Source organism: Erwinia persicina NBRC 102418 (assembly GCF_001571305.1).
Lineage (GTDB): Bacteria > Pseudomonadota > Gammaproteobacteria > Enterobacterales > Enterobacteriaceae > Erwinia > Erwinia persicina.
Genome location: NZ_BCTN01000001.1, coordinates 343827 through 401497, shown reverse-complemented (window position 1 = coordinate 401497; position 57671 = coordinate 343827). Strand labels below are relative to the sequence as shown.

Here is a 57671-nt window from a genome sequence, read left to right as displayed (position 1 = left end):
CCAGCAGGATCGCCACGGTCAGCAGTGTGGTGGCGATGGGGCGGTGAATGAACAGGGCGAAGAATTTCACTCGGCCTCCCGCTTCACCAGGCGACGGGTCGCCCGGGACAGACGGTCAAACAGCAGGTAGATCACCGGGGTGGTAAACAGCGTCAGCACCTGGCTGACCACCAGGCCCCCGACCATTGCCGTCCCCAGCGGGCGGCGCAGCTCCGCGCCGACGCCGGTACTGAGCATCAGCGGCAGAGCGCCGAACAGCGCCGCCAGAGTGGTCATCAGGATCGGACGGAAGCGCAGCAGGCACGCCTGGTAAATGGCCTCGTACGGGGTCATCCCTTTTTCGCGCTCGGCCGCCAGGGCAAAATCGATCATCATGATGGCGTTCTTTTTCACGATACCGATCAGCAGAATAATGCCGATGATGGCAATCACATCCAGCTCGCTGCCACTGATCAGCAGCGCCAGCAGAGCACCCACCCCGGCGGTAGGCAGCGTCGACAGGATGGTGACCGGATGAATAAAGCTCTCGTACAGCACGCCCAGCACGATATACATCGCTACCACGGCGGCGACAATCAGCCATACGGTACTGGACAGTGCGGCCTGGAAGGCGAGTGTGCTGCCCTGGAACTGCGTCATGATCTCCGACGGCATGGCAAGGGATTGTTCCGTCTGGTTGATGGCATTGACCGCCTGCTCCAGTGAGTATCCCTTATTCACATCAAACGAGAAGGTGGTGGAAGGGAACTGGTCAAGGTGATTAATCGTCAGCGCCGTGTGGCGCTGCTCCACGCGGGCAATCGCACTGAGCGGCACGCTGCCACCGTCCGTACTCTTCAGCCGGATGCTCTGAAGCGCGGCCAGGCCCGGGGTACTGGCCGTGTCATGCTCCAGCACCACCCGGTACTGATTGGCCTGAGTGTAAATCGTTGACACCAGACGCTGGCCGAAAGCGTTATACAGGGCATTATCCACATCTGAAAGAGAGATGCCCAGGCGGCTGGCGACATCACGATCGACGCGGATATAGGCTTCCAGCCCCTGATCCTGCCAGTCGCTGCTCACCCCTTTCAGCTCGGGGCGGGTGGCCAGTTTCGCCTGTAATTTGGGGACCCACAGGCTGAGCGACTCCAGTGAACCGGCCTGTAGCGTGAACTGATACTGCGTCCGGCTGGCCTGGGTATCAATCGTCAGGTCCTGCACCGGCTGCAGCCAGAGGGTAATACCGGGCAGGTTGTCGATCTGCGCCTGCAGACGGGCAATGACCGCCGGAATGCGGTCAGCCCGTTCATCCAGCGGTTTAAGGTTAATCTGCAGTCGCCCGCTGTTCAGCGCGGCATTGGTGCCATCCACGCCAACAAAGGAGGTCAGGCTCTGTACCGCCGGATCTTTCATAATGATCGAGGCCACTTCCTGCTGGCGCTGTGCCATATTGCTGTAAGAAACCGACTGCGGGGCCTGTAAGGTTCCCTGAATAATGCCGTTATCCTGTACCGGGAAGAAACCTTTCGGGATCACCAGCCACAGCAGCACCGTCAGCGCCATGGCGCCGATGGCCACGCCCAGCGTCAGCCACGGATGGCGGAGGACTTTTTGCAACATGCGGCCATAGCGGGCAATCACCCGTTCAAACATCGCTTCGCTGGCGCGCGAGAAACGGTTCTGTTTACGCAGTGATTCCGCGCTTAACATGCGTGCGCACATCATCGGCGTCAGCGTCAGTGACACTATCGCTGAGATGAGAATGGCCACTGCCAGCGTAATGGCAAACTCGCGGAACAAACGGCCGACGATGTCACCCATAAACAGCAGCGGGATCAGGACTGCGATCAGCGAGAAGGTGAGGGAAATAATGGTAAAGCCAATCTCTCCCGCCCCTTTCAGCGCGGCAGTCAGCGGCTTTTCGCCTTTTTCGATGTAGCGCGAAATATTTTCAATGACCACGATGGCATCATCGACCACGAAGCCGGTGGCAATGGTCAGCGCCATCAGGGTCAGGTTGTTCACCGAGAAGCCAAAGAAATACATTGCCGCGAAGGTGCCGATTAATGACAGCGGCACAGCGACGGCCGGAATAATCGTGGCCGCCACGTTGCGCAGGAACAGATAAATAATCATCACCACCAGCGCCAGAGCAAGCAGCAGCTCAAACTGCACATCATGGACGGATGCGCGGATATTGGTGGTACGGTCGGTCAGCAGTCTGACGTCCACCGACTTAGGCAGTGAAGCGGTCAGGGCAGGCAGCATCTGGCGAATATTATCGGCGGTGGCAATGATGTTCGCCCCGGGCTGACGCTGAACATTCAGCACAATCGCCTGCTGCCGGTTGGCCCAGGCCCCGAGCCAGCTGTTTTCCGCGCCCTGTTCCACGCTGGCGACATCGCCCAGCCGCACCGGCGCGCCGTTCTGGAACGCGACGATCAGCTGCCGGTAACCCTCGGCGGTTTTAATCTGGTCATTGGCCGACAGGGTAATTGAGCGTTCCGGCCCGTCCAGGCTGCCTTTGGCCGAGTTCACGTTGGCGTTGCTGATGGCGGTACGTACGGTTTCGCTGGTGATATTCATCGCCGCCAGCGCCTGAGCATTGAGTTTCACCCTGACAGCCGGACGCTGCCCGCCGGACAGCGTGACCAGGCCCACGCCGGAAACCTGGGAAATTTTTTGCGCCACGCGGGTTTCCACCATATCAGCGACCTGAGTCATCGGCAGGCTGGTGGTGGTGACGGCCAGGGTCATAATGGGCGGATCCGCCGGATTCACCTTGCTGTAAACCGGTGGGTTAGGCAGGTCAGACGGAAGCAGGTTGGTGGCGGCATTGATCGCGGCCTGCACCTCCTGTTCGGCCACGTCCAGCGGCAGCTCCAGCTGGAACTGCAGGGTGACGACCGAAGCGCCGCCAGCGCTTTGCGACGCCATCTGTTTCAGGCCGGACATCTGGCCGAACTGCCGTTCCAGTGGCGCAGTGATCGCCGAGGTGATCACGTCCGGGCTGGCCCCGGGATACAGGGTGACGACCTGAATTGTCGGATAGTCGACTTCCGGCAGGGCAGAGACGGGCAGGGCGCGATAGCCGATAATCCCTGCCAGCAAAATAGCAATCATCAGCAGCGTGGTGGCTACCGGACGCAGAATAAACTGGCGGGATGGCCCGCCGCCGGGCGTTGGGGGCATCACCTGCATCAGTCGCTGGCTCCCCTGGCGGGCTGGGCACTTTTACCCGAGGTCAGCGGTGTGGCCTGTGGGGCAACCACCTCGACTTTCGCCCCTTCTGTCAGGCGATCAATGCCATCGGTGACCACCTTTTCCCCGGCCTCCAGCCCGGCGTTGATCACCACTTTTTCACTGTCCTGGAATTCGATGGTGACGATTTTTTTACTCACCTTATCGTCACTGTTGACCACCCAGACAAAGCTGCCCTCATTGCCCATCTGCAGCGCTGCGGCCGGTATAACAATCGCATCCTGCAGCGTGCTGACTTTCAGTCGGGCGTTGACAAACTGATTCGGGAACAGGCGGTCGTCCTGATTGGTAAAGCGGGCTTTCAGCTTCACCGTACCGGTGGTGGTATCGATCTGATTATCCATACTCAGTAACGTTCCCTGGGTCAGCAGCGTGGTGTTGCCGCGATCCCAGGCTTCGACCGGTACGGGCCCGCTTTTTTGTGCGCTGAGGATCGCAGAGATATCATTTTCCGGCAGGCTGAAAACCAGGTCGATCGGGTGAGTCTGGGTGATCACCACAATGCCGTTGGTGTCGCCACTGGAAATATAGTTGCCGACGTCGACCTGTTTCAGGCCCACGCGACCGTCGATAGGGGCAGTGACCCGGCTGTAGGTGAGGTTGAGCTTCGCACTGGCGACGCTGCCCTCATCGGCTTTCAGCGTGCCCTGGCTTTCACTGACCAGTGAACGCTGGGTATCCAGCTCCTGCTGTGACACCAGACTGGTTTTTGCCAGTTTTTCATAGCGGGCGAGGTCGCGCCGCGCATTGGCCAGCGTGGCCTGACTTTTCGCCAGTTGCCCTTCGGCCTGCATCAGTGCCACCTGATAAGGACGGGGATCGATCTCTGCCAGCAGCTGTCCGGCTTTCACTTCCTGGCCTTCTGTAAAGTGCAGCGCCATCAGGTCGCCATCGACCCGGCTGCGCAGCGTGACGGTATTGGCCGCCGTGACCGTACCCAGCCCGGAGAGATATTGCGGCACGCTCTGCCGCACCGCCTCAGCCGCCTGTACCGGCGAGGCCATGCCACCCGCTGCCCCTGTCCGTCCCGCGCCGCGAGGGCCTTTGCCCCGCGCCGGTTGCGTTCCCTCTGCGGGCTGTGCCTGCGGGCTGGCACTGTGGCTGTACCACCAGTAACCGCCTCCGGCTATCAGCGCAACGGCTATCACCAGTGGGATCAGGGGGAAACGACGCGGTGTATTCATGTTGTTGGCTCTCAGTGGATCAGGCTCATGCCCAGGCAGGACAAAAAGGTGTCCCGAATTTTGTCAGGATAGCGAATTTCAACCGCTGAAAAATGAAGGAATTAAGGATAACTGTATCCTTTACCACTGTCGCGGCGGCATCGTTTCTTTTTTATCTTTTCTGGTAAATACATTGCCACAAATGGACGAAGCAGGATCCGGGTTCTTTGTTAGACTTACGGGCTGCGTTACTGGCTTCTAATCAGGAGGATCATTATGAGTACTTTAGAACATCGCCAACTGGGCCGCTCCGGTATCCAGGTTCCGGTGCTGACCTTTGGTGGTAATGTGTTCGGCTGGACCATCGATGAACAGACCTCGTTTTCTCTGCTGGATGCGCTGGTGGAGAAGGGGCTTAACTTTATTGATACGGCGGATGTCTACTCTCGCTGGGCACCGGGTAATAAAGGTGGTGAATCAGAAGTCATTATTGGTAACTGGCTGAAAAAAAGCGGTAAACGTGACCAGATAGTGCTGGCGACCAAAGTGGGAATGGATCTCGGGGATGGCAAAACCGGGCTGGCACCTGCCTATATTCGCCAGGCGGTGGACGCCTCGCTGAAACGTCTGCAAACCGACTACATTGATCTGTATCAGGCTCACCGTGATGATGCCGATACGCCGCTGCAGGAGACCCTGGCCGCGTTCGATGCGTTAATCAAAGAAGGTAAGGTGCGTGCTATCGGTGCCTCTAACTATGCTGATGACCGCCTGCGTGAGGCGCTGAAAATCAGTGCTGACAACGGGCTGGCGCGGTATGAAACGCTGCAGCCGGAATATAACCTCTACGATCGTGCCGGTTATGAGAGCGGGCTGGAGCAGGTGGCGGTGGAACACGGCCTCGGCGTCATTAACTACTACTCCCTTGCCAGCGGCTTCCTCAGTGGCAAATACCGCAGTAAAGAGGATGCGGCGAAAAGCGCCCGCGGCCAGGGCGTCGTCGAGAAGTATCTGAACGATCGCGGCCTGAAAATCGTCAATGCACTGGTGCAGATAGCGGATGCCCGTCATGCCTCGCCTGCGCAGGTGGCACTGGCCTGGCAGATTGCCCGTCCGTCGGTCACCGCGCCGATTGTCAGCGCCACGTCGCTTACGCAGGTCGACGAACTGGCGAAAGCCGCCGTTCTCAGACTGAAAGATGAGGATCTTCGTCTGCTGTCGGAAGTCAGCAGCTACTAAACGTCGCTGAATATTACGCACATCAGGCCCGCCTTCGCGGGCCTTTTTTCGCCCGGCCGTCACCCCGGGTCTGGCCGATATTTTTTCACCCGGTTTCAATTCGTTACTCTCCTGCCCGGTGACTTATTACCGTTTTCAGGCATGATAGGCGGAATCTTATATTTAACTTTTCGTGCCATTTTCGGTCTCACTGACCTTTCTGCCAGGGGAAATATCATGTCCCAACGATCGCTTCAGGCGTTGTGCCTGATGAGCTTTTTTCTTGCCGATGTGCGTGATGGTCTTGGGCCTTTTTTAGGCATTTTTCTCACCGACAGGCAGTGGACGCCGGATGATATTGGCCTGGTGATGACCGCCGGCGGCCTGGCCGGTCTGCTGGTCACTATTCCCGCCGGGATCATGATCGATGCCACCACCCGCAAACGTCTGTGGTTGCTGGTCTGCTGTGCCCTGATAACGGCGGCTACGCTGTGGCTGTGGTATCGCCCTGAGCCGGTTGCCGTTACGCTATCGCAGATAGCCACCGGCATCGCCGCCGCCTTTATCGGCCCGGCGCTGGCGGGTATCACGCTGGGGATTACCGGGGAGGCCGGTTTTAACCGCCAGATGGGACGAAATGAAGCGTTTAATCATGGCGGGAATATGACGGCGGCGGTGCTGGCAGGCGTCGCCAGCTGGTACAGTGGCATTGGGGCCGTTTTTGTGTTGATGACCGGCATGGCGGTGCTGACCTCCGTTGCGGTTCTTGCCATTCGTGAACAGGATATCGATCATGCCGTTGCCCGTGGACTGACCTCTGCGCAGGAGGCCACGTCGGTACCACGCCTGTCGGTACTGATAAAAAATCCGCTGTTGCTGATTACCGGGCTGACCCTGCTGCTTTTCCATCTTTCCAATGCCGCGCTGCTGCCAATGTTAAGTATGCGCGTCGCCTCGGCAACCGGTCCCGGGGCCATTAACCCCGGGCTGTATGCGGCTGCCACGGTGGTGATTTCGCAGTGCGTGATGATCCCGGTGGCGCTGTTTACTGCCGCGCGTATTGAGCAATATGGCTACCGGCGCCTGATCATGGTGGCGCTGATGGTGCTTCCCTTCCGTGCCGCGATTGCCGCCGGATTTGCCGAGCCACTGGCGATGATCCCGGTACAGATTATGGACGGGCTGGCGGCGGGCATTCTCGGCGTGGCGCTGCCGGGATACGTGGTCAGCGTGCTGAAAGGCACAGGGCATGTTAATGCGGGGCAGAGCATTATTATGTTTATGCAGGGGGCCGGGGCGGCGTTCAGTCCGGCGCTGGCCGGATTCATTGCCACGCGCTACTCGTTCAGCGCGGCGTTCAGCGTGCTGGGCGGGGTGGCCCTGTTGTCGCTGCTCCTCTGGTGGCGGGCGGGACGGGCGCATTCAGCGATCTGACCGGGCAGCCCGGTCAGATCGCGAACGGTTAACGGAACATCACCTGCGCCCAGCGTGCGAGGCCCGCGGTAACGGAGCCGAAGTCATCGCCGCTGGCCAGCGGAATATCCGGCAGCTGCTGCTGTAATGCCGCACGCAGCACCGGCGACTTCGCGCTGCCGCCCGTCAGATAAATCACGTCAGGGCGCGTGCCGCTGGTATTTAAGGCCAGGGTGACCTGCTCCTGAATGCGCTCAAGCGGCTGGCTGATGGCCGTTTCCAGTGCGGCAACGCTGATGCCCGTTTCCAGTCCGGCATCGATAAAGTCCAGCGCGGTCTGAACCTCGTCACGCTGCGACAGGATGATCTTGCTCTCTTCGGCGGCGCGCACCAGACGATAGCCCAGCCGCTGCTGCCAGACTTTAAGCAGTCGCTGTACTTTAGCCGGTTCGGCAGCATCGCGGATCAGATCCTGCAACTGTTTGCGTGAGGCGGCGGCATAGAAGTCACTCTGCGCCGGGACATCATTAATCGCGACGGCATTCCACCACGGCAGGGCCGGCAGCCCGGTGCCTTTCACGGTTTCACCGCCCAGCCCCAGCAGTGGCATCAGTTCTTTAAACGCCAGCATGATATCGAGGTCGTTTCCCCCCACGCGACAGCCGCTGTGACCCAGCAGACTGTCGCCGCGATCCGCTTTATCGTGCCACTGCGGCCCCATCAGCAGCATGGAGCAGTCGGTGGTTCCCCCGCCGATATCCACCACCAGCACCCGCGTTTCTTTCGTCAGCGTCGCTTCAAAATCCAGCCCGGCTGCCACGGGTTCAAACTGGAAAACCACCTCCTGGAAACCGGCGCGGCTGGCCGCGCGCGCAAGGATACCTTCCGCCTGCTGGTTGGCGTCATCACCGCCCAGCCCCTGGAAGTTGACGGGACGACCGATCACCGCCTGAGTGACGCGCTCATTCAGGTGGCTTTCCGCCGTCTGGCGGATGTGCAGCATCATGGCGCAGACCAGATCTTCGAAGAAAGCGACCTGCTGTGGTTTCAGCCCGCTGGCCCCGAGGAACGATTTCGGGGATTTCACAAACCACACGTCCTCCGGGTCATCCATATACTGTGCCAGTGACGCGAGGCCGAACTTAACGCTGCCCGGCAGGACGTCGATATCCTCTTCGCGGTTAAACGCCAGCGCACGGCGCAGCAGCGCCTGGTTTTCTGCCTGTGGAGTAGGGACCTGATGATGACGGAACAGCCATTCGCTGACGGCATCACGGGTGGGCGCACACAGCATTGAGGGTAAATAAGGCGAGTCCTGCTCTAACGGCAGCAGCTTAGGGGCACCGTTTTCCATGATGGCAATCGAGCAGTTTGCCGTACCGTAGTCGAAACCGATAAACATCGTTTCCTCCGCTGAGTGGGAAAAAAGGGGGCGACTTTAGCCTGAGTGCGCTGGCGGCGCAAGCGGCAAGAGAAGGTTTACGACGTCGTCTTTTATTTATCGCTCGGCTTTGTATAGAATCGCGTCCACAAAATGGAATAACCGCCCTGCCATCCGGCAGAGGGCAGGGAGTGGATGTGAGCTTGTCTGTATTTTTAATCCTGGTGTCACTGACGATTGCCCCTCTGGTCCTTGGGATCACGGCGCTGGTGCTGGCCCTGCGCTGGCGTCATACCCGCTCCCGCTGGGTGCTGCTGGCGTCGCTGCTACCGCAGTCGCTGATCATTGCGCTGTTACTCTGGCCGGGTGGGCTGAGGGTCGTGGAGTTTGCGCATGAGATACTGCTGTTACTGGTGAGCCTGCTGACCTGGCTTACGCTGCTGATGGCACGCTGGCAGCGACGTGATGCTCCGCCGGTGCGCGCGCTGGTCACCGGATGGCTACTGTTTACCGTCCTGACCGCCGCCTTCTGGTTTAACCCGGGCCATCAGAGCACCATGGCATGGACGCAGCACGAGCGGCAGATGCAACATAACCTGACGTTGCTGGAGCAGGGGGCCATCACGCAGCTGAACCGACTCCCTGATGACAGTGCCCGCGAGCTGTTTTACCGCGCAGCGGCAAAAGTGTATCCCGAACAGACCCTGCGTTATTTTATCCGGCGCGGACTTTCGCCGCTGGATAAGGGGGAAAATGGCTACTCAGTCCTCAGCAATGCGATTGAAAGCCACAATGCGGTCGCCCTGAGGCTGTTTTTCTCGGTGATGACCCCGGCTCAGATCCAGTCCCTGACCTTTGATTACGATCCGCTGCGCGATCTGCGTCACGAGCCGCCTGCGGGCGAGGCGCGGCAGCAGCGTTTTTATGCGACGATGGCCCAGCTGCTGGCGGCGCGCCCTGACTGGATAAAGCCCCGTCTCCCGGACGCCCCCTCCTACATGACCACCGCCCTGTTTACAGGTATGGGCAGCACGGCGAATTTCCTGCTGGCGTATGAGCCTGCCCCGCAGGGCCTCTGGCGGCTGATGCTGCTGGCGCTGAATGACGACACCGCAACGCTGATGGCGGCAGTGCGTCAGCAGCCGTTGCTGCTTGAGCAAACGCTGTCCGACGGCAGCGGGCGCGATCTGACACTGATGGCCTGGATGATTAAGTATGCTCCACCTCAGACCCGGGCGGCGTTACTCAACAGCGGGCTGATTGTCTGGGATCATTACCTTGAGCCGGAAAGGCAATTCGGTCAGAAAGGGATGACCAATGCCCTGATTGATGAAGCCCGGGGGAACTGGCGCTACCGCGACGAAACCACCAGCGTGCTCCAGCAGGTGCTGGCCAGCGCCATTGCTCAGGGGGTGACCCTGACGCCGAAGCAGATGCTGGCGGTCTTTCGCTATGAAGATGATCCGCACACCCTGCATATCATGCTGAAAGCCGGGCTGCGCTGTGCGCCGCTGCTGTCGGCCAGCGCGCAGCTGCTGACCGACGCGGAGCAGGATGCGAAGGTGCGGGGCTGGATCAGTAAGGCCTGTCAGCGCGAGCCGCAGTAAGGGGAAATTATTTGATGGCGAAGTAGCTGTTCATCAGCATCGATGACAGCGACTGACGGGGCGCGATGGTGTCGCCCCACACCATGTCGATGCCAATGGAGGAGAGGGTGTTAAGGGCCACCGGCAGCTCTACGGGCCCGGCCAGAGTAGCAATACCCAGCCGCCTGGCGTGGCCGTGAATGATCGACACCATCATCTCATCCATCAGGTTGCAGTGGACGTTGGCCACCAGCTCGCTGGCGAGGTAAAGATAGTCAATCTCGTCGGCGGGTAGCTGGTTAAACGCATCCAGATTGCGGCCAAAGTCGCGCAGGACAATCCGGCTGCCGGCGGCGCGAAGGCGGGCAATGTTGCGGTGCAGTGCCTCATCAGGCTGGCTGAGAACATCGGCATTGATGGCAAACCAGAGGGTATTGGCCGGTACGCGGTAGCGTGCAAACTGGTCCAGCGTATCGTTAATGAAACGGTCATCGCACAGCCCAAAGCCGGAGACCGGCAGTGTCAGGGTCAGGCCTTTACTGATGGTCCCCTGCGCATAGTTCTGGAAGAACTCCCTGATCAGCTTCCGGTCCAGTTCGACAAAAAGATCGCTGTCCTGCAGCCCGGCGCGGAAGCTGGTCTCTTCAATTTCATCTCCCTCTGGCGTAAACAGCTGCATTTCTGCCAGCCAGAAACTGGTGGCATGGATTTTTCCTGGCGGAGAGGCGGCCCAGACCTGCAGACGCATAGGTTGCTGAGCAATAATCTGTTCATTTTGCACGCGGCTCATTTCCGGCTTCAGCCGTTTCAGCAGGTGGCTTTCGTAGACGGACAGTCGGCCGCGCCCGTTATGCTTGGCGTGGTAACAGGCCAAATCGGCCTGTGCCATCAGTTCACTGGCGCTGACACTGTCCGCGCTGACGGGGGTGAGACCGGCGCTGGCGCCGACGTGATGTACCCGGCCTTCCCACAGGAAACCATAATCGTTAACGGCGCTGATAATCCGACCCACTGTCTCGCCAGCCTGCTTCAGCGTACAGTCCGGCAGCAGGACGCCAAACTCATCACCACCGAGGCGGGCGAGGAAATCGCCCGTTCCCAGATGGCGCTGCATCACGCCAGCAATGTCCCGCAGCAGGGCATCACCGGCCGCATGGCCCGCGGTATCGTTGACGGATTTAAAGCGATCGAGATCGAGAAACACCAGCACGTGCTGCTGCTCTGTGCCGGAGAGGGTCAGGCGTTTAAGCTGATGTTCGAAGCTGACGCGATTAGGCAGGCGCGTCAGCATATCATGGGAGGCACTGTAACTAAGTCGTTTCAGCATTTCACGGGATTCGCTGACGTCCTGGATAACCATCACGCTGCCGATGTTTTCACCGGCCAGGGTTTTCAGTGGTGACAGGCTGTAATGGACAGCGAACTGCTCACCGGAGCGGTTATGCAGCACCAGCTCCGCATCGGGCTCTCCCGGGGTTTTCTGCTGTGGCAGGTCGCACAGCAGCAGATTTTTACGCTCCGGCCCCTGGCTGCCCTGGGTCAGGTGCAGGATTTCGCTCAGGGGGATACCTGATGCCTGATGCTGGAGCCAGCCACTCATTTTTTCCGCCACCGGGTTCATAAAGATCACCCGCATCTCTTCATCGGTGCTGATCACCGCTTCACCGATGGCATCCAGGGTGATATGCATACGCTCTTTCTCTTCGTAAAGGGCGTTGGTAAGCAGACGCAGGGCGGTAATGTCCTGATTTATACCGAGCATACGCTCGACGTTGCCATTCCGGTCCAGCAAAATATTGCACTGAGCACGGATATGACGCACGCCGGTCTCCGTATTAATACGAAATTCAACATCAACCGGTGTGGCATTTTTAGCCGCGTTATCAAACATGCGGATAGCGCCCTCGCGGTCGGCCGGATGCAACCTTTTGACCCAGTCCTGATAGGAGGCCTGTGCATTGGCTGGCATCTGATAGAGCTGAAACATACGCTTATCCCAGCTCATCACCCCGTTTTGTAAGTCCCACTCCCAGACGCCAATCCCGCCGGCTTCATTCGCCAGGGTAATGCGTTCCATCAGCCGCTGGTTCACCTCTTCGGTCTTTTTCAGATCGGAAATATCTTCAATCTGCGCAATAAAATAGAGGGGCTGTTGTTCGCTATCACGCACCAGTGACATGGCCAGCAGGACCCAGAGGATCTGGCCATTTTTGTGGATGTAGCGCTTCTCCAGACTGTAGCTTTTAATCTCGCCTGCCAGCAGAGCCTGCATCTGTTCCAGATCGGCGTCGAGATCGGCGGGGTGGGTCAGCGCCTGGAAGTTATGGGTGCTCAGCTCAGCTCTGTTGTAACCCAGTATTTTGCACAGGGACGGATTGACCTGCATCCAGTCGCCGCGAGTCGATACCAGCGCCATACCAATGGCTGAATACTCCATGGCGTGACGAAAGCGCGTTTCGCTTTCAGAGATATGCTTACGCTCCTCGCGAAACGAGTGCATCACCAGCGTCATGATATGGCTGGGGATCAGCGCCAGCAGGAACGGAACCCAGGGCATGGACACCAGCATTCTGGCATTGGTGATGTCGTCAGGGATCAACTGCAGGGCCAGCATCAGCGACATCATTGAGATGGTCGCCAGGTAGATCACAAAGGCTTCAAAACGGGGCAGACGGACCGCGCTGTAAAACAGGATCACAATGACAAAGGTAAATGGCCAGGGGATATAGCGCAGTGAGAACCAGCACAGCGCCAGCGTTACCATCAGGGTGAGCAGGGTTTCAAACAGCACGTTCTGGCGCAGATGACGGCGCAGATAATCCGGCTGCCACAGCAGACAAACCGGGCCCAGTGCCAGCATGCCTATCACCTCAGAGATGGTCCAGGTGGTGAAGAACCGCAGCGTCGAGTGGCCGTTAAAGTGCAGCAGCCAGCTGGCCAGCAGCCCGCCGATCAGCGGCGTCATAACGCCGACGGCAACCATCATTTTGCACCAGCTGAACAGTGAGTTCAGCGGTTTGTCACGATCCAGCAGCAGGCGCAGCAGGGCGCCTCCCAGCAGTGCCTGGAGCAGATTGACCAGCGGGAACTTCAGGTTGGCCAGCGAAGGGCCGATGACCATAGCGTTCGCCAGCGAGACGCCGAGAACGCAGCCCAGCAGCAGCAGGGGCAGGCGGTGTAGCGGATGACGGAACACCACGATAGTCATCAGCGCCGTGGAAAACCACAGCGGCGAGATCTGACCGCTGACCTTGATCAGCTCAAGGCAGTAAAAAGTGACGACAAAACTTAACAACCCCAGCAACAGGGCGTTAACCCATTGCGAATGCGGGGATGTTACAGATGATACATTTTTTGTCGTCATTACATATCCAGCATGGCGCCGATATAGGCATAATCTTAATATCTTATGCTCTTGCTGGCATAACAAATAAGCACTATTTTCGCCAAAACCAAAAGATCGCGTTATTCGGACGATTGAACCGCGCGCTGTCCGCAAAAAGCCGGCTTAAGCGCCATCACTGGCGCAGTTTAAGTAGCTCCTCGCGGGTCCAGGCGTGGTCGATACCCGCAATCTGCACAGACAGCCGCTGCAGGAACTGCTGGGTGGTGGCGATGCGACCGTGGCCAATCAGTAATAACGGCAGCAGCAGGGCGATCGCCAGCTGTAAGGGGGAAAACCCCCGCGGCCGGATATGACGCTGGCTGAACAGAAAGACGCTGCTGAGGGTAAACCCCAGCGTCAGTCCGGCGATCACTTCACTGACGGAGTGATAATTCAATACCAGCCGGGAAAGGCCCACCATCAGGGGGATCAGATAACCACAGGCCACCGCCACGCCGCGCCAGACGTTCGCCAGGCGGCCACTCAGCAGCCAGAGCATCACCGGCCACAGCGTGGCGGACATAGCGCTGTGGCCACTGAAACCGGTAAAGTTGAAACGCGCGCTGCCAATACCAAACCCCAGAAAAGCAATTTTAGACAGGCTCACCACGGCCCCGGCCGTGCAGAACGCGAGCACCCAGTACCAGGCAGTACGTTTATCATCGCTTTTATAGTGGAGCAATAACGCCATAATGGCAGCGGTAGGGATCAGCAACATGCTGTCACCGAAATAGGTTAAAATATGGACGAGATGCCAGGACACACGCTTTCCTTTTTACTGTTTTTCTGCCGGCCAGTTTATCGATGAAAGTGATTGTCGCCTAACGGGAAAGTCTGAAAAGGTTTCAGGCGCTTTTTTCTGGTATCAGCAGGGCTAACTCCCTATAATTGCGCCCGCTATACCCTTCAAATTCATGCTGCAGGTGTGTTGGCAGCCACTGTCTGCCTGTAGCGCTAAATCTGCCGGGTGTGCTCACCCTTATATTGTCTCAGAATCAGGTCTTTAATATATGACTGACAAGTCACATCAGTGCGTCATCGTAGGTATCGCAGGTGCTTCTGCCTCGGGAAAAAGTCTTATTGCCAGTACGCTGTATCGTGAAGTCCGCGATCGTGTCGGTGATGAAAATATTGGTGTCATCCCCGAGGATGCCTACTATAAAGACCAGAGTCATCTCACCATGGAGGAGCGGGTCAAGACCAACTATGATCATCCCAGCGCCATGGATCATAACCTTCTCTTACAGCATTTACAGATGCTGAAAGCCGGGCAGCCGATCGATTTGCCGGTGTACAGCTACGTTGAGCACACGCGAACCGCACAGACGCTCTGCCTGAAACCCAAGAAAGTGATTATCCTTGAGGGGATCCTGCTGCTGACCGACGCGCGCCTGCGCCAGGAAATGAACTTCTCTATTTTCGTTGATACCCCCCTGGACATCTGCCTGATGCGACGCATGAAGCGCGATGTTAATGAGCGCGGGCGTTCAATGGACTCGGTGATGGCACAGTATCAGAAGACGGTGCGGCCGATGTTCCTGCAATTTATCGAACCGTCAAAGCAATACGCCGATATTATCGTGCCGCGCGGCGGGAAAAACCGCATTGCCATTGATATCCTGAAAGCGAAAATTAATCAGTTCTTCGAATAATCGAAGCGCCCGCTGGAGACCCTCATGAGATTATGTGACCGCGATATCGAAGCCTGGCTCGATAACGGCAAACTGGGTATCGATCCCCGCCCACCGGTAGAACGTATTAACGGTGCCACTGTTGATGTGCGCCTTGGCAATCAGTTCCGCACGTTTCGCGGTCACACGGCACCCTTTATTGATCTGAGTGGTCCGAAAGACGAAGTGAGTGCGGCGCTGGATCGCGTGATGAGCGATGAGATTGTGCTGCCGGAAGGGGATGCCTTTTATCTGCACCCTGGCGAGCTGGCACTGGCCGTGACGCTGGAGTCCGTGACGCTGCCGGACGATCTGGTCGGCTGGCTCGACGGACGCTCTTCCCTGGCACGACTCGGGCTGATGGTGCACGTTACCGCACACCGTATCGATCCGGGCTGGCAGGGCCGGATCGTGCTGGAGTTCTATAATTCAGGTAAACTCCCCCTGGCGCTGCGTCCTGGGATGCTGATTGGTGCGCTCAGTTTTGAACCGTTGTCCGGCCCCGCGGCAAGACCTTATAACAGTCGGCAGGACGCGAAGTACAAAGGTCAGCAGGGCGCAGACGCCAGCCGTATTGATAAAGACTAAGCTTAACAGCAACGCGGCCAACGTCTCTGCGGGTTGAAAGAGTGGGGTTTAAGGAGAAGGCATGAAAAGATTTATTACCACCCTTGCCATCTTACTGGTGGTGATGGTGGCTGGCATGACCGCGCTGGTCGTGCTGGTTAATCCTAATGATTTTCGCGCCTATATGGTTCGCCAGGTTGAACAGCACAGTGGCTACCAACTGGCACTGAATGGCGAGCTGCGCTGGCACGTCTGGCCGCAGCTCAGTATTCTTTCCGGCCCGATCACCCTGACGGCGCCGGGTGCCACCCAGCCTGTTGTCAGTGCGCAAAATATGCGGCTGGATGTTAATCTTTTACCGCTGCTTTCACACCAGCTGTCCGTTAAACAAGTGATGCTCAAAGGTGCCGTGGTGCGGCTGATGCCGGACAGTGAGCGCCAGCGACCGTCAGATGCCCCGATAGGCCCTGATGATAACGACGACGCCTCACCGGTCAGTGATATCACCCATGGCTGGAAATTTGATATTGCTCATCTGCGTATTGCCGACAGCTTACTGGTCTGGCAGCAGAGCAACGGCGAACAGCTTAATGTGCGTGATTTTAACCTCTCCCTGGATCAGACGCAGCCGCGCCTGGCGCATCTGGCCCTGAGTAGCCGCATTAACCGTGACCAGCGTGAACTGCAGATCAGTATGGAGAGCGATCTGGATATTACCGATTACCCACGGCGTCTTGATGCCGTGATTAATCAGCTTGATTACCAGATGAAAGGCGCTGATCTTCCTCGTGAAGGGGTAAAAGGCAGCGCTCAAATGAAAGCGACATGGTTGTTGCCGAAACAGCAGTTCAGTCTGGCCGATATTCAGTTCAGCGCTAATGACAGTCAGCTTACCGGTAATCTCTCGGGTTTCATGAGCCCACGTCTTCAGATCAGCGCAGATCTTCACGCTGCCACTCTTAACCTTGATGCTTTACTCGGTCTGAATGAGGTCTCATCCGGGAGCTCCACCGGTGCAGACCAGCGTTCCGGACCTGCGCCGGTGGTGGCGGCCTTGCCCGAGTATGACAATGCCAACTCTCCGCTGAATGCCATAGACGGTAAGGTCGGGCTGAGTGTTGATGCGTTACACTGGCGTGGCGTGCAGATGAAAAATGTTCAGCTAGCGGCAGTGAATAAAGCCGGATTGATGACGATCAATACCTTCAGGGGGAATATCCCTGGCGGCAGTTTCTCGCTTCCCGGCACCATCGATGTGCGCAGCGAACAAACTAAAGTGACCGTGCAACCGGATCTGAAACAGTTCGCCCTCACTCCTCTGTTAAAGAGCCTGGAACTGCCGGATAAAGTGAGCGGTGCGATCTCCCTGACCGGCAACTTTGCGGGAGAAGGTTTGTCCGTTGACGACGTTAAGCGTCACTGGCAGGGTAGGGCCGATCTGACGGTTAAAGATGCGCAGTTTGCCGGCCTGAACCTTCAGGAGCTGGTTCAGCGCGCGGTAGAAAATAATAACAATAATGTGGAAGGAAAGCGGAGCGACGGTCAGGCCAACCTTCAGCAAATTACGGGATCAATGGCCCTGAAAAATGGGGCATTCACTTTCAGTCGTCTGGATGCCCATTCCGGCACGCTCAACTATACCGGTCAGGGGACGATTGATGTGGTTAACCGGGCGCTGGATTTCCGCTTTGGCGTCACCGTGACGGAAGGCTGGATGGGTGACAGTACGTTGATAAAGCGTTTACAGGTGACGCCCGTGCCGCTTCGTATTTACGGGCCGTGGTCGGGTATCAATTACAACCTGACCGTAGACCAGGTACTGCGCGGTCAGTTACGTGACGAAGCGCGAGAACGGCTGAAAAAGTGGATAGATCGTAACCCGGAAAGCGATAAAAATAATGATGTGAAAAAGGTGCTGAAGGATCTGTGATTCACTGTCGGGGCTGACCAGTTTACCGGGTCGGCCCCAACAGTGAGTTGCTCCGGTCAAGATTAACCTTCGTTGTTATTCGGGATAATCTGGACTTTTTGTACCCGGTGATTTTCAACCTGTAAGGTGCGGAAAAGATAGTCCCCGACCTGCACCTCTTCCCCTTGCTGCGGTACATGCTGCAAATGCTCCATTAACAGTCCCGCCAGTGTATTGTATTCACGCTTCTCATCCAGCGGCAGCGGCAGATGCATAGCCAGGTCATCCAGCGGCATATGGCCGTTGGCCGTCCAGCTGCCGTCAGCATTTTGCTGAATGTCATGGCGGGGGTCGAGCTTTTCCCCCTCATTCGGCAGATTACCGGCAATGGTTTCCATCACGTCACTCAGCGTGACAATCCCCTCGACGGAGCCAAACTCATCCACCACAAAGGCGAAGTGGGTTCGCGCGGTGCGGAACTGTTCAAGCGCAGGGAGCAGTGTCAATTGTTCAGGGAAGACCAGCGGCTGGCGGATGAGCCCGCGAAGGTCAAGGTCATTGCCATGCAGTGCCTGTTTAAGCAGGTCAATCACATGAACGACACCGAGAGGTTCATCGCTGTTCTCGGTGATGATCAGACGGGTATGTTGATTGTGATCGAGCCGGGCCATGATAGTTTCCGGGGATTCTGCCAGATCTATATGCTCTATATCATGCCGGGAGGTCATAATGCTGCTGACGCTGCGCTGACCCATGGCCAGCACGCGTGCAATCATCATGCGTTCCTGCTTGTTAAAGATAGCCTTGCGTCCGCTGCTGTCTGCCACCAGCGAAGAGGTTTCCGTATCCAGTTCCGCCAGCTCATGATGGCCCCGCAGTAGCCTGAGCACGGCTTCAGCCGTTCGCTTACGCAGTGGGGAACGGGCGGAGAGAAAACGGCGGCGGTTAAACTGTGCCAGCTGGTTCAGCGCTTCGATCACCACCGAGAAACCAATCGCCGCGTACAGATAGCCTTTGGGAATGGAATAGCCAAAGCCGTCGGCCACCAGGCTGAAACCGATCATCAGCAGGAAACTGAGACAGAGAATAATGATGGTCGGGTGACCATTCACAAAACGGGTGAGAGGCTTACTGGCCAGCAGCATCAGCAGGATGGCGATAATCACCGCGGCCATCATGACGGCCAGATGGTCAACCATACCGACGGCAGTAATCACTGAATCAAGGGAAAATACCGCATCCAGCACCACAATTTGCGCCACCACCGGCCAGAACCGTGCCCCCCGTTTTTGCGGCCCCTCTTCTTCATCTTTCCCTTCCAGCCGTTCATTCAGTTCCATTGTCGCTTTAAACAACAGAAAAACACCGCCAACCAGCATGAGCAGATCACGGGCGCTGAATGCGTGTCCGCTGAGGTTAAACAGCGGGGTAGTCAGCGACGACAACCACGAAATGGATGCCAGCAGCGCCAGCCGCATCAGTAACGCCAGCAGCAGGCCCGTGACGCGCGCACGGTCGCGCAGTGTGGGAGGGAGCTTCTCCGCCAGGATGGCAATAAATACCAGGTTATCAATACCCAGAACCAGTTCCAGCAGGACTAACGTGACCAGGCCGGCCCAGATTGACGGGTCGGCGATCCATTCGAACATTATTTTCACCTGAAAAGCATAAGTAATGATCAATGATGAGTCGGAATCGACACCATTTCAACCGCTAATCTGGGCATATAGCCTCATGGCTGGCCGCAGGGTAGAGGAAAACATCAGGAGTGACGGATAAATAACCGCCGGTGCCGAAATTCTTAAACTGTTTCTTTTCAGGAATAATCGTATAGGGCCAGATTGATTAAAGAGTAATACTTATCACCGGAATACAGCGACGTAAGATTAATCTTATTTTTAGGCAGGGAATTAATCTTGAATTTACTTTATGAGGAGTATGGGAATGAGCGGTACTGACGCAGCATTAACGTAGTCTTAATCCTAAAAGAAGGTACGGGCGCGGGGAGCATCTTGTAAACAGGCCAGTTATAACTAGTATAGCAACGTGTTACTGAATGTCTGCGTGGATGTTGAATTTAGCGCAGTGCAGGCGGGTCCAATGTTGATTTATGTGAATGAAGACACATTTCCGCTGAATGAACGCTAAAGCCTGCCGTGTGAGATGGCAGGTAAACAACATGAAACGGCAACATTTTACAGCGCATTGGCAGCTACAAGCCAGGGGCGGTAGCGTGTCCTGACGAGTCTTGAGACTGTTCAGGAAGCGCCGCGGAACAGTAAACGTTCATGTTGATTTTCTTGCCAAAATCTCTAGCCGCTATGCCAGCTACGATGACCTTTTTGTCAGACTCCCTAAATAAGTTTCCTGTGTAATAACTGATGGGTTGACTAAATACTCATCTCACCAGGTCAGAGACCAATAAAACACAGGCTTTCTAAGATAAAATTAAGAGTTAACTATGCGCGATATTGAATTTACCTTTAAAGGGTTGTTAATAAAACTGTCATTAGCTCTCTCAGATCTCATCTGTTTTAATGCAGCACTGGCCGTGGCCATTTTGCTGATTAATAGTTTCCCTGGTGATATTCTGTCAGAAATTCCTTCTGTTGATCTCAAATTGACGATAGCCACACATATTATGCTCTCCATTGTCTGTGTTGGCTGGTTCTGGGTGAGATTACGTCATTATACTTACCGCAAGCCTTTCTGGTTTGAATTAAAAGAAGCATTGAGAACGGTTCTGGTATTTTCCGTCATTGCTTTATCCATTAGCGCATTATCCAAATGGGAACTCTCCCGCTGGATTTGGGCATTAACCTGGCTGCTGGCCATGGTGATGATACCCGTCGGCCGCGCCGTGGTGAAACGGGTGCTTAACCGTAAGAACCTGTGGAAGAAGCAATCCATTATTCTCGGCAGCGGTAAGAATGCGGAAGAAGCCTGGCAGGCGCTGCAGAGCGAAGAAGTCATGGGCTTTGATGTCGTGGCTTTCTTCGACGTTGACGGCAGCCAGCCAGCGCATGAGCTATTTGGTGTGCCGGTCATTAAAGATGAACAGGCACTCTGGGCGCTGGTGAACAGTGAGACACAGTTCATTGTGGCGGTGGAATATGAACAGAGTCAGTCACGCGACCTGTGGCTGAAAAACCTGGCCAAACATAACTGTCGTTCGGTCTCGGTTATTCCTTCATTACGTGGTGTGCCGCTTTACGGTACGGACATGGCCTATATCTTCAGCCATGAAGTGATGATCCTGCGTGTGAATAATAACCTCGCCAAGCGAACGTCACGTTTCCTGAAGCGTACTTTCGATCTCGTGGGTGCCCTGAGCATTATTACCATGCTGCTGCCGGCATTAGCCGCCCTGATCTTTATGGTCTCCCGCGATGGTGGTGCGCCAATTTATGGCCACGAACGCGTTGGCTTAAATGGCCGCAAATTTAAATGTCTGAAGTTCCGCTCAATGGTGGTGAACTCGAAAGAGGTGCTGGAAGAGGTGCTGCGCACCGATCCGGCCGCTCGTGAAGAGTGGGATAAAGACTTTAAGCTGAAAAATGACCCCCGTATTACACGCGTAGGGCATTTTATCCGCAAGACCAGCCTGGATGAATTACCGCAGCTCTGGAACGTGGTTCGCGGTGAGATGAGTCTGGTGGGGCCACGTCCGGTGATTGAAGCCGAACTGGAACGCTATGCGGGTGATGTTGATTATTACTTTATGGCCAAACCCGGCATGACGGGTTTGTGGCAGGTGAGTGGACGTAACGACGTGGATTATGAAACCCGTGTCTACTTCGACTCATGGTACGTCAAGAACTGGTCACTGTGGAACGATATCGCCATCCTGTTCAAAACCGTTGGTGTGGTGCTGAAACGCGATGGGGCTTATTAAAACGGAGCCAGGGGGCTGACAGATAATGACCAACAGATACAGTGCCTGATTTGAGCAATGAGCAATTCTTAGACGCTACACAGCGGCGGTCTCGCCACTATCATTCACATTACTGATAGCGATGAACTAGATGATTACAATCAAAACTAAATTGATTCCCCTGCTGGTTTCAGCAGCGTTCCTTTCCGGTTGTACTATCGAACCGGGTAGCCACCTTTCCACTTCGGGTAAAGATGTTGTCAAACAGCAGGACAGTGATTTTGACATTGATAAATACGTCAATGTCTTCCCGCTGACACCGAGCCTGGTTGAGCGTATGCGGCCAAAACCGGTTGTTGCTCAGGCAAATGACGCTCTGCAGCGTGAACTGCAGTCGTATGAGTACCGCGTTGGCGTGGGCGATGTCCTGACCGTCACCGTCTGGGATCACCCGGAGCTGACGACGCCATCCGGCCAGTACCGTAGCGCCAGTGACACCGGTAACTGGGTTCATTCTGACGGCACTATCTTCTATCCGTATATCGGACGGGTGAAAGTGGCAGGGCGGACGGTACAGGAGATCCGCGACGAGATCGCCCGTCGCCTGGCCCAGTACATTGAAAGCCCGCAGGTTGATGTCAGCATCGCCTCGTTTAAATCACAAAAAACTTACGTGACGGGTGAGGTGACCACCTCCGGCCAGCAGCCGATTACTAACGTGCCGCTGACCATTCTTGATGCCATCAATGCCGCCGGTGGCTTAACCGCGACCGCTGACTGGCGCAACGTGGTGCTGACGCACAACGGACGCGAGCAGCCGATCTCCCTGCAGGCACTGATGCAGAACGGCGACTTGTCGCAAAACCATCTGCTTTACCCGGGTGACATTCTGTATGTACCGCGTAACGACGACCTTAAAGTCTTCGTGATGGGTGAAGTGAAACAGCAGGCCACCCTGAAAATGGATCGCAGCGGCATGACGCTGTCCGAAGCGCTGGGCAATGCACAGGGCATGGATCAGACCGTCGCCGATGCAACGGGCGTGTTCGTTATCCGTCCGACCAAAGGGCCTAACCGCAGCAAGATCGCCAACATCTATCAGCTCAATACGAAAGATGCCGCCGCGATGGTAATGGGAACCGAATTCCAGTTAGAACCGTATGACATTGTTTACGTCACCTCGACGCCTCTGGCACGTTGGAACCGCGTAATCTCGCAGCTCGTTCCGACCATCAGCGGTGTTTACGATGCGACACGTACCGTGCAGACGCTTCATAACTGGTAACCGCCGGGAAACATTATGATTAATTCAATCTTAGTTGTTTGTATCGGAAACATCTGCCGTTCCCCCACCGGGGAACGGCTGCTGAAATCCGCACTCCCTGAGAAGAATATCGCATCCGCGGGACTGGGGGCCATGGTAGGCCAGGCTGCTGACGAGACTGCCAGCAGTGTGGCCGCAGAACGTGGGGTGTCACTGCAGGGGCATGTGGCACAGCAGCTCACTTCTGGCATGTGCCGGGATTACGATTTAATCCTGGTGATGGAAAAAAAACATGTCGACCAGGTCTGCCGCATCAACCCTTCCGTACGAGGCAAAACCATGCTGTTTGGTCACTGGATCAACCAGCAGGAAATTGCCGACCCGTATAAAAAAAGCCGCGATGCCTTTGAGGCCGTGTACGGAATCCTTGAAAACGCTGCCCAGAAATGGGTCAACGCATTAAGCCGATAGTTGGGATGATCCATGAAAATAAAAAGTAAGGCACCGTCAGCGCCGCAAGACGATTCGAACGGGTTCGATCTGGCGCATCTTGTGGGGCAACTTATTGACCATCGCTGGATAATTGTTGCGGTTACCGCACTGTTTATGCTGATGGGTACGCTGTACAGCCTGTTTGCCACACCTATATACAGTGCGGACGCGATGGTGCAGGTTGAGCAGAAGAATGCCAACACCGTACTGAATGACCTGACGCAGATGATGCCGAACGCGCAGCCCGCGTCAGCGACTGAAGTTCAGATTGTGACGTCACGTATGGTGCTCGGTAAAACCGTGACCGACCTCGGTCTGGATGTGCTGGTGCAGCAGGATTACTTCCCGCTTATCGGTAAAGGCCTGTCGCGCATGATGGGCGGAAAGCCGGAGCAGATTGCCGTTTCGCGCCTGAAAGTACCGGCCGTGTGGGATAAGCGCCAGTTGACGATCGAAGTCAACGGACCGGACAGCTACACCGTGAGCAAAGACGGTGATGAGCTGTTTAAAGGCAAAGTGGGTCAGTTCGAGCAGCACGGTGATGTCACTATGCTGGTCAGCGACATTAAAGCGGATGAAGGTACCAGCTTCACCGTGACAAAACTGAGCGACCTGCAGGCCATCAAACTGATTTATAACAATCTGACCGTTGCCGATATGGGCAAAGACACCGGCGTGCTGGGCCTGACCTATACCGGGGAAGATCCGGTATTGATCAGCCAGGTGCTGAACCAGATTATCAATAACTATCTGTACCAGAACGTTGAGCGTAAGTCTGAAGAAGCGGAGAAGAGTCTGGCCTTCCTGAAAAATCAGCTGCCGGAAGTGCGCGGTAAACTGGATCAGGCAGAAGACAAATTGAACGTCTTCCGCCGCCAGAATGACTCAGTGGATATGTCGCTGGAAGCGAAGTCGGCCCTCGACTCTTCCGTCAGCATCCAGAGCCAGCTGAACGAACTGACTTTCCGTGAAGCTGAAGTGTCGCAGCTGTTTACCAAAGACCACCCGACCTACCGCGCGCTGCTGGAAAAACGTCAGACGCTGGAAAACGAGCAGAAAAAGCTGAACGGTAAAATCAGTCAGATGCCGCAGACTCAGCAGGAAATTGTGCGTTTAACGCGTGATGTGCAGGCCGGGCAGGAAATCTACATGCAGCTGCTGAACCGTCAGCAGGAGCTGAGTATCAGCAAGGCCAGCACCGTGGGTGATGTCCGCATCATCGATCATGCGGAAACCGCCGGGACACCGGTGGCACCGAAGAAACTGATGCTGATTGTCGCCAGCCTGCTGGCCGGTCTGGTGGTTTCCGTCGGTCTGGTGCTGCTGAAAGCGCTGTTCCATCACGGTATCGACAATCCGGAGCAGCTGGAAGAACTGGGCCTGAGCGTTTATGCCAGCGTTCCGCTCTCCGAGTGGCAGCGTAAGAAAGATGCGGAGGCCCTGGCCAAACGTAATCTGAAAGGGAAAACCGACCCGCATAACAGCCTGCTGGCGTTGGGTAACCCGACAGACCTTTCTATTGAAGCGATCCGCAGCCTGCGTACCAGCCTGCACTTCGCCATGATGGAAGCGAAAAACAACATTCTGATGATCACCGGTGCCAGTCCGGGAATAGGTAAAACCTTTATCTGTTCTAACCTGGCGACGCTGGTGGCGAAAGCCGGTCAGAAAGTGCTGTTTATCGATGGTGATATGCGCCGCGGCTATACGCACGAACTGCTGGGTGCCGAGAGTAAAACGGGCCTGTCCAATATCCTGTCAGGTAAGACGCCATTCACACCGGATTTAATCCAGCACGGCGACTTCGGTTTTGACTTTATTGCGCGTGGTCAGGTGCCACCGAATCCGTCAGAACTGCTGATGCACAGCCGCATGAACGAGCTGCTCGAGTGGGCCAGCAAGAATTATGACCTGGTGCTGATTGATACACCGCCGATTCTGGCCGTCACCGACGCCTCGATTATCGGTAAGCTGGCAGGAACCTCGCTGATGGTGGCACGTTTCGAAACCAACACCCTCAAGGAAGTGGAAATCAGCTACAAGCGCTTTGCCCAGAACGGTATCGATATAAAAGGGGTTATCCTCAACGCCGTCGTCCGTAAGTCAGCCAATGCCTATGGTTACGGCTATGACTACTACGACTACAGCTACAAGCAGGATGCGAAAAGCTAATAACCCTGAGGAACCTTTATACCCCGTGGGTAAAGGTTCCTTTTTTTCTGGTGAATCTCTGTTTGTGACCGTTTATAAAGGTGCCTGGCAATGAAGGATATTTTCTTCTCGATCGTCATTCCTGCATATAATGCATCCGAATCTATCGTGACGACGCTGGACTGCGTGGCAGCCCAGAGTTATCAGCATTTCGAAGTGATCATCATTGATGATAAGTCTGCTGACGCAGAGCAGCTGGCCGCGGTGGTGCAGTCAGAACGATACCGCCATCTCAACATCAACCTGGTGCTGTCGCAGGAGAAGCTGAACGGTTCCGGCGCGCGTAATAAAGGCATTGAGCTGGCGACCGGGGACTATATCAGCTTCCTCGACGCGGACGATGAGTGGCATAAAGATAAGCTGGCAGAAAGCCTGAAGCTGATCCATCAGCTGGAAGGGCAGGGGAAGCAGCGGTTTATTATTTACAGCCAGGTGAACATTATTCAGGACGGTGAATTCCTGAAAGTGCTGCCGTTACAGCAGGTCGGGCGTAACGAAACCGTCGCCGAGTATCTGTTTGGCTGCTACGGCTTTATACAGACCAGCACCATTGTGCTGAAGCGCGAGTACGCGCAGGAAATTCGTTTTGATCAGAAGTATATCCGCCATCAGGATTACGACTTCTGCATTCGCGCCGACAAACTCGGCTATGCGTTCTTTATGATTGATCAGCCGCTGGCTAACTATCACCTGGTGACAAAGTTTGGCTCAAAGCATAAAGGCGAGTCGGTAAAATACTCGTTCTTCTGGCTTGAAAACATGAAGCCGTATCTGACCCGGCGGGATATTCACACCTATAAAGCGTATAAGCTGCCGCTGCGTTACAAGATGGACGGGAAATCCCTCCAGGCCAGCCTGAGCTTTGCCCGCTACTTTTTCTTAACCAATAAAGATAACCGCACCTACTTCCTCAACCGCGTAAAAGACAAATTACGGGCGCGGCTTGGCGGAAAGTAACGTGACCAGAAGAATAATAATTGGGTGGGAAACTCTATGGCAATATATTGGATAGTCAGTTACAGCATACTGATTTTATGCTTCTTTGAACTGGCGACCATCAACCAGGCGAATGAGCCAAAAATGAAGCGCGTGACCACCTACTTCTTCTTTATTGCGGTGGTGGCGTTGATCATGTTTGCGGGTTTCAGGGGCCCGAACTCCGGTATTGATGACTGGCAGTATCTCGGCTTCTTTAATGATTTCTCCCGTCAGACCAGTATCAGTGGTTACGAAACCGTAGCGGATATTTACCGCTATGAGAACCTGTTTATGCTGCTGGCGTGGGTGCTGTCGTGGTTTACCCATGAAAGCTACTTTTTCCTGCTGTTTATCGCGTTTATTGCGGTGTCGACTAACGCCTGGCTTTTTAAAAAGTACTCACCGCTGATCCTGTGTTCGCTGTGTCTTTACTCCGCGCACCTGTTTATCAACAAGGATATGAATCAGATCCGCTTCGGCCTCTCCAGCGCCTTTGCGGTTGCCTGTCTTTGCTCGGCGGCAGGGCGAAAGTATTTCGTGGCGTTGGTCTTCCTGGTGTTAAGTACCCAGTCCCACTCCACGGGTTACGCTGTGCTGATGGTGGCGCCGTTCCTGTTCCTGCGCGAGCGTAAATACTTTGGTATTGCGATGGTGCTGGCGGCGATCCCGCTGGGGCTTATCGGCGGGAAAAAACTGTTCCTCGATTCTCTGGGTATTGTGCCCGTTATCGGTGACCGTGCGATGGGCTATAGCGGGACGGTGTTTGATGCCGCCTCGCCGGTGTTTGGCCTGGCGAACTTAAAAAATATTGCGTTTATCGCTTTCTTTACCGTGGTCTATTTTAACCGGCCAATTAAACCGGAAGACCGGGTCGCCTATATCCTGTTTATCGCCTATTCAGCCGGGGCGGCCGTGCGCATTATCTTCTCCGATTTCTCTATTATCGGAGGGCGCGTCGGTAACCTGTTCCTGCACTGTGAGCCCTTGTTGCTGGCGTTCCTGATGACGCGCATACGAAATCCGCTGCTGAACTTTGGACTGTTGTTTGCCATGACCTCTTATTATCTGGCGTATAACACCATCCTCTCCGTGCAGTCGATTAATGGCTACAGCATTGCACCGTTGTTCCGTCTCTTTTAACGTCCGGGCCGGATTACCGGCCCGGAGGATCACTATCACTTAATGAATGACTCAGATTCAGGGTATCAGATGAATAATCAAATCGGCACGGTAGGGATTATTATCCCGATGTACAATGCGCGCGCGACCATTTTGCGGGCGGTACAGTCGGTGATTGATCAAACCTATACCGACTGGCGGATTTATCTTATTAACGATAAATCTACCGATGACTCACTGGAATTTGTGCAGCAGCACTGTACCGATCCACGTATTACCATCCTCAGCAATGAGGTGAATCGTGGCGCAGCGGAAACGCGCAATGTCGGATTGATCGCGGCGACCGAGCCGTTTATTGCTTTCCTTGACAGCGATGACGAATGGGCTCGCGACAAACTGATGTTGCAGACCGCCCAGCTTAACGCCGGGCATGACCTGGTGATCAGCGATTATCGCTACCAGTCGCGCAGCAAAGCCTATGATGTTCGTTACGGTAAATCACTGTTGATGAAAGATAATTTCGTTAAAAAGCAGTTCCGTATCTGTTTCTCTTCCGTCTGTTACCGACGCCCGGCGAAGCCCGTGCTGTTTAAGAAAAAAGGGCATGAGGATTTCCTCTTCCTGTACGAACTGTTTGACCAGTATAAGCAGGCGCGGGTGATTGATAAGAATCTGGTGACCTATTATGAAATGGGGAATTCCCTGTCGCGCAATAAAAATAAAGCGGCAAAGTGGCACCTGGACTTACTGAAATACATCTATAAAAACAATCCGCTTAAAGTTTATTACTACTACGTCTGGTACATGGTTAACGGCGTGTTATTTACCCTGAAGCATCGTTAATCTGAGGTGATGAAGACAATGAAAAAAATCGTACTGGTCATCAAGGATGCATATTCCTATGCCGGAACTGAGAATATCTGCAACTTCATGTCAGAATGCTTTGGTGAGCAGCATGAAGTGACCATCTATTCGCTGGAAGGGTCAGGGAAACCGTTTTATCCTTTCAACCAGGTACAGCAAATTGTCAGCTTCAACGGTGAAAAAAATCCCCTGAAGGCGGCGGTGAACAAGATCCATCAGCAGCAGTTTGATGCGGTGTTTCTGATCAGTATGGGCCGCCTGAGCGTGATGTTTGCGCTCTACAGCATGATGTCGATGAAAAAGAAGCCTGCCCGCGTTTACGCCTGCGAGCACGTGGCGATCAACTCCTTCAGCAAACCGATCAAACTCCTCAAATACCTGGCGCTGCGTTACTACGATCGCGTGATCGTGCTGACCGATAAAGACCATCAGGTATTTAACGGCTGGAATATTCCCAGCAAAACCATCCCCAATCCTGTGGTGTACAAAAATCTTCAGCGCACGCAGCGTCACTATCAGGCGCTGGCGGTGGGCCGTCTTGATCACCAGAAAGGGTTCGATCTGCTGCTGGACGTCTGGCAGGGGTTTGTGGCAACCCACCCTGACTGGAAGCTGGTCATTGCCGGCGACGGTGAGCTGAAGGAGGCGCTGGTGGCCCAGGCTGCCCGGCTGAATATCAGCGACAGCGTCAACTTCGTTGGCCGCGTCAGCAATATCAATGATTACTACCGCGACAGCGACATGGCACTGATGACCTCGCGTTACGAAGGGCTGCCGCTGGTGCTGCTGGAAGCCAAGTCATGGTCGTTGCCGGTGGTTGCCTATGACTGTCCGACCGGACCGCAGGAAATCATTAACCATGAGAAAGATGGCTTCCTGGTGGCGATGAACGACAGGGCGCGCTTTATCGACTGTATGAACCAGCTCGTTCATGACGACGCCCTGTTCTATGCCATGAGCGCGGCAACCCAGACCACGTCGCGCAAATTCGACGGCAAAGTGATTAAAGAGAGCTGGCTGTCCCTGCTTTAAGGACAGCACAGGTTCCGCAGTGAGTATCTCTGGACATCTGTTCCATGCCTGCTTTGCAGGCCCAAAAAATTGACCACGGGATAACACCAATGAAAAGAAGAGAATTACTGACGGCGTTCTCGTCGATTCTTGCCGGGCTGTCTGTCAGCTCGTTTTCCAGCGCCGCAGCGAAAAGCGAGCCTTCCCTGGCGCTGAAAGGGATCGGACCCGGCGAACTGCCTAAGGGCGATGTACCGATCCTGACGCCGGAAAACGTCTATACCATGCCGGATCAGTTCTGGAAGAATTTTAACGGTAAGCTCTGGATCGGTAAGGCGGGGGCAGACCCGACTCAGCCAGGAAACCTGATTAACCTCTATCTGCGCGATGCCTCCGGCAAACTGTCGCAGGTACAGCAGCCGGTGGCGCTGAATAAAGGCAGCTTTGAGCAGTTTATTGCCGACAATGCCGCCCTGATCGCTGACCCTTCCCACTCGATGGCGGTCGTGGACGATGCGGGCAACACGCTGTTTAACATCCCGGATGTGACCCGGGGGGCGAATAATTTCAGCCAGCGCCTGGCGCAGCCTGCGGGCTATCAGCTGATTGGTGAAATTGCCTCGGTCGACGATCTGCGGAAAACGCGCCCGCTGTTCAGCGGCGCTAAAATCAAGCTGAAAAGCTGGCATGAAGGGCTGGAAGTGGGCGGCGGCGAATTTGTTGGCACGCTGGAAGCCGCGAAGGACGACGGCGGCGTGACAATCTCCTCCGGAGCGGATTACCACTGGCGTCGCGTGGTGGAAGATTTTAACCGGCTGACCCTGTTTGATTTCGGTGCCATTGCCGACGGTAAAACGGATGCTGCCCCGGCGATAAAAGCCATGTACCAGTGGGCGCAGGACGCCAGCCAGCAGATCTGCCTGCAGTTCCCGGCGGGGACGTTCTTTGTCAGCGGCTGTGATTTTTCCCGCGAGCAGACCCGCTTCTTCCGCGTCTCCGGGGCAATGGTCAACTTTGGCTATTTCCCGGCGACCACCATTGTCTCCGACGGCGAGTCTGACTTTGTCTTTAAGGTTAACACCCGCTGGGTAGAGGTCAGTAACCTGCAGTTTAATGGCCGTACGGATACGCAGGCGAACAAACAGGGCTTCTTCGACAACAAATGTGAAGGCGGCCAGTATTTCCGTGGAGCCTGTCTGCGCTTTGTACGCGTCGGCGGCACGGCGATCAGTCTGATGGATACCCTCGACTGTAAAATTGACCAGTGGTATGCCCTGCGCTGCAGCGGCGATGTCATTAAGTCGGTCTGGTCGAATGCGCCGAAGGGCAAATGGGACCACAGCACCGCCATCGAACTGTCCAACTTTAACGCCCAGTACTGTACCGACGGCAAGGTGCTGAACCTGCAACGCTGCGGGCAGTCGCTGATCCACAACGGCTGGATTGAACATACCGAATTCCCCGGGGATATCTCCAACGGACAGTGGATTATCGATGCCCTGAGCCTGGAAACCTGTAAAAACCCGCTGATTGCGCATAATTCGCGCCTCAACATGCGTCAGACCAATCTGCAGGCCGGAAGCTGGATCGATAACTCGCTGGCGGAAGGCGAGTGGCTGGGCGCCTGGGAGCGGGGATCAACGCGCGTTGAGTCTTACGGTATCGCCGTTGATGGCAGTATGAAATACAACTACCTGACTTCGCGTTTCCGTATTGAAAACAACACGGCGCAACAGAAGTGGGTTGAACTCGGCAACATTTATACGCCGGACGTGGGTGATGCGTGGGAGATCGAAATCTTTGGTCAGTCTTCCTTCAGCAATGGCAGCGGCAGCACCCCGCTGAATAAAGTGGTGGGCGACAAAACAACCGGCGGCAGGGCGGTGATCAGCCTGCAGCGTAAAACGCACAAATTTGAAGCCGCCTGGCATGCCGAAGGTGCCAGTCCGGTGCTGGACGTGATGATTGAAACCCCGCATGACACGGATGTGCGCGTGTTTGTCAAAATCGACGGCTGGGTGGCCTCTGCCGGCGTGCTGATCAAGACCACGGCGAAAGACCGTTTTAAAACCGGTCGCTGCGCCCGTTTCGACAGCAGCATGGCCTTCGGTCAGCCGCCCTCAGGGAAAGACGTCAGCCGCGCCAGCCAGCGTTTCAGTCTGCACAACGGTAAGGCCGGCATCGGGGCGAATGAAGCAGGGGATCTGCTGATGGCCTCACGACCGCTCACCGCAGACCAGGTGAATACCGATCGCCCGGAAGGGTATGTCTCTGTCGTGCTGAATGGCCGTCAGGTTGCCATCCCTTACTTTTCGCTGAAATAAGCGTCAGCTCGGCGTTAATACCAGGAATTTTCAGAGTTATCAGGCTGTTTTTCCAGGGCAAGGACAGGCAGCCTGTTTTACATGATTAGAGTGAATCGAACGCATTTTGGCATTTTATAAACAATAAGACTTATTAATTAATCACTTATTGGCTAATTAGGCCTGTAAAAAATTACAAAAATTTTTCTGGAGTAGTTATGAAGATTTTATTAGTTGGCAATCATACATGCGGAAATCGCGGGGATGGCGCAATTTTACGCGGAATTATTGATTCGTTAAATCTGGCAAGGAACGATCTCGATATTGATGTGATTAGCCGTTATCCAACCAGTTCTGGTTATCTGCTCCAGCAAGATATTCTGCCTGATGCCCTTTTTCTGGAAACTAAAAAGGGAAAAAATAAGCTGGTCGATAAGATTAAGCGTCGACTGATGCCAAAGATCATGATGGCCCACATTGCCAATCGCGGGATTTTCAAGCTTTTCCCGGTGCCGGATTATCTCCAGGCTTTCAGTGATAACCTGAAGCAATACGATGCGATTATCCAGGTCGGCGGCTCGTTCTTTGTCGATCTGTACGGTCCACTGCAGTTCGAACATTCACTCTGCGCGCTGCTGGCAAAAAAACCGATCCACCTGATTGGCCACAGTGTCGGGCCGTTCCAGAAGCCGCGTTTTAATGAGATTGCGAATTTCGTGTTCGACCGCGTCGACAGTCTGGTGCTACGTGAGAGCGTCAGCCTGGAGATGATGAAGCAGGGCGGTATCACCACCGGGAAAGTGGTAAAAGGTGCTGATACCGCCTTCCTCGTGCGGGCACGTGAGGTGGCGGAGCCGGGGCATAACCTGGTGCACTGGCAGCAGGTGATTGGCCAGCAGAAGACCATCGCGATCACCGTGCGCGAGCTGGCCCCGTTTGATAAGCGTCTGGGCGTGACTCAGCAGCAGTACGAGGCGGCATTTGGTCGCGTGATTAACGCGATGATCGCCCGTGGCTACCAGGTGGTGGCGTTCTCTACCTGTACCGGCATCGACAGCTACAACAAAGATGATCGCATGGTGGCGATGACCCTCAGCGATCACATTGATGAGAAAGATAAATATCACGTGATCATGGACGAGTTTAATGACCTTGAGCTGGGCATTCTGCTGGGCCAGTGTCACCTCACCATTGGCACCCGTCTGCACTCCGCGATCATCTCCATGAACTTTGGTACGCCTGCCGTGGCGATTAACTACGAGCACAAATCTCTCGGCGTGATGAACCAGCTGGGCCTGCCGGATATGGCCAGCGATGTGAAAAGTCTGATGGATGGCAGCATTATCACCCGCGTGAATAATGTGCTGGATAACTACGATGCGGTGAAACAGCAGGTTGACCTCGCTGTGGAACAGGAACGGATTCTGGGTAACCGTATTACCGACGACGTGGTTAAACGCTTAGGGTGAACCCATGAAACTGACATTCTTCACAATGCGATTTCCGGTTTCCTCTGAAACCTTTGTACTGAATCAGGTCACGCATTTTATTGATATTGGCTACGACGTCGAGATTATCTCGGTGTTTCCTGGCGATCTGGTTAACCGTCACGGGGCGTTCGATCGCTACAACCTGGCAGAGAAGACTCACTATCTGCTGCCCGAGGAGAAGGTCAGTAATGCCGATAAGCTGAAACAGCGTCTGCAGATTGTCCTGCCAAAGATCCTCAATACGGCCACCTTAAAATCCTTCAACATCGGGCGCTACGGCGCCCAGTCCAGCAAGCTGCTGTTGCCGGCTATTGTTGCCGCTAACAAAAAGCCGTTCGTGGCGGATGTGTTCCTCGTGCACTTCGGCTACGCCGGCGCGCTGGCCAACAAACTGCGCGAGCTGAATGTGCTGCAGGGCAAGCAGGCCACGGTATTCCACGGGGCGGATATCTCCCGCCGTCATATCCTTGACGAACATAAAGAGGACTATGCGCGCCTGTTTACCCAGACTGAACTGCTGCTGCCGATCAGTCATCTGTGGGAAAACAAGCTGATTGCTATGGGCTGTCCCCCGGAGAAAATTCACGTTACGCGGATGGGCATCGAGCCGGAGAAGTTTAATCTCAAAATCCGTGACGCGCTGCACCAGCCGTTACGCATACTTTCCGTGGCGCGCCTGACCGAAAAGAAAGGGCTGGGGGTGGCGATTGATGCCTGCAAACTGCTTAAAGCCCAGGGCGGCAAGTTTGAATTCACCATCGTCGGCAACGGCGATCTGGAAGCATCGCTGCAGTCAATGATCGAGGCCGCTGACCTGAATGACTGTGTGAAAATGGTCGGGTTCAAGCCGCAGGAGGAGATCAAACGCTATCTGGATGAAGCCGATATCTTCCTCCTGCCTTCTCTGACCGCAGCTGACGGCGATATGGAGGGTATCCCGGTGGCGCTGATGGAAGCGATGGCGGTGGGATTACCGGTCGTCTCCAGCGAGCACAGCGGTATTCCCGAGCTGATTGAGCACAATGTTTCCGGCTGGCTGGCCCCGGAAGGGGATGCGGAGGCGCTGGCGGCGATCCTGCTGAAGCTGTCACGCGGTGAGGCGGATGTGGCTCCCGTGGTTATTGCTGCCCGTCAGCGGGTGGAAACCGAATTTAACCAGCATATTGCCTACCGTGAGCTGGCAGAAATTCTGGAGCAATTAGCGTGAGTAGTTTAAAAAATCAGGCCGTATGGCTGTTTGGCGGTACCTGTTTCGCTGCGGTGTTACAGGTCGTACAGCTGGGGGTGCTGGCACGCAAGCTGGAAACGCATGAACTGGGTATCCTGGCGATTATCAATGCTATCCTCGCAGTGGCGATGGTCCTGCAGGATATGGGCATGAGCAGCTACATCGTGCATCGCCAGAATATTACCCGCAAAGAACAGAGCACCATCTACTGGGTGAACGTTCTGCTCAGTCTGCTGACCGGGCTGCTGCTGATAGCGATTGCCTGGCCGATTGCCCATTTCTATCATATTCCGGAGCTGACCGGGCTGATCATGCTGACCAGCATCAACTTCCTGGTGCTGGGCTCACTTTCGCAGTATCAGGCCCACTTTGTTAAAGCCAAACGTATGGTGCTGCTGGCTAAGATAGAGATGGTCACCAAGTTCCTGGCATTTGCGCTGACGGTTGGGCTGCTTTATTACTCGCCACTGAACGTGTCGGCGGTGATCCTCGGTCTGTTTGCTAATGCCGCCATGCGTATTCTGTGCATGATCTGGTTTGGTGAGAAGTCCTGGCGGCCTACCTTTGAATTTGATAAATCCACCTTTTTCAGCTCGATGAAATATGGCGTTTATCAACTGGGTTCGCAGACCATTAACCAGCTGCGTACTCAGGCTGACTCGCTGATTGTCGGTAAAGTGATGGGGGCCGAGATGCTGGGCGTCTACTCGCTGGCCAAGGAACTGGTGCTGCAGCCGCTGAAGCTGGTGACGCCGGTGATTAACCGCCTGGCGCTGCCGCGCTTTGCCGAGAAACAGCATGAGCCTGCCCAGTTGCAGAAGCTGTTCCTGAAGGGCACGTTCATGATTATGCTGTTCAGCAGCCTGATGTATCTGGCTATCGGCATTCTCTCACCCGTCGTGGTACGCCTGCTTTACGGTCCGGCGCATGAGGCGGTGGGGCATCTCATCCCGCTGATGCTGCTGTTCGGTATGCTGCGTCCGATGGGGGGGCTGACAGGGGCGATTTCTCAGGCAAACGGCCGGACCAATGTCGAGTTCTGGTGGAATGTCGTGGCGAGTATCATTGTCGTTATGGTGCTGGCAACCACCTGGATCTGGCCAAATGTCTGGTACGTGGCGCTGACGCTGTCGATTTCACAGGTGCTGATATCGGCCTTTGCTCATCCGTTCTTCATTAAGCCGGTGATTGGCATTCCGTTTATCCCCTATGCCCGTCAGTGGATGTCGGTGGCGCTGGTATTTACCGGCATCATGGCACTGGTCAGTTATTTTAATCTGTTTATCAGGCCGGAATGGTTCACACAATGGCTGTAACCCGGTAATAAATATAAGGTCACCCAGCGGGTGGCCTTTTTTATTGCTGGCCCTGGCAGATAATTTTTCAGATAAAGATTATACTTGTGAATCATCTCTTTATTGCATAATCAGTCAACGTTTTTACTTCATTTATATGGAAACACTATGACCAAGCTTAAAGCAGTTATCCCGGTTGCGGGTCTCGGTATGCATATGCTCCCTGCTACAAAAGCCATTCCTAAAGAGATGTTGCCTGTTGTCGACAAGCCGATGATTCAGTACATCATCGATGAGTGTGTGGCGGCGGGTATCAAGGAAATTGTTCTGGTCACCCATGCCTCCAAGAATGCGGTTGAAAACCACTTTGATACGTCTTACGAGCTGGAAGCCCTGCTTGAAGCGCGTGTAAAACGTCAGCTGCTGAGCGAAGTGCAGTCTATCTGCCCGCCGGGTGTGACGATCATGAACGTTCGTCAGCCGCAGCCGCTGGGCCTGGCCAACTCCCTGCTTTGCGCCCGCCCGATGCTGCACGATCAGGCCTTCGTGGTGGTGCTGCCGGACGTGCTGCTGGACAACGCCAGCGCCGATCCGCTCCGTTACAACCTGGCCGCGATGGTGGCCCGTTTTGAAGAGACCGGACGCAGCCAGGTACTGGCGCACCACATGCCGGATGACGATCTGTCTGAATATTCCGTGATTACTACCCAGGAGCCGCTGGACTTCCCGGGCAAAGTCAGCTCTATTGTTGACTTCGTGGAGAAACCAGAGAACCCACAGACGCTGAACTCCGATCTGGCTGCGGTAGGGCGCTACGTCCTGTCTGCGGACATCTGGGCGGAACTGGAGAATCTGGAACCCGGGGCGTGGGGCCGCTACCAGCTGACCGATGCTATCGCTAACCTGAACAAGAAACAGCCGGTTGATGCGCACCTGTTGAGTGGCGACAGCTTCGACTGCGGGCGTAAACTGGGCTACATGAAAGCCTTCGTCACCTGGGGCCTGCGTAATCATGCTCAGGGCCGTGAGTTCCGCGAAGAAATTCAGAAAATCCTGGCAAAATAAACGTAATTGATGAGGGCCGCGTCCGACGTGGTCTGAAGGAGTCAAGATGGCTATTTTAGTAACGGGTGGGGCAGGTTACATCGGTTCTCATACGGTATTGTCATTACTGCAGCGCGGTGATGACGTGGTGGTACTGGACAACCTGAGTAACGCCTCTCGTGAGTCGATTCGCCGCGTTGAACAGCTGACCGGTAAGACCGCGACCTTCTGTGAAGGGGATATCCTTGACCGGGCCTGTCTGCGCGATATTTTTGCCAGCAACCCCATCACTGCAGTGATCCACTTTGCCGGCCTGAAGGCGGTAGGGGAGTCCACCCGTAAGCCGCTGGAATACTACCAGAACAATGTCACCGGTACGCTGGTGCTGCTGGAAGAGATGCGCAGCGCCGGGGTCAATCAGTTTATCTTCAGCTCTTCGGCTACCGTATACGGTGCTGATGCCCCGGTTCCCTATGTGGAAACCACACCGATTGGCGGTACCACCAGCCCTTATGGCACGTCTAAGCTGATGGTTGAGCAGATCCTGCGGGATTACGCCAGGGCGAACCCGGAATTTAAAACTATCGCGCTGCGCTACTTTAACCCGGTGGGTGCACACGAGTCGGGTCAGATTGGTGAAGATCCAAACGGCATCCCGAACAACCTGCTGCCCTATATTGCCCAGGTTGCCATCGGCCGTCTTGAAAAGCTCGGCATCTTCGGCGGGGACTATCCGACCAAAGACGGTACCGGTGAGCGTGATTACATTCATGTGATGGACCTGGCCGAAGGCCATCTGAAAGCGCTTGACCACATTGCTTCCGTTGAGGGTTATAAAGCCTACAACCTGGGGGCAGGGGTAGGTTACTCCGTGCTGGAGATGGTCAAGGCGTTTGAGAAAGCGGCCGGCAAAGCCATCCCTTATCAGATCCTGCCGCGCCGTGATGGCGATTTACCGGCCTTCTGGGCGGACGCATCGCTGGCAGACAAAGAGCTGGACTGGCGCGTGTCACGCGGTATTGACGAGATGATGCGTGATACCTGGCACTGGCAGTCTAATAACCCTAATGGGTATCGTTGATCGCCTGATTTTTTAACGTTAATCACAAAACTCCCGCATCAGGGAGTTTTTTGTTTTATCCACTTTAAGTGTTTTAGTTATTTTGATAATGCTCACATATACATAGACTACCGTAAAGGCGTGATTTATCAGCTTCTGCTTAAAAAGCGTCCGCTTTTAAAAAGTAATCTGTTTAAGAGCTGTGCAATTGAAATGTTAAGTCAAAATCCTGACAGATTATGCTTGAACCGCCGCGGGTGAAGTATGAGAATTGCGACTGTTTGTGTCAGGACATGTGTGAAACTGTTTCTGGGAATTTTCCTGGTAAAAATGGACAAGTCTCCTAACATAGTCAGACTATGCTTATTGAGGACGACTGCGAATGGAGCGATCTGGCAGCTATAGTCAGGGGCGGTAGCGTGGGGGTCCGTAAAAAACACACTTATACTTCGTGAGCGCGGGTACAGATATGGAAGATATCGTTCTCCTTTTTGTCGGGACAATGACGCTGCTGTTTATCGCGCGTAAAGTGGCCCGACGTGTTGGTTTAGTGGATAAACCTAATGCCCGTAAGCATCATCATGGGAATATTCCCCTGGTGGGCGGCGTGTCGGTCTATTTTTCGCTGTGGCTGATCTATGCCCTGCAGCCCGGATGGCTGCCTGAATTCCCTGCTTATATGTGCTGCATCACGCTGCTGCTGATCGTGGGGGTGCTGGACGACCGCTTTGACCTTCCCGTGGTTCCCCGCATGATCCTGCAGGTTGGCGTGGCCGTTATTATGATGTGCCAGGGGCTGTATCTGTCCTCACTGGGTAATGTCCTGTTCGGCTATCCGCTGGTAATGGGAGCGGCAGGGTATCTGGTCACCATTTTCGCGGTTATTGGTGCTATCAATGCTTATAACATGGTGGATGGCATAGACGGCCTGCTGGGCATGCTGGCCAGTATTACCTTCTGCTTTCTCAGTATTATCTTCTTTATGGGCGATCGCGAAGACCTGGCGATGTGGTGCCTGGCGCTGGTGGTGGCCTGCCTGCCGTATATCCTGCTTAACCTGGGGATCCCGTGGGGGCGGAAGTTTAAGGTCTTTATGGGCGATGCCGGCAGCATGCTGATTGGCTTTACCGTGATCTGGCTTCTGATTATTGCCTCCCAGGGGCAGGACGCCGTGATGCGTCCGGTGACGGCGCTGTGGATCATCGCGCTGCCGCTGATGGACATGATGCGGGTGATGATCTCCCGGCTGCGTCGCGGCCACAGCCCGTTCCGCCCCGACCGTGAGCATTTACACCATATTCTGTGCCGTACCGGGTTTAGCGGGCGCGGCACTCTGGCCATCATGACGGCCGGACAGGTACTGACAGGCATGACCGGTATCATCCTGGAAGGTTGCCATGTTTCTGATAACTGGCAATTTATGTTATTTATTTCCACCTTCCTTTTCTTCCTTTACGCGGTGAGGTCTATTGAAAAAGTAAAGCACCCCGCTGAATGCAGGGAAGGCAGTGAAATCAGCGTACAGATCGGTAATCCCCGCCAGTGATAAATTAAAGAGAGAATTCCAGCGTGAAAATTTTAGTGACCGGCGGTGCCGGATTTATCGGCTCTGCCGTTGTTCGCCATATCATTACTCACACGTCTGACAGCGTCATCAATGTGGATAAATTAACCTATGCGGGCAATCTGGAATCCCTTGCCAGCGTCAGCGATGATCAACGCTATACCTTTGTTCAGGCTGATATCTGCGACGGTGCTGCGCTTAACGCCATCTTCACGACCCATCAGCCCGACCGGGTGATGCACCTGGCGGCTGAAAGCCATGTTGACCGGTCAATTACTGGCCCCGCTGAGTTTATTGAAACGAATATCGTAGGTACCTATGTGCTGCTTGAGGCAGCACGTAGCTACTGGAATGGTCTGGATGATGAACGCAAGTCAGCCTTCCGTTTCCACCATATTTCTACCGACGAAGTGTATGGTGATCTGCCCCATCCGGATGAAGCTGGTGAGAGCGCTGATGCTCTGCCACTGTTCACCGAGACCACGCCGTATGCGCCAAGCAGCCCTTACTCTGCTTCTAAGGCTTCCAGCGACCATCTGGTTCGGGCCTGGCTACGTACCTATGGATTCCCCACCATAGTGACTAATTGTTCCAATAACTATGGTCCTTACCACTTCCCGGAGAAACTGATCCCACTGGTGATCCTTAACGCGCTGGAAGGCAAAGCGTTGCCTGTATACGGCAAGGGCGATCAGATCCGCGACTGGCTCTATGTGGAAGACCACGCTCGTGCGTTATACACCGTGGTGACTGCTGGTAAGGTAGGGGAGACCTATAATATCGGCGGGCATAACGAGAAGCAGAACCTGCAGGTGGTAGAAACTATCTGTGACCTGCTGGATGAAATGGTGCCGAAGTCAGATAGCTACCGCCAGCAGATAAGCTACGTTGCCGACCGTCCTGGCCACGATCGCCGCTACGCCATCGATGCCGCTAAGATTGGAGCAGAACTTAACTGGCAACCGCAGGAAACCTTTGAAAGCGGGATCCGCAAGACGGTGCAGTGGTACCTGGACAATGCGCAGTGGGTAAGCAACGTGAAAAGCGGGGCTTATCAGTCCTGGATCGAACAGAACTACAGTGAACGCCAGCCATGAATATTCTTTTGTTCGGAAAAAATGGACAGGTGGGCTGGGAACTTCAACGCGCCTTAGCACCGCTGGGTAACATCACCGCGCTGGCAACTTCTTCAGTTGATTACTGCGGGGACTTCACCAATATCGCAGGCATCATTGCTACAATCCGTGCTCTTCGACCTGACGTCATTGTAAATGCCGCCGCTTACACGGCCGTTGATAAAGCGCAAAGCGAGCCGGAAAAAGCGCAGTTAATCAATGCAACCACCGTAGAGGCCATCGCGAAAGAAGCTCAGGCGCTGGGTGCATGGCTGGTGCATTATTCCACAGACTATGTTTTCTCCGGAAATGGCGAAAAGCCGTGGTCAGAAGAAGACTTGACCGGACCATTAAACGTATATGGAGCCACCAAGCTGGCGGGTGAGCAGGCAATCCAGCAGTATTGCCAGAAGCACTTGATTTTCCGCACCAGTTGGGTTTATGCGACTAAAGGTAATAACTTTGCTAAAACCATGCTGCGTCTGGCAAAAGAACGAAGTGAGCTGGGGATTATTCACGATCAGTATGGCGCGCCAACTGGTGCGGATTTGCTGGCCGATTGTACCGCTCATGCGATCAGCACTGCTTTAGGCAACCCAGAATGCGCCGGCCTATATCATCTGGTCGCTTCGGGTACCACAACGTGGTTTGAATATGCGAGTCTGGTCTTCACTGAGGCGAGAAAAGAAAATGTTGAGTTAGCGCTTATTGCGGCTAAACCTCTCGCCACCAGTAGCTATCCAACTCCAGCTCAGCGCCCATTAAATTCTCGCCTTGAAAACAACAAGTTTCAGCAAACCTTCAGCCTCAAATTGCCTGAATGGCAAACAGGCGTCCGGCGCATGCTGTCTGAGCTTGCAGCCCTTCAGGCAATTTAACCCTACATTCTAATTCTGAGGTTTGCTCAGAATGACAGATTAGAGATATCCAATGCGTAAAGGAATTATTCTTGCGGGCGGCTCCGGCACCCGTTTGTATCCGGTCACAATGGCCGTGAGTAAGCAGTTATTACCCATCTATGATAAACCGATGATCTATTACCCACTCAGCACCCTTATGCTGGCGGGGATTCGGGATATTTTGATTATCAGTACGCCGCAGGACACTCCACGCTTCGAGCAGTTACTTGGGGATGGCAGCCAGTGGGGACTTAACCTGGAATATAAAGTACAGGATAGCCCGGACGGACTGGCTCAAGCTTTTATTATCGGTGAAGAGTTTATCGGTAATGAAAATGTTGCGCTGGTATTGGGCGATAATATTTTTTATGGACATGACTTGCCGAAAGAACTTGAAGCTGCAGTAAACCAGAAATCTGGCGCTACGGTCTTTGCTTATCACGTCAACGATCCTGAACGCTACGGTGTGGTGGAATTCGACAAAGATGGCATAGCCATATCCCTCGAAGAAAAACCGCTTGAGCCAAAAAGTAACTACGCTGTTACCGGGCTATATTTCTACGATAACAACGTAGTGAGTATGGCTAAAAGCCTGAAACCCTCACCGCGCGGAGAGTTGGAGATCACTGATATCAATCGCCTTTACATGGAACAAGGTGATCTTTCTGTTGCTATGATGGGGCGCGGTTACGCGTGGCTGGATACAGGCACACATCACAGCCTGATTGAGGCAAGCAATTTTATTCAGACAATTGAACAGCGCCAGGGGTTGAAAGTCTCCTGCCCGGAAGAGATTGCTTACCGTAAAGCTTTTATTGATGCAGAGCAGGTCAAGAAACTGGCTGTACCTCTATCGAAGAATGAGTATGGGCAGTATCTGCTCAAGATGGTCAAAGGATACTGATGCCATGAACGTAATTAAAACTGATATCCCTGATGTACTGATCTTTGAACCCAAAGTGTTTGGCGATGACCGCGGTTTTTTCTTCGAAAGCTTCAGCCAGAAAGTGTTTGAAGAGGCAGTAGGGCGTAAAGTTGAGTTTGTTCAGGATAACCATTCTAAGTCTTCCAAAGGTGTTCTGCGCGGGCTGCACTATCAGGTAGCGCCACATGCGCAGGGTAAATTAGTACGTTGCGTTGTTGGTGAAGTATTTGATGTGGCTGTTGATATTCGGCCTCAATCATCCACATATGGAAAGTGGGTCGGGGTTAATCTCTCTGCTGAGAACAAACGACAGTTGTGGATACCGGAAGGTTTTGCACACGGTTTTTTAGTATTGAGCGAAAATGCTGAGTTTGTGTATAAAACTAACAGTTATTATCAACCTGTTAGTGAAAGATCGATTATATGGAATGATGAGACTTTAAATATTAAATGGCCGATAATGGAAGAATTTGTTTTATCAGCTAAAGATAGTGAAGCCAAGACAATCGCGGGTAAAACCAGTAGGATTATATGAACAACCGCTTAGCAATAAAAGAAAATATCGCATATTATCTTCCTCAGTTTCATCAAATTGCTGAGAATGATCAGTGGTGGGGAGAGGGGTTTACTGAATGGACACAAGTGAAGTCAGCGCATAAATTATTCAAAGAGCATGATATCTTGCACCCACTGGATGAAGAATATTATGAATTGAACGATGCTTTAATTTTAGAAAAACAATACAAATTAGCTAAGGAACACTCTGTAACAGGTTTCTGCTTTTGGCATTATTGGTTTGGAAATGGTGAAAAACTGCTTGAGAAACCTGCTGAACTCCTATTGAAGAGTAATGCTAATGTAAGGTTTTGCTTTGGATGGGCAAATCATTCTTGGTGGAATAAAAGCATTAATAAACTATTGAAAGAACAAAAATATTTAGGGCGTACTGATCAAGAGTTGCATTTTAATTATCTTTTGGATTTCTTCAGGGATGAACGATATATAAAAATAAATGGCAAACCTGTTTTTCTAGTTTTCAAAATATTTGAAATACCAGATGCGGTTAATTGGGTTAAAAATTTTAGAGAATTCGCAAAGAAAAATGGATTCCCAGACTTATATATAATAGGTGAGTTTTGTAAGTTTGAGGACTTAGAAATATACAATATTGACGCAGTAGTGAACTCTCGTGGAATGTTTAGAAACAGGAGCTTCTACGAAAAAGTACGTGATAAGTTAATACGAAAAAAAATATTACCCGAGAAGTTCTTTAATCCTAGAGTTTATTCATATCCATCACTGGCACCCGGTTTTAATTATGCAGGAACCGCTAAAAAAAATGTGTTCCCAGTAATAATCCCCCGCTGGGATTCAACTATTAGACATGGAAAGAATGGGTGGCTTCTGAATGGTTCTACGCCACATACATTCGAGAATCATGTGCAACAGGTTAAAGAAATTCTTTCAAAGAAAGAGTTGGATGATCGTGTGGTAATTTTGAAATCTTGGAATGAGTGGGCTGAAGGTAATTTCATAGAACCGGATGAAAAATATAAAGACGCCTATCTTAAAGTTATTCAAAAGCATTTTGAAGTAATAAAATGAAAATCATATTGGAACTATACAGATTATTAGGTTTGGCAAAAATTAAAAGCAAAATTAAAAATTTAATTTTTAATATAAAAATGAGGAAAAAAAATATATATCTTTCTTTAGATGCGAGTGTTAAAAATTGCAGTTTTGAAACGAATATTGCAATACTAGGAAATGCAGTTGTATTGAATTCAAATATTGGGAGGGGTACTTATATAGGTAGTGGCTCCTTACTAAAAGGTTGTAAAATAGGGCGATTTTGTTCAATTGCTCCTGATGTGAAAATTGTAACTGGAAATCATCCCACCTCTGGTTTTATATCTACACATCCTATGTTTTACTCCGCTACTAACGAGACTCTACCACTTTTAGGGCTTGATACACTTAAAAAAGACAAGTTCGCCAATTACTCTTATGCTGATTCTGACAAAAAATTTGTTGTAATTAATAATGATGTGTGGATTGGTCAGAATGTACTTATTATGAACGGTGTATCCATAGGTAATGGTGCTGTTATTGCAGCTGGGTCAGTCGTTAACAGAAATGTAGAGCCCTACTCAATTGTGGGTGGAGTACCAGCCAAGTTGATTAAGAAAAGATTCTCTGAGGATATAATAGATAAAATAAATGGCTTTGCATGGTGGGATCGTGAAATTGATGATTTGAAGATGGATGCGGAATTATTCGAATCAATAGAAGAATATTACAGTAAAAAAGCAAGGTATTTAAGTGATTAGAAAAAATGCTTTTGCCAACCTTCTTGGTAGATTGTGGGGAATTATTTCTCTTTTTGCATTTGTGCCAGCCTATATATCTTATTTGGGTGAAACTAATTATGGATATATAGGTTTTTACGCAACATTAATGGCACTGTTATCATTTGCAGATTTAGGTTTTTCTTCTACAACCACTCGTGAGTTCGCAAGACTTTCTGTTGATCCTTCCAGGGGGAACGAAAAAGCAAATTTGTTATTTACCTATGAGATATTGTATTTGGGTATTTCTTCGTTTTTATTATTAGCTATGTATTTAAGCTCAAGTTATGTATCCTCTCATTGGCTTAATGTTGAAAATAGTTCAGGGTCAGTATCGTTATTAATATTCCTTATGGGGGCTTGCATTGCAGTTCAATTACCATCGAATCTTTATATTGGTGCACTCATGGGGACCCAATTGCAGGTCCAGGCAAACGTCATCCAAGTTGGATGGGGGGTCTTAAGAGCCGGTGGTGTTATTTTTGTTTTAGAGTATATATCAAATACTCTGTATGCATTTTTCATCTGGCAGTTGCTCACTAATGTTATTTATTTAATAGTTCTTCATCGCGTTACATGGGGAAAGATAGAATATAAATCTCGGTCTATAGATATACTGATTATTAAAAATACTTACAGATATTCATTAAGCATGGCAGGTATGGGGGTGCTATCATCCTTAGTGGTTCAAATTGATAAATTGGCGGTTTCTAAAACATTTAGTATAGAAATGGTTGGTTATTATAGCATAGCAGCCACCTTTTCTTTAATACCTTTAATATTAATAACAACTATAGCAAAAGCAGTATTCCCAAAGTTTACTGCAATGAGAGAAGCTGGTGATCTAACGCAGCTAAATGCCTTTTATTCTAAACTAACGCGCTATTCTTGCTTGATAGTAGTTCCATTATCTTTTGTTTTAGCCGGGTACTCTAAGACACTACTGCAAATATGGACTAAGTCAGAATCGATATCAAACAATATGGCATTAGTGGTTAGTTTTCTGATGATGTCCCAGATGTTGCAGGCGCTTACTGTTTTACCCTACTATTTGTCCTTAGGGTATGCACGAGTAAGAGCCAGTCTTGCTTTTAGTATGGTTTTATTAATTCTAATTCCTATTTTAATAAAAGTCTTATTACCAGACTATGGGGTCAATGGTGTTGCAATGTCAGTAATGATAGCTAATGCAATAATATTTATTCCATATATGGTGTCTATTCATCGGAAGATATTAGTAGGATGTTTGTCGAAATGGTTTGCTTATGTTTTAGGTTCAGTCATATTCTCATCATTGTCGATGTATATATTGACATTACTTAACATCAAAGATGGTGGTGGGATTTATCATGCCTTCTTTAGTGCATTCTCAACATATTTAATTTTGATTTTGATAAACATTATTGTACTTAAGATATCGCTCAAAGATTTCTACAAAATAAAAGAACGCGGATAGTTACCCAAATATATATAAGATTATCAGCTTCTTTATATACCTTCAATGCGTCAATTGGATTCGTTTATGTTATTCGTAACTTCACTAGTGCTAAGTTTTATCTTAGCAGCGTCTTTATCTCGTTTCCAACGGAACAGCAGGGTCTATCTAACAGTAGTTTCGTTTTCTTATATTTATAGCATATTTTTTATGTGCCTTATCTTCTTGCTGTTGAAGTTTAATGGTGAGAATGGTTTAGTGTTTCCTGATGAAAGTTTTTATGTCAATGAGAATTCTTCTAAACTACCTTTTTCTATTTACGTGCGGGAGATAAAAGAATTATTTGGACTTGATTTCATCAGGGTCGTAAATATTTTTGTTTTTACAACTGCATTTGCAGCATTAACCTCAGAGATTATGCTGAAAATAGAAAGTAATAAAGCCCGATGGTTAGTCATGACTTTTGCATTCTTGGGGGTTATTGTCGGCGGTTATTGGTCTTATTTCATACTGAAAGAAGCATTCAGTATTGCCGCGCTATCATTTCTTTTAGTTGCGTCTTTAAGAAAGAGTTCTATGTATTTTTTGGGCTCGTTAGTATTCCTAGGTTTTGCTAGGCCTGAACTTTTTATTCTTTACGTAGGCATAGTGTTTAGCTTCTATCTAAAAAAGAAAAACAAAAGTTTATTTTATTTTTTGGTTATAATTTTTTTGCTCGGTTTTATTTATTACCTAAATAGTCCGTATGCTCATACGTTGAAGCTGTTTACTTTGTCTAAGAGGTTTGGTGAATTAAATGTCAGCTATGACGCAGAAACACTCTCCGTTAGTGATTACAATTTAATTCCATTTGTTCTGTCAGGAGCTTTCCATCAAGCATTGATTACGAATATAGTCAGTACATTTTATCCTTTTTTGGATATGAACCCTTTGGTTATTTTGCAAAGGATATTCAATATTCTAGCAATGGTGTTATTTTTAAAATGTATTAGAGGTCATTTGCTAAGGGATAGAGCCTTTACCTTTTTATTTGTAATATTAATTGGCCTCTTAACTACCCATTCTGTTTACAGATACATCAATACTTTGCTAATTCCTTTTTCAATATATATTATATATTTAAACGAACAAAAAATAAGAAAGGTTGGTAATGGAAAAGATTTCAATAATAATACCTGTTTATAACTCATCTCAATATTTGAAAGATGCCTTAGATTCTGTTGTCCAACAGGAATTATCAAATTATGAGATTATAATAATTGACGATGGTTCCACTGAAGAAGAACATAATAAATATCAACTTATAATCGATTCATTTAATGAAACGTTACTTTTCACAAAAAAAAATGGTGGTGCAGCATCTGCTCGTAACCTAGGCGCTCAAAAAGCCACTGGAAACATCTTGGCCTTTCTGGATTCTGATGATATATGGCTTCCAGGTAAACTAGCCAGTCAGCTTAAAATCATGAATGAAGAAAAAGCTGACTTAGTGCTTGGGAATATTCTGGTGGCGAACCATAATTTGAATGTTAAATATAAAGCAAAAAAAACTCTTCCTGCTGAATTTAAGAAATGTATGGAAGATTTTTTTTATGGCAAAATTCTAATGAATACACCCACAATTATTGTCAGAAAATCTTTCTTTGAAAGAATGAATGGCTTTTGTGAACTTCTCAAGTACCGGGAAGATCATTATTTTCTTATCAACAGTGCTGCTGAAGGAAAAATTGCTCTTGATGATAAATTCCTTACTATTCGGCGCGAACGAGAGAATAGCTTAAGCATGGTTTCAGATATTAACGCAGAAGTATCAAAGCACGCTAAATTCTGGGAGTTGATAAGTAACAAATATGGATTCCTGAACATAAGAAAAGCAAAAATTATATTATTTATAAGGCTGTATGTTTATTATATTAGAAATAATAGAACGCGTGACTTATCCGGAACCTTGAAATATATTAAGCTAGAAAGTACAGTGTTATATTTCATCCTTAAACCTGCACAATATTTCGGTTTGCCTGTGAAGATTTTGTTTAATCTTAGAGGAGCTTTAAGACGTGCTTTTAAATAATTCCATAAAACTCATAAGAAGAATTATTTCAGTGATTTATCTTTGTATTCTGAAAATATTCTTCGGGAAATCAATAAAGTTACCGCGGCTCTTTAGATCTTTTATTGCTTCCGGTTCGCTAATAAATATCATTCAAGGCGACCTTATATTTCATGGGAGATTTTATTCTCGTAGGTTCTTGACTATAAATATTAATGGTGGTCGTGTAGTTATTGGTGATGAAGTTTTTTTTAATCAAAATGTAAGTATCAATTGTCAAAAGCTTATCACAATTGGTGAAAATACTATCCTTGGTGAAAATGTAAAGATCTATGATCACAATCATAGATTCCGTAGTTCTGAACCAATACTCCAGCAGGGATTCAAATCGAAGCGGGTTAATATTGGTAGTAATGTATGGATTGGAACTAATACAGTAATACTTTCTGGTGTATCAATTGGAAACAACACTGTTGTTAGTGCAGGGTCAGTAGTCAAAAAAGACATTCCTGATAATTCACTCTTTGTTGATGGAAATTTCGAGATGATAGTAAGGGATAAATTGTGAGTACTGCGATAGTAACGATAGAGCGAAGATATAAATACTTCAATGGTGAGTTTTACGTTCAAGGAATTGAAGATGATGATTTCTTTAGTCGTTATCTTGATACGTTCGATTTTGTAAAAATCATTGCTAGAGTTGAAACTGTAACTTCTACTCCTGATAATTATAAAAAATTTAATAATAAGAAAATCAGTTTTTTGCCTATATTTACTACAGGTACAGGGATAAGGGAGTTCGCTACTATTTGGCGAATATTGTCAATGCTTGAATGTAGCGGGCACTATTTAATTATTAGGACTCCTGGAATATTAGCATATTTAGTGTCATTGATATGTATATTAAGGAATAAAAACTTTAGCCTTGAAGTTGTAACGAATCCAGAACAAGAAGCTCTCCATTCTACCAATATTAAATTAATAAACTACGTATTGTTCATCATATTTGGATTCATCTTTAGAATGCAGTTATATTTTTCAAATTTTGTTTCATTTGTCACTGAGCATGAGATTCAAGATCAGTATCTAAAAGAAAATAAAAAAGTGAGTGAAAAGTTTAACTCTTCGTACAGTAGCATAACTTTACCAAAACAACTTTATGCCACAATTGAATCAGTTGAAGAGCGTTCGAGAAGGTATGATCAAAGTGATGATGACATCGTTCTTCTTTTTATGGGTGTATTGGACAGGAATTTCAAAGGATTAGACGTTTTTATTAAAATACTCGAGAAGTTGCCAGTTAATTACAAAGGGATAATTGTAGGTGATGGTTTATTATTAAATAAGTATAAAGAATTAGCCAAGAAGCTAGGTGTTTATGAGCGTGTTTTTTTTACAGGGTACATAAACTCACCTCAGATGAAAAAAGAAATAATGCACCATTCGGATATATTTATCCTTTCATCACGTAGAGAAGGCTTACCAAGAGTGGTTATCGAAGCTATGTCAAATGGACTTCCATGCATTTGCACCAATGTTTCTGGTGTAAAGGAGTTAATATCTTCTTCTATGATATATCCTGTCGATGATTCAGCAAGTGCAGCAGTAATCATTCTTTCCTTGAGTAAAGATGAATACAAATTTCACTCCAATAACAATTATGTTAAAGCATTAGAGTTTGAGAAAAATGAACTTCAACTTAAGCGTAATTGCTTCTATTTTAAGGTAAAGAACAGTGAGAGTTCTTCATTTAAGTAAATATTATAAACCTTTCTCTGGTGGGCTCGAACAGGTTGTCGCTGATATTTGCGAGGGTTTGGTTGAGAAAGGTATTCCTACCAGTGTACTATGCGTAAATCATCTGAAGGAAAGTTTCAAAACCTATTCATATAATAATGTAAGTGTTTCGAGCTGTCCTTCTGATCTTCATCGACATTCCGCCGATTTTTCATTAAGTTATATAAATAAATGCAGGCACATGGTGAAGGATTTTGATATCATCCACGTCCATTTACCTAACCCTCTAGCTAACATAGCGTTGATGACATCTAAACTTAGTGGAAAAAAAATCATTGTCCACTGGCACAGTGATATTATCAAACAGAGAAAAATAAAGTTTTTTTATCAACCATTCCAAGACTGGTTATTACGTCGGGCAGATAAGATTATTGCTACATCATCAGTTTATGCTGAGAATTCTAAAGATATTATTGGGTTTCATCAAAAAGTCGTGGTTATTCCAATCGGTATAGCTCCTAATGGATTGATACCAAATATAAATGTAGTAGAGCACTTAAAGTCTAAGTATAAAAATAAAAAGATTATATTTTCTTTAGGTCGGTTAGTTTATTATAAAGGTTTCGAATATCTTATCGAAGCTGCTAAATTTCTCCCGGAAAACACAGTTGTTGTAATAGGTGGTACTGGGCCAGATAAATTAAAATTGGAAAAGCTGATTGAGGTCAATAATCTATCTGGAAAGGTAGAGTTGCTTGGTTTTGTTAAAAATGAAGATTTAGCATCATGGTATGAAGCTTGCGATGTTTTTTGTTTACCCTCAATCGAGAAATCTGAAGCTTATGGTGTTGTACAATTGGAGTCTTTTTCACTCAACACACCAGTTGTATCTTGTAGTATCCCTGGCTCTGGCGTTGGCTGGGTTAATAGAGATGGTATATCAGGTTTAGTAGTTGAACCTAAATCTGCTAGATCACTTGCACAAGCCTTGAATTCTATACTTTCTGAGAAAGTAGCTTTTGATAACGTTAGAGCTTATTTCGATGATAATTTTAATTCCAAAATTATGGTCGATAAGACATATGAATTGTATAGATCTCTCGTCTGACTTAATCAACGATTCGCATATCAAATAAGGCATTAAAATGCTACTTCCTGTGATTCTCGCTGGTGGTTCTGGTACTAGAATGTGGCCTTTATCTAGAATGAGCTACCCTAAACAATTTCTTTCTCTGTATTCTGATGATTCAATGATACAGGACACTTTTAATCGAATTAAAAATTTTCATTACGATGAGTCTCTTGTTATCTGCAATGATGAACACAGGTTTCTTGTGGCGGAACAGCTGAGAAGGATTAATAATAAAAAAGTTGATATCCTCTTAGAACCTGTCGGTAAAAATACAGCACCTGCAGTTGCTCTGGCCGCAATAAAAGAGGTATTGTCTGGTCGCGACCCTATTTTGTTAGTGCTCGCTGCGGATCATATAATAAAGGACGTTATCTCCTTTGAAAATGCTGTTCGAGATGCAACAATACTTGCTGAAACGGGTAAGCTAGTTACTTTCGGGATTACGGCTAATAAACCTGAAACTGGATATGGCTACATAAAAAAAGGGGCAAAGATTTCAGAGTCTGGCTACGCAGTAGAGAGTTTTCATGAAAAACCCACCGTGGATTTAGCTCGCGAGTTTCTGTCAGAAGGGAACTACTTATGGAATAGTGGTATGTTTCTCTTTAAAGCTTCATCTTATCTTAGCGAATTAGAAAAATATCGCCCTGATATTTTACTTTCCTGTAAAAAAGCTTATGCCGGTTCTTATAACGATCTAGACTTCATAAGAATTGATGCGAACTCATTCTCAAGTTGCCCTTCTGAATCCATTGATTTTGCTGTAATGGAAAATACTAAAGAAAGTATAGTAGTCCCGATGGATGCTGAATGGAATGACGTCGGTTCATGGTTATCACTTTGGGATATTTCAAAGAAAAATGAAGATGGAAATGTCATCCGTGGTGACGTTATACAAATAAACAGTTCGAATAACTATCTACACAGTGATTGTGGTTTGCTAGCTGCCGTAGGCATTAATGACTTAATTGTAGTCAAAACTAAAGATGCGACTTTAATCGCTAATAGTAAAGACGTCCAAGATGTTAAAAAAGTTGTAGATAAGCTTAAAGAGCTCGAACGTACTGAACATATTAATAATCACGTCATATTTAAACCTTGGGGTGAATTTGACATGATTGAAAACGGAAAAGATTATCAAGTTAGCAGGATTATCCTGCGGCCCGGGAAAAAAATAAATAACCAAATTCATTACCATAGGGCTGAACATTGGATAGTTATATCTGGTACTGCATTAGTTCACTGTGGTGAGAATACATTTGTGTTAGAGAGTAACAAATCCACGTTCATTCCGGCAGGCGTGAGCCACTCCCTTGAAAATCCTGGTAAAGTGCCATTGGAAGTTATTGAAATCAAGACAGGTAACTATCTTGAAGACGACGACATGGTTAGAATGCCTTAAGGTTTATTTATTCTGAATACATGGACATTCACATGATTAGCTCTGATATCTTGAACAATAGTGATATTATTTTCGGCACCAGTGGAGCAAGAGGACTCGCTACAGACTTCACAACTGAAGTTTGCCAAGCTTTTACACATTCATTTGTAGATGTTATGCTTAGAAAGTATCAGTTTTCTAAGTTTGCACTTGGCATAGACAATCGCCCAGAGAGTGAGATAATCGCCCGTCGTTGTGGTGCTGCTTTGAGTCAGTATGGAATTGAAGTAATCTATTGTGGTGTGTTACCAACGCCGGCGCTTGCCTTTTATTCAATTGAACTCGAAATACCATGTATAATGGTAACAGGCAGCCATATTCCCTTTGATAGAAATGGCCTTAAATTTTACACCCCTGAAGGAGAAATCAGCAAGGCTGATGAAGCTAATATTTTAAATAATAATAAAAATTTCATTCCACTACCACCATTACCATATCTTTTGAAAACGAATGCTGCCAGTGAACGATATATATCACGCTACACAGACTTTCTTCCATTTGGCATCTTAAAAGATAAGACTATTGGCATTTACGAACACTCTAGTGCAGGTAGGGATATCTACCCTGAGATATTTATTCGTCTTGGTGCTAATGTTTTCTCTCTAGAGCGTAGCGATAATTTTGTACCTATAGACACTGAAGCCGTTAGCCCAAGTGATATCCAAAAAGGTAAAAAATGGGCATCTCTTTACGATTTTGACGCAATTTTTTCTACTGATGGTGATGGCGACCGTCCTCTTGTAGCTGATGAAAATGGCGAATGGTTACGGGGGGATATGCTTGGCTTGCTGTGCGCAGAAGAATTGAATATCAATAAGCTAGCAATCCCTGTTAGTTGTACTACAGCAGTCGAATTAAGCGGTAAGTTTGAGAAAGTGTCGCGAACTAAAATCGGCTCCCCATTTGTAATTGAGGAGCTTTGCAGCTTACGTGACCAGAAATCTCGTATCGCGGGTTTTGAGGCCAATGGCGGTTTCCTTTTAGGTAGCGATGTGCATTACAAAGGAGGCTATTTACATTCTTTATATACTCGTGATGCTGTTCTTCCTGCTTTGATGCTTTTGGTGGCTAGCAGAGAAATTTCAATTTCCAAACTCCTCGCAAAACTTCCGTCGAGATATACATCTTCAGACAGGATTAAGGATTTTCCAACAGATATTAGCCTTGCAATTATCTCAATGGCTTTGGCAAATACGCAGGATTTCATTAATGAACTAGGTTTCCCTGAATTGCTAGTTACTAAGGTGGATGTTACTGATGGACTGAGAATTATCCTTAAGAATAATGATATTCTTCATTTACGTCCTTCTGGAAATGCGCCTGAATTGCGTTGTTACGCTGAATCTGATGATGCGAATGCTGCTGCTTTTTATGTTAGTCACACATTGGCATACTTTAAAAAGCTTTACCTAAAGTAGACTATTAGCCCTAAATTATAATGTTAACATCTGCTTAATTGTCTATAAACCATCATTTTTATAAGGTATTCATTAAGTGGTCTCTGTACTGTCTATCGCACCAATCACTACCATCCCCCCCTAAACCTGAGTTAACATGTTCAGAACATTGACCGCAGTCACAGAACTGCTGGTTTTCTCACCCAGACAGGAGTAGGTATGTCCAAGCAACAGATCGGCGTTGTAGGTATGGCTGTGATGGGCCGTAATCTGGCACTCAACATTGAGAGTCGTGGCTACACAGTTTCTATCTTTAACCGCTCGCGTGAAAAAACCGATGAAGTAGTGGCAGAGAACCCGGGCAAGAAACTGGTTCCGCATTACAGCATCGAAGAGTTTGTTGACTCTCTGGAAAAACCTCGTCGTATCCTTCTGATGGTGCAGGCCGGTGAAGCCACCGACAAGACCATCGCCTCGCTGACCCCACACCTCGACAAGGGTGATATCCTTATCGACGGGGGCAACACATTCTATAAAGACACCATTCGTCGTAATCGCGAACTGTCTGAGCAGGGCTTCAACTTTATCGGCACCGGTGTTTCCGGCGGCGAAGAGGGCGCCCTGAAAGGCCCGTCCATCATGCCTGGCGGTCAGAAAGAAGCTTACGAACTGGTGGCACCAATCTTAACCGAGATCGCGGCTGTCGCCGAAGGCGAAGCCTGTGTGGCCTATATGGGGCCGGACGGTGCGGGTCACTACGTCAAGATGGTGCACAACGGCATCGAATATGGCGATATGCAGCTGATTGCAGAGGCTTATGCCCTGCTGAAAGGCGCGCTGAACCTGAGCAACGATGATCTGGCGAAGACCTTCAGCGAGTGGAACGAAGGCGAGCTGAGCAGCTATCTGATCGACATCACCAAAGATATCTTCACCAAGAAAGATGAAGAGGGTAACTACCTGGTCGATGTGATCCTGGATGAAGCCGCTAACAAAGGTACCGGTAAGTGGACCAGCCAGAGCTCGCTGGATCTCGGCGAACCGCTGTCTCTGATCACTGAATCAGTGTTCGCACGCTACCTGTCCTCGCTGAAAACTCAGCGCGTGGCGGCCTCTAAGGTGTTGAGCGGCCCGATCGTGCAGACCGTGAGCGGTGATAAAACCGAATTCGTTGAGAAAGTGCGTCGCGCACTGTACCTGGGCAAGATTGTTTCTTACGCACAGGGCTTCTCCCAGCTGAAAGCGGCCTCTACCGAAAACAACTGGAACCTGCACTACGGTGAGATTGCTAAGATCTTCCGTGCGGGCTGCATCATCCGCGCCCAGTTCCTGCAGAAAATTACCGATGCCTATGCGGACAACGCTGACATTGCTAACCTGCTGCTGGCACCGTACTTCAAAAACATCGCGGATGAATACCAGCAGGCCCTGCGTGACGTGGTGGCTTATGCTGTGCAGAACGGTATCCCGACGCCGACCTTCTCTGCGGCTATCGCTTACTACGACAGCTACCGTTCCGCAGTACTGCCAGCAAACCTGATCCAGGCCCAGCGTGACTACTTCGGTGCGCATACCTACAAGCGTACTGATAAAGACGGCGTGTTCCACACCGAGTGGCTGGACTAAGCTGTTCTTCAACCTCCCGCATGGCGGGAGGTTTCCTACCTCCTTTTAAGAATCTATCCATAGCGTTTTATTCTCAACTCAACTACATTTATTCAGTTAACGCCTCAGGTTAATCTTATTTTCTTTTGCGCAGAGTTTACTGACTATATGAATCCCGATAATAAAAATGTTGAGCTGTCCTCCCATCACCAGAAACGTTCCAATACAGCCGATGAAATCGATTTACTGGAAGTCATTACTCAGCTATGGAATGGCAAAAAAACAATCATTATCGGCGTGATTGTTGCTATGCTGTTCGCTGGAGTATATCTTTTTTTCGCGAAAGAAAAATGGACCTCAACTGCCATTGTTGCTACCCCCACTTCAGGGATGATTGCTAACTACAACGCCTCTCTGAGCGTGCTGTATAAACAAACTCCGGCAGACAAACCACCTCTTCCCGATCTGCAAAACCAGTTCTTTGGCCGCTTTGCAGCCTCGATGACTGCGCTCTCATCAGCGTTGCGTAATCTTGCAGAACCCCAGATGCTTAAAGTTGATCAGGTGGTTAAAGGCAGCAACGATCAGCTTAGCGTTGCTTACACGGCAAATACATCGAAGGATGCGCAGGCGCAGCTGACCAAGTATATCGAACATATCAACGATAAAATCGTCGACGGCTACACCGCCGATCTCAGGCGCACGCTGGGGGTAAAAACCAACGAGCTTTCCAGCGCGCTGGATACGCAGAAGCAAGTGGCGATTGATAAAAAGCAGCAGCGTATTGATGCCATCAAACAGGCGCTGACTATTGCAGAAGCCTCCGGGGTGAAGACTTCGCAGCTGAATCAGGCGGAGTACCTGTCGGATGATACGCTCTTTCTGCTGGGTACCAGCGCACTGCAGTCGATGATTCAGAATGAGGCGACTAAACCGTTGCTTTACGATCAATCCTATTATGATACCCAGAGCGCCTTGCTGGCGGTGACGCATATGAAGATTGACCTGTCACATCTGCAGTCGTACCGCTACATCTCTACCGCCGACTTGCCCATTCGCCGCGATAGCCCGAAAAAGATGTTAGTGATGCTGCTGGCGATTATTCTTGGCGGGGTAGTGGGTTCAGGGATAGTGATTGGACGCAATGTCAGCGCCAGCTACCGCTTGCGGAAAAACAGTTAACTTAAAAGCATCTAACAAAAGGCCGGAGTCTCCGGCCTTTTTTATGTATAACGATAAAGGCCGGTTAACCGGCCTTTGCTGTTTCTGCTGCCGTTACTTATGACGCTGACGCAGATTCTCAATGACCGCAGACAGGTTCAGATCCTGGTCCTGAAGCAGTACCAGCAGATGATAAACCAGATCGGAGGCTTCATTGGTCAGTTCATGGCGGTCGTTGACTGTCGCGGCCAGTGCCACTTCCACGCCTTCTTCACCCACTTTCTGTGCGATGCGCTTGGTGCCGCTGGCATACAGGCTGGCAGTATAGGAACTTTTCGGATCGGCATGCTTGCGCTCTGCCAGCAGCTGTTCCAGCTGGTACAGGAACGTCCAGTCACTGGCGGCCGGGGAAAAGCAGCTGGAGGTTCCCAGGTGGCAGGTAGGCCCGACCGGGTTGACCAGCAGCAGCAGAGTGTCGTTATCGCAGTCCTGGGTGATGCTGACCACGTTCAGGAAGTGCTCAGAGGTTTCACCTTTGGTCCACAGGCGCTGTTTAGTGCGCGACCAGAAGGTGACTTTGCCGGTTTCCAGCGTTTTGGCCAGCGCTTCCTGATTCATGTAACCATGCATCAGCACTTCGCCAGAGACAGCGTGCTGGACGATAGCAGGCATCATGCCGTCAGTTTTCACCCAGTCGAGCCGGGACAGTTGTTCTTCAGTTAACACGCGCGAATCTCCACACCTTTTTCAATCAGGAACGCCTTCAGCTCCCCGATATTAATAATCTGTTTATGGAACACGGAAGCGGCCAGTGCGCCATCAACATTGGCATCACGGAAGGCTTCATAGAAATGTTCCGGGGTACCGGCACCGCCGGAGGCAATCAGTGGGACGTTGCAGACGGCACGCACCTTCTGCAGCTGGACCAGGTCATAACCGTTGCGCACGCCGTCCTGGTTCATCATGTTCAGCACGATTTCACCTGCACCGCGCTTCTGCACTTCCTGCACCCAGTCGAGGGTTTCCCATGTGGTAACTTTCGTTCGGCTTTCGTCACCGGTGTACTGATTGACGTGATACTTGCCGCTTTCGCT

46 protein-coding genes (2 of these 46 cut by a window edge) are annotated in these 57671 nt (G+C 50.6%); 37 read left to right on the top strand and 9 right to left on the bottom strand.

The genetic code is table 11. The features are described 5' to 3' along the window. The 3 genes in view from mdtC to EPE01S_RS01745 are tightly spaced (each overlapping or abutting the next) and all read right to left on the bottom strand, a layout consistent with a single transcriptional unit that may run on beyond the window. Positions 1 to 70, bottom strand: partial view of a multidrug efflux RND transporter permease subunit MdtC gene (gene mdtC, locus EPE01S_RS01755; protein ID WP_062742843.1) — the 5' portion only. 3005 nt of this gene lie to the left of the window's left edge; 70 of the gene's 3075 nt are visible here — the first part of the coding sequence; the start codon lies at positions 68 to 70; the stop codon falls past the left edge of the window. Beyond that, positions 67 to 3183 (bottom strand): MdtB/MuxB family multidrug efflux RND transporter permease subunit, encoded by a 3117-nt coding sequence (locus EPE01S_RS01750; RefSeq protein ID WP_062742842.1) that lies wholly within the window; start codon positions 3181 to 3183, stop codon positions 67 to 69. Before EPE01S_RS01750 ends, mdtC begins: the two co-directional genes overlap by 4 nt. Further along, positions 3183 to 4427, bottom strand: coding sequence for an MdtA/MuxA family multidrug efflux RND transporter periplasmic adaptor subunit (locus EPE01S_RS01745; RefSeq protein WP_062742841.1), 1245 nt, complete (start codon positions 4425 to 4427; stop codon positions 3183 to 3185). The genes EPE01S_RS01750 and EPE01S_RS01745 overlap by 1 nt, the downstream gene beginning before the upstream one ends. Before the next feature lie 255 nt (positions 4428 to 4682). On the opposite strand from EPE01S_RS01745, the gene EPE01S_RS01740 reads away from it, so the two are divergent. Both EPE01S_RS01740 and EPE01S_RS01735 read left to right on the top strand, forming a co-directional pair. After that, positions 4683 to 5645 carry an aldo/keto reductase gene (locus EPE01S_RS01740; protein ID WP_062742840.1) on the top strand — a complete coding sequence of 321 codons (963 nt, stop codon included), beginning with the start codon at positions 4683 to 4685 and terminating at the stop codon, positions 5643 to 5645. 216 nt (positions 5646 to 5861) lie between these two features. After that, positions 5862 to 7058: an MFS transporter gene (locus EPE01S_RS01735; protein ID WP_062742839.1), complete on the top strand. Its 1197-nt coding sequence runs from the start codon at positions 5862 to 5864 to the stop codon at positions 7056 to 7058. Between the two features lie 28 nt (positions 7059 to 7086). Here the strand turns inward: EPE01S_RS01735 and yegD are convergent, their stop codons facing one another. Next, positions 7087 to 8439, bottom strand: a complete 1353-nt coding sequence (yegD, locus tag EPE01S_RS01730) for a molecular chaperone (protein ID WP_062742838.1) — start codon at positions 8437 to 8439, stop codon at positions 7087 to 7089. 182 nt (positions 8440 to 8621) lie between these two features. On the opposite strand from yegD, the gene EPE01S_RS01725 reads away from it, so the two are divergent. Next, complete coding sequence (locus EPE01S_RS01725; protein ID WP_137269464.1) at positions 8622 to 10025, top strand: hypothetical protein; 1404 nt, start codon at positions 8622 to 8624, stop codon at positions 10023 to 10025. 7 nt (positions 10026 to 10032) lie between these two features. Here EPE01S_RS01725 and EPE01S_RS01720 read toward each other — a convergent pair whose 3' ends face one another. Beyond that, complete coding sequence (locus EPE01S_RS01720) at positions 10033 to 13368, bottom strand: diguanylate cyclase (RefSeq protein WP_062742836.1); 3336 nt, start codon at positions 13366 to 13368, stop codon at positions 10033 to 10035. A gap of 154 nt (positions 13369 to 13522) precedes the next feature. After that, on the bottom strand, positions 13523 to 14152 hold the full coding sequence (locus EPE01S_RS01715) for a phosphatase PAP2 family protein (protein WP_240043807.1): 630 nt from the start codon (positions 14150 to 14152) through the stop codon (positions 13523 to 13525). Between the two features lie 247 nt (positions 14153 to 14399). On the opposite strand from EPE01S_RS01715, the gene udk reads away from it, so the two are divergent. From udk to asmA, 3 genes are all read left to right on the top strand, one after another. After that, positions 14400 to 15041, top strand: coding sequence for a uridine kinase (gene udk, locus EPE01S_RS01710; RefSeq protein WP_062742835.1), 642 nt, complete (start codon positions 14400 to 14402; stop codon positions 15039 to 15041). A gap of 24 nt (positions 15042 to 15065) precedes the next feature. Beyond that, positions 15066 to 15647, top strand: a complete 582-nt coding sequence (dcd, locus tag EPE01S_RS01705) for a dCTP deaminase (protein WP_062742834.1) — start codon at positions 15066 to 15068, stop codon at positions 15645 to 15647. A gap of 61 nt (positions 15648 to 15708) precedes the next feature. Beyond that, on the top strand, positions 15709 to 17556 hold the full coding sequence (gene asmA, locus EPE01S_RS01700; protein WP_062742833.1) for an outer membrane assembly protein AsmA: 1848 nt from the start codon (positions 15709 to 15711) through the stop codon (positions 17554 to 17556). Positions 17557 to 17618: 62 nt separating this feature from the next. Here asmA and EPE01S_RS01695 read toward each other — a convergent pair whose 3' ends face one another. Then, on the bottom strand, positions 17619 to 19184 hold the full coding sequence (locus tag EPE01S_RS01695) for a TerC family protein (protein WP_062742832.1): 1566 nt from the start codon (positions 19182 to 19184) through the stop codon (positions 17619 to 17621). 812 nt (positions 19185 to 19996) lie between these two features. Between EPE01S_RS01695 and wbaP the strand changes: the two genes are divergently transcribed. From wbaP to wzzB, 31 genes are all read left to right on the top strand, one after another. Further along, complete coding sequence (wbaP, locus tag EPE01S_RS01690) at positions 19997 to 21430, top strand: undecaprenyl-phosphate galactose phosphotransferase WbaP (RefSeq protein ID WP_062742831.1); 1434 nt, start codon at positions 19997 to 19999, stop codon at positions 21428 to 21430. A 130-nt stretch (positions 21431 to 21560) separates the two neighbouring features. After that, on the top strand, positions 21561 to 22694 hold the full coding sequence (locus EPE01S_RS01685) for a polysaccharide export protein (RefSeq protein WP_062742830.1): 1134 nt from the start codon (positions 21561 to 21563) through the stop codon (positions 22692 to 22694). Between the two features lie 15 nt (positions 22695 to 22709). After that, entirely contained in the window at positions 22710 to 23144 is a 435-nt protein-coding gene (locus tag EPE01S_RS01680; RefSeq protein WP_062742829.1) for an arsenate reductase/protein-tyrosine-phosphatase family protein, read from the top strand. 12 nt (positions 23145 to 23156) lie between these two features. Further along, a complete protein-coding gene (wzc, locus tag EPE01S_RS01675) occupies positions 23157 to 25337 on the top strand; it encodes a tyrosine-protein kinase Wzc (protein WP_062742828.1) in 2181 nt (726 codons plus the stop codon). Between the two features lie 90 nt (positions 25338 to 25427). Then, a complete protein-coding gene (locus tag EPE01S_RS01670) occupies positions 25428 to 26333 on the top strand; it encodes a glycosyltransferase family 2 protein (protein WP_062742827.1) in 906 nt (301 codons plus the stop codon). Positions 26334 to 26369: 36 nt separating this feature from the next. After that, on the top strand, positions 26370 to 27494 hold the full coding sequence (locus EPE01S_RS01665) for an EpsG family protein (RefSeq protein ID WP_062742826.1): 1125 nt from the start codon (positions 26370 to 26372) through the stop codon (positions 27492 to 27494). 69 nt (positions 27495 to 27563) lie between these two features. Further along, the gene (locus EPE01S_RS01660; RefSeq protein ID WP_062743095.1) at positions 27564 to 28316 is read left to right on the top strand and encodes a glycosyltransferase family 2 protein; all 753 of its coding nucleotides are present in this window, start codon (positions 27564 to 27566) and stop codon (positions 28314 to 28316) included. An 18-nt stretch (positions 28317 to 28334) separates the two neighbouring features. Further along, positions 28335 to 29369, top strand: a complete 1035-nt coding sequence (locus EPE01S_RS01655; protein ID WP_062742825.1) for a glycosyltransferase family 4 protein — start codon at positions 28335 to 28337, stop codon at positions 29367 to 29369. A gap of 89 nt (positions 29370 to 29458) precedes the next feature. Further along, positions 29459 to 31672 carry a phage tailspike protein gene (locus EPE01S_RS01650; protein ID WP_062742824.1) on the top strand — a complete coding sequence of 738 codons (2214 nt, stop codon included), beginning with the start codon at positions 29459 to 29461 and terminating at the stop codon, positions 31670 to 31672. Positions 31673 to 31869: 197 nt separating this feature from the next. Then, positions 31870 to 33120, top strand: a complete 1251-nt coding sequence (gene wcaK, locus EPE01S_RS01645) for a colanic acid biosynthesis pyruvyl transferase WcaK (protein WP_062742823.1) — start codon at positions 31870 to 31872, stop codon at positions 33118 to 33120. A 4-nt stretch (positions 33121 to 33124) separates the two neighbouring features. Then, positions 33125 to 34348 carry a glycosyltransferase gene (locus tag EPE01S_RS01640; RefSeq protein ID WP_062742822.1) on the top strand — a complete coding sequence of 408 codons (1224 nt, stop codon included), beginning with the start codon at positions 33125 to 33127 and terminating at the stop codon, positions 34346 to 34348. After that, on the top strand, positions 34345 to 35685 hold the full coding sequence (locus EPE01S_RS01635) for a lipopolysaccharide biosynthesis protein (RefSeq protein WP_062742821.1): 1341 nt from the start codon (positions 34345 to 34347) through the stop codon (positions 35683 to 35685). The genes EPE01S_RS01640 and EPE01S_RS01635 overlap by 4 nt, the downstream gene beginning before the upstream one ends. 147 nt (positions 35686 to 35832) lie before the next feature. After that, entirely contained in the window at positions 35833 to 36729 is an 897-nt protein-coding gene (gene galF / locus EPE01S_RS01630; protein ID WP_062742820.1) for a UTP--glucose-1-phosphate uridylyltransferase GalF, read from the top strand. A gap of 46 nt (positions 36730 to 36775) precedes the next feature. Beyond that, on the top strand, positions 36776 to 37789 hold the full coding sequence (galE, locus tag EPE01S_RS01625; protein ID WP_062742819.1) for a UDP-glucose 4-epimerase GalE: 1014 nt from the start codon (positions 36776 to 36778) through the stop codon (positions 37787 to 37789). A 448-nt stretch (positions 37790 to 38237) separates the two neighbouring features. Next, positions 38238 to 39314, top strand: a complete 1077-nt coding sequence (gene wecA, locus EPE01S_RS01620; RefSeq protein WP_062742818.1) for a UDP-N-acetylglucosamine--undecaprenyl-phosphate N-acetylglucosaminephosphotransferase — start codon at positions 38238 to 38240, stop codon at positions 39312 to 39314. A gap of 23 nt (positions 39315 to 39337) precedes the next feature. After that, the gene (gene rfbB, locus EPE01S_RS01615) at positions 39338 to 40429 is read left to right on the top strand and encodes a dTDP-glucose 4,6-dehydratase (protein WP_062742817.1); all 1092 of its coding nucleotides are present in this window, start codon (positions 39338 to 39340) and stop codon (positions 40427 to 40429) included. Continuing rightward, positions 40426 to 41325, top strand: coding sequence for a dTDP-4-dehydrorhamnose reductase (gene rfbD / locus EPE01S_RS01610; RefSeq protein WP_062742816.1), 900 nt, complete (start codon positions 40426 to 40428; stop codon positions 41323 to 41325). The genes rfbB and rfbD overlap by 4 nt, the downstream gene beginning before the upstream one ends. Before the next feature lie 52 nt (positions 41326 to 41377). Next, positions 41378 to 42250 carry a glucose-1-phosphate thymidylyltransferase RfbA gene (gene rfbA, locus EPE01S_RS01605; RefSeq protein WP_062742815.1) on the top strand — a complete coding sequence of 291 codons (873 nt, stop codon included), beginning with the start codon at positions 41378 to 41380 and terminating at the stop codon, positions 42248 to 42250. Between the two features lie 4 nt (positions 42251 to 42254). Next, the gene (rfbC, locus tag EPE01S_RS01600; protein ID WP_062742814.1) at positions 42255 to 42806 is read left to right on the top strand and encodes a dTDP-4-dehydrorhamnose 3,5-epimerase; all 552 of its coding nucleotides are present in this window, start codon (positions 42255 to 42257) and stop codon (positions 42804 to 42806) included. Beyond that, complete coding sequence (locus EPE01S_RS01595) at positions 42803 to 43876, top strand: glycosyltransferase WbsX family protein (protein WP_062742813.1); 1074 nt, start codon at positions 42803 to 42805, stop codon at positions 43874 to 43876. Before rfbC ends, EPE01S_RS01595 begins: the two co-directional genes overlap by 4 nt. Then, positions 43873 to 44601, top strand: a complete 729-nt coding sequence (locus tag EPE01S_RS01590; RefSeq protein WP_062742812.1) for a CatB-related O-acetyltransferase — start codon at positions 43873 to 43875, stop codon at positions 44599 to 44601. The genes EPE01S_RS01595 and EPE01S_RS01590 overlap by 4 nt, the downstream gene beginning before the upstream one ends. Continuing rightward, positions 44594 to 46075, top strand: coding sequence for a lipopolysaccharide biosynthesis protein (locus EPE01S_RS01585; RefSeq protein WP_072277378.1), 1482 nt, complete (start codon positions 44594 to 44596; stop codon positions 46073 to 46075). The genes EPE01S_RS01590 and EPE01S_RS01585 overlap by 8 nt, the downstream gene beginning before the upstream one ends. 66 nt (positions 46076 to 46141) lie before the next feature. Continuing rightward, positions 46142 to 47239, top strand: a complete 1098-nt coding sequence (locus EPE01S_RS01580) for a hypothetical protein (protein WP_072277377.1) — start codon at positions 46142 to 46144, stop codon at positions 47237 to 47239. Next, complete coding sequence (locus tag EPE01S_RS01575) at positions 47205 to 48125, top strand: glycosyltransferase family 2 protein (RefSeq protein WP_062742809.1); 921 nt, start codon at positions 47205 to 47207, stop codon at positions 48123 to 48125. Before EPE01S_RS01580 ends, EPE01S_RS01575 begins: the two co-directional genes overlap by 35 nt. After that, the gene (locus tag EPE01S_RS22705) at positions 48112 to 48672 is read left to right on the top strand and encodes an acyltransferase (protein WP_255210126.1); all 561 of its coding nucleotides are present in this window, start codon (positions 48112 to 48114) and stop codon (positions 48670 to 48672) included. Before EPE01S_RS01575 ends, EPE01S_RS22705 begins: the two co-directional genes overlap by 14 nt. Then, positions 48669 to 49862 carry a glycosyltransferase gene (locus tag EPE01S_RS01565; protein ID WP_062742807.1) on the top strand — a complete coding sequence of 398 codons (1194 nt, stop codon included), beginning with the start codon at positions 48669 to 48671 and terminating at the stop codon, positions 49860 to 49862. Before EPE01S_RS22705 ends, EPE01S_RS01565 begins: the two co-directional genes overlap by 4 nt. Then, on the top strand, positions 49840 to 50949 hold the full coding sequence (locus tag EPE01S_RS01560) for a glycosyltransferase (RefSeq protein ID WP_062742806.1): 1110 nt from the start codon (positions 49840 to 49842) through the stop codon (positions 50947 to 50949). The genes EPE01S_RS01565 and EPE01S_RS01560 overlap by 23 nt, the downstream gene beginning before the upstream one ends. A 37-nt stretch (positions 50950 to 50986) precedes the next feature. After that, positions 50987 to 52375 carry a mannose-1-phosphate guanylyltransferase/mannose-6-phosphate isomerase gene (locus EPE01S_RS01555; RefSeq protein WP_062742805.1) on the top strand — a complete coding sequence of 463 codons (1389 nt, stop codon included), beginning with the start codon at positions 50987 to 50989 and terminating at the stop codon, positions 52373 to 52375. Between the two features lie 32 nt (positions 52376 to 52407). Beyond that, the gene (locus EPE01S_RS01550) at positions 52408 to 53832 is read left to right on the top strand and encodes a phosphomannomutase (RefSeq protein WP_062742804.1); all 1425 of its coding nucleotides are present in this window, start codon (positions 52408 to 52410) and stop codon (positions 53830 to 53832) included. 198 nt (positions 53833 to 54030) lie between these two features. Beyond that, positions 54031 to 55437 (top strand): NADP-dependent phosphogluconate dehydrogenase, encoded by a 1407-nt coding sequence (gnd, locus tag EPE01S_RS01545; RefSeq protein WP_062742803.1) that lies wholly within the window; start codon positions 54031 to 54033, stop codon positions 55435 to 55437. A 147-nt stretch (positions 55438 to 55584) separates the two neighbouring features. Continuing rightward, on the top strand, positions 55585 to 56598 hold the full coding sequence (wzzB, locus tag EPE01S_RS01540; protein WP_062742802.1) for an LPS O-antigen chain length determinant protein WzzB: 1014 nt from the start codon (positions 55585 to 55587) through the stop codon (positions 56596 to 56598). A 93-nt stretch (positions 56599 to 56691) separates the two neighbouring features. Here wzzB and hisIE read toward each other — a convergent pair whose 3' ends face one another. Continuing rightward, on the bottom strand, positions 56692 to 57303 hold the full coding sequence (gene hisIE, locus EPE01S_RS01535) for a bifunctional phosphoribosyl-AMP cyclohydrolase/phosphoribosyl-ATP diphosphatase HisIE (RefSeq protein ID WP_062742801.1): 612 nt from the start codon (positions 57301 to 57303) through the stop codon (positions 56692 to 56694). After that, on the bottom strand, positions 57297 to 57671 hold the end of the coding sequence (hisF, locus tag EPE01S_RS01530) for an imidazole glycerol phosphate synthase subunit HisF (protein ID WP_062742800.1). It continues 402 nt past the right edge of the window; the window shows 375 of its 777 coding nt (coding positions 403-777); the start codon falls outside the window, past its right edge — the gene reads right to left on this strand; the stop codon is at positions 57297 to 57299. The genes hisIE and hisF overlap by 7 nt, the downstream gene beginning before the upstream one ends.

Coding starts and splice junctions, on each gene's coding strand:
- EPE01S_RS01750 (WP_062742842.1), bottom strand. CDS start 3,183: ATGCAGGTGATGCCCCCAACGCCCGGCGGCGGGCCATCCCGCCAGTTT.
- EPE01S_RS01745 (WP_062742841.1), bottom strand. CDS start 4,427: ATGAATACACCGCGTCGTTTCCCCCTGATCCCACTGGTGATAGCCGTT.
- EPE01S_RS01740 (WP_062742840.1), top strand. CDS start 4,683: ATGAGTACTTTAGAACATCGCCAACTGGGCCGCTCCGGTATCCAGGTT.
- EPE01S_RS01735 (WP_062742839.1), top strand. CDS start 5,862: ATGTCCCAACGATCGCTTCAGGCGTTGTGCCTGATGAGCTTTTTTCTT.
- yegD (WP_062742838.1), bottom strand. CDS start 8,439: ATGTTTATCGGTTTCGACTACGGTACGGCAAACTGCTCGATTGCCATC.
- EPE01S_RS01720 (WP_062742836.1), bottom strand. CDS start 13,368: ATGACGACAAAAAATGTATCATCTGTAACATCCCCGCATTCGCAATGG.
- udk (WP_062742835.1), top strand. CDS start 14,400: ATGACTGACAAGTCACATCAGTGCGTCATCGTAGGTATCGCAGGTGCT.
- dcd (WP_062742834.1), top strand. CDS start 15,066: ATGAGATTATGTGACCGCGATATCGAAGCCTGGCTCGATAACGGCAAA.
- asmA (WP_062742833.1), top strand. CDS start 15,709: ATGAAAAGATTTATTACCACCCTTGCCATCTTACTGGTGGTGATGGTG.
- EPE01S_RS01695 (WP_062742832.1), bottom strand. CDS start 19,184: ATGTTCGAATGGATCGCCGACCCGTCAATCTGGGCCGGCCTGGTCACG.
- wbaP (WP_062742831.1), top strand. CDS start 19,997: ATGCGCGATATTGAATTTACCTTTAAAGGGTTGTTAATAAAACTGTCA.
- EPE01S_RS01685 (WP_062742830.1), top strand. CDS start 21,561: ATGATTACAATCAAAACTAAATTGATTCCCCTGCTGGTTTCAGCAGCG.
- EPE01S_RS01680 (WP_062742829.1), top strand. CDS start 22,710: ATGATTAATTCAATCTTAGTTGTTTGTATCGGAAACATCTGCCGTTCC.
- wzc (WP_062742828.1), top strand. CDS start 23,157: ATGAAAATAAAAAGTAAGGCACCGTCAGCGCCGCAAGACGATTCGAAC.
- EPE01S_RS01670 (WP_062742827.1), top strand. CDS start 25,428: ATGAAGGATATTTTCTTCTCGATCGTCATTCCTGCATATAATGCATCC.
- EPE01S_RS01665 (WP_062742826.1), top strand. CDS start 26,370: ATGGCAATATATTGGATAGTCAGTTACAGCATACTGATTTTATGCTTC.
- EPE01S_RS01660 (WP_062743095.1), top strand. CDS start 27,564: ATGAATAATCAAATCGGCACGGTAGGGATTATTATCCCGATGTACAAT.
- EPE01S_RS01655 (WP_062742825.1), top strand. CDS start 28,335: ATGAAAAAAATCGTACTGGTCATCAAGGATGCATATTCCTATGCCGGA.
- EPE01S_RS01650 (WP_062742824.1), top strand. CDS start 29,459: ATGAAAAGAAGAGAATTACTGACGGCGTTCTCGTCGATTCTTGCCGGG.
- wcaK (WP_062742823.1), top strand. CDS start 31,870: ATGAAGATTTTATTAGTTGGCAATCATACATGCGGAAATCGCGGGGAT.
- EPE01S_RS01640 (WP_062742822.1), top strand. CDS start 33,125: ATGAAACTGACATTCTTCACAATGCGATTTCCGGTTTCCTCTGAAACC.
- galF (WP_062742820.1), top strand. CDS start 35,833: ATGACCAAGCTTAAAGCAGTTATCCCGGTTGCGGGTCTCGGTATGCAT.
- galE (WP_062742819.1), top strand. CDS start 36,776: ATGGCTATTTTAGTAACGGGTGGGGCAGGTTACATCGGTTCTCATACG.
- wecA (WP_062742818.1), top strand. CDS start 38,238: ATGGAAGATATCGTTCTCCTTTTTGTCGGGACAATGACGCTGCTGTTT.
- rfbD (WP_062742816.1), top strand. CDS start 40,426: ATGAATATTCTTTTGTTCGGAAAAAATGGACAGGTGGGCTGGGAACTT.
- rfbA (WP_062742815.1), top strand. CDS start 41,378: ATGCGTAAAGGAATTATTCTTGCGGGCGGCTCCGGCACCCGTTTGTAT.
- rfbC (WP_062742814.1), top strand. CDS start 42,255: ATGAACGTAATTAAAACTGATATCCCTGATGTACTGATCTTTGAACCC.
- EPE01S_RS01595 (WP_062742813.1), top strand. CDS start 42,803: ATGAACAACCGCTTAGCAATAAAAGAAAATATCGCATATTATCTTCCT.
- EPE01S_RS01590 (WP_062742812.1), top strand. CDS start 43,873: ATGAAAATCATATTGGAACTATACAGATTATTAGGTTTGGCAAAAATT.
- EPE01S_RS01580 (WP_072277377.1), top strand. CDS start 46,142: ATGTTATTCGTAACTTCACTAGTGCTAAGTTTTATCTTAGCAGCGTCT.
- EPE01S_RS01575 (WP_062742809.1), top strand. CDS start 47,205: ATGGAAAAGATTTCAATAATAATACCTGTTTATAACTCATCTCAATAT.
- EPE01S_RS01555 (WP_062742805.1), top strand. CDS start 50,987: ATGCTACTTCCTGTGATTCTCGCTGGTGGTTCTGGTACTAGAATGTGG.
- EPE01S_RS01550 (WP_062742804.1), top strand. CDS start 52,408: ATGATTAGCTCTGATATCTTGAACAATAGTGATATTATTTTCGGCACC.
- gnd (WP_062742803.1), top strand. CDS start 54,031: ATGTCCAAGCAACAGATCGGCGTTGTAGGTATGGCTGTGATGGGCCGT.
- wzzB (WP_062742802.1), top strand. CDS start 55,585: ATGAATCCCGATAATAAAAATGTTGAGCTGTCCTCCCATCACCAGAAA.